This is a genomic window from Microcystis sp., assembly GCF_048564745.1.
GTDB lineage: Bacteria > Cyanobacteriota > Cyanobacteriia > Cyanobacteriales > Microcystaceae > Microcystis > Microcystis ichthyoblabe_A.
The window spans coordinates 1-57,671 of sequence record NZ_JBLZRT010000001.1 but is presented as its reverse complement, the minus strand read 5'-3'; the positions used below and the strand labels follow the sequence as shown (position 1 = coordinate 57,671).

The following is a 57,671-nucleotide window of genomic DNA, read 5'->3' as shown; positions in this document are numbered from 1 at the left end:
ATTTATCGGGAAGTGTTACCGAGGGTGTTAACAGTGACACCAATGGCTTCTTTACCAATGATTGCACCCACTTGGTTAACCCTGGAAGGTGAATTAAATATAGATGCTTTATTAACAGCATTTCTCAAGTTTTGGCGACAACAGGTCGAACCGTTATTAGGTAGTGCTGCTTACCATGAAATTGCTCCACATATAGTATTAATGGCTTTTTTACATCGTGTGGTTAATGGTGGGGGAGTTTTAGAAAGGGAATATGCAATTGGTAGTGATAGAATGGATTTATGTTTGCAGTATAAAGATGTAATTTTAGGGATTGAATTAAAAGTATGGCGGGATAAAAAACGCGATCCCCAAGCTGATGGAATTGAACAATTAGAATCTTATTTAGGGCGTTTAGGGTTAGATTTTGGTTGGTTATTTATCTTTGATAGGCGCAAAAATGCTTTACCAATGGAAGAAAGATTATCCACTGAGGTATTAGTGACAGAAAATCAATATAGAATTACTGTAATTAGGGCTTGAGTTTTATATTTTTTGTTTGACGCAGAGGCGCTACAGTCGCAGAGAGGAGAACGGAAAGAGGGATTTTTGCAGATCATTTTTCTCTGTATCCTTGAAAATTGTAGAGTAAACAAATCTGTACGAATTACCATTAGGGATAACTTTTAGGGATTAGGGAAAAAGACGACTTTTCCCAGAATGCCTAGTATTCTTGTCACCAAAATTCCGACAATGCCAAGAAACCCATTAGTGGTAATATTCACCCGTGCATTCAGGTCGTCAATAGGCTTTTCTATTTCCATAACTTTAGAATCTAGGGCTTTAATATCCCCTTTTATTTCTGATTGTCCTATCTCTAACTTATTAACATCTCTTTGTAAAGAGTCGATTTTTCCCTCAATCCTTGTCAGGACTGCTTCTAGGGAATAGGTTACGGTTTCGTTAGACATTAGACCTCTTGCATAAATCCGAAAACAAACGATAGAAACAATAATGGGAGGGACTTTCAGTTAATTATTTATTAGTAGTTGATAATCTTCAAAAATGTTGCTGTAAAAGGATCGACTTAAGACTTTTGCAAGAGGTCTATTGTGCTAAACTCCTACTTTTGCTGATTTTTTCTCTAATCGACAAGGCATCAAAATTGCCGATATGCAAGACTAAGGATAACTTTTAGGGATTAGGAAAAAAGACGATTTTTCCCAGAATACCTAGTATTCCTGTCACCAAAATTCCGACAATGCCAAGAAACCCATTAGTGCTAATATTCACCCGTGCATTCAGGTCATCAATACGCTTTTCTATTTCCATAACTTTAGAATCTAGGGCTTTAATATCCCCTCTTATTTCTGATTGTCCTATCTCTAGCTTAGTTAGACGCTCATTAACATCTCTTTGTAAAGAGTCGATTTTTCCCTCAATCCTTGTCAGGACCGTTTCAAGGGAATAAGTTACGGTTTCGTTAGACATTTGCTAAACTCCCAGAGTTATCCTGCCGCTATCTTAATTATTAAGGCTCTACCGAACCTGTCATGCAAAACTATCAACAACTTATGCTTGTAAAGCTTGTACAATAGGGCTTTGAGTTTTTGTTAGATTGATATTTATCAACTTTAGAGCATTGCTGGACAGAGAGGGAGCTTGGGGAATTTTCTACAGTGTAAGTTCGGAAGAACCGTAAAGTTAGGGTTGAGAATATTAATAATAATCCGGGTTCAGGTCTGGGAATTATCCCTAAGTCTCCTTAACCCTTGCCCTGCTGCGGGTTAATAAGACCGCTTGTAATACTAAATCCTGTTTAAAAGGTATAGGAGAGTGGGGAGACACAATATTAATTAAAATTATCAAAAATTAATTTTGAGGGCAAGTTCTTAAGTAGCTAGACACAATTAATTACACATAAGTAGCTGGTTATAATTAAATTAAAAATGGATTTGAGGTTCGATCCCCCCTGCTCCCCTTGATAAGGTAGGGTTGATTCATGAATCAACCCTACCCTTGATAAGGGTGGTGTCTGATAATTTTTAACGCCCACCTACTTATCTAACTATCTCTTGCCTGTTGCCTCTTGCCTATCCTAACTAGGAAGTTAATTTTACCCTATTACCTAGCACACAGAGTTAATTTTGTCAAGCAAAATTCTGACCGCATCGATCATCACATCTGGTTGATCCATCCAGACAAAATGACCACTTTTATCTGCTTGTATTTGCAGAAAATCTCTGGATAATTTGCCTAATTCTAGGTGCATCTCCTCCCGGAGTTGGTTGGCACTTTTAAGGGGAATAAACCGAGTCCAAAGGGAAGGTTTAAAAAAAGAATTAGCTTTAATACTAACTATCGGTAAATTACCGAAATTTTTAGCCTCACTCAGCTGACGAGCGCTTTGGTCGAGATTAAGCATTTCTCTACTCATCGTCATCCAGTGTTTAGCGCGACAGAAAGAACGCTTAACTCGATGACAAGAATCTGGGGAAAAGCGACGCAATTCTGGTTTTAATAATTCAAAAACTCCTAGAACTTTCAAAACTCGTATAATGCCTAAAATTGAGCCGATAATCGACATCCAAAATCCAGAGATGAAAAATAATTTTAATGCCTTTAATGCTGGCGACATTTTCAGCATTCCCTGCTCGTGTAAACCGTCAGTGAGTACCAAACCTACTACTTTTTCTGGGAATAGATGAGCATATAGTCGAACATTATAACTGCCAAAAGAATCCCCAACTAAAATATAAGGTGGTTCTATTTTTGCTTGGGTTAGTAATTGATCTAATTCCTGAACAATTTGGTAGCTAGTCCGGGGATAGGGACTAGGATCGCTCCAACCATAACCCGCTCGATCATAAATACAAACCCTAGCTAATTTTGACAATTCTTCTATCAAAAAATATCCCTCAATTCCCCCTAAACTATGGTCAATAATAATAGTGGGACTAGCCGATCCCGCTAGACAAAAATGTAGGCGATATTTACCTAGATTAATCAAATGACCCGGCGGTGCTTTTTGTTCTTCTAACCAAACAGATAACGTCTGATAAACTGTCGTCGCTACTAGGATAATTACTCGAATTGATAAAGACATAACTACACCTCTTGTAAAAATAAAAAATTCTCTTGGTTGCTGGAGAATTAAGAATGATTAAGTAGCTGGTTATAATTAAATTAAAAATGAATTTTAGGTTCGATCCCCCCTGCCCCCCTTGATAAGGGGGGTGTCTGACAACTTTTAACGCCTACCTACTTAATCATCAATTAAATGGTCGATTTAGCAGTGATTAAAAGAGAGTGCCAGCATTGCATCCAAAATATAATACAAATGAACGCTTGACACGATGATTTTGAGCCAAGTATTTCTAGTCAATTAAGCATAAATACTTAAAACACCCTCAAATGCGAGCTGCTACGCAGTGCCTTCGGCATCGCATTTACCGAAGAAAAAGCGCTTAATAAGTTGTTAAATTTCGAGAACAACATTAGCAGTATGCTGAAAATTGGCGAAAACCATTAAGATCATAGACCGAGTTTAATCTTATGCTAGAGAAAATACTATACGCTGATTCCGGCGCAGGTCAAACCCAAGAAATGCTACAAGCATTGATGGATCTCCCCGCTATCCGGAAAGCGTCGATTACCATTCTCCGGGTTGTTCCCCCTCAGATTACCACCGAAGCTCTGGCCAGTAAATGGGAAGAGGGGACCCAAATGCTGACTAAAATCCTGCAAGAAGTCAAAATTGAACCCAGCAAAGTCTCCACGATTCTGCGGCAAGGAGATCCCAAAGATACCGTCTGTCAAGTTGCCGACGAAATCGGGGCTGATTTGATCCTGATGGGTTCCCGAGGACTGAAGCGACTGGAGGCAATTCTAGAAAATTCCGTCAGTCAATACGTCTTTCAACTGACTAATCACCCGATGTTATTGGTAAAAGACGATATTTACGTCAAAAAAATCAAAAAGGTGATGGTAGCTCTCGATAAGTCTAGCTCGGCTGATTTAGCTCTCGATCTGGCTATTTATCTCCTGCGGGATTATCCTTCAGCGGAGTTAATTCTGACCCGCGTCAACCCCGACTTAAAACCAGAATTTGCCCCCACTTCCCCCAAAGAAATGGAAGAAAACCCGATTTTAGGGCCAGCAGTGGCAAAAGTGAAGCGGATGAATATACCCTATCGCTGCGTGGTGACGGGGGGTAAACCGGGGGAACAACTCTGCAAACTCGTCGATGATTATAATGTGGATCTCTTACTGTTGGGTTCGCCCGATCGCCGTCCTTCCGTGGCTAAGAGTTTACCAGATCTCGATCGCCTTCTCGGTACTTCCCTCTCGGATTATGTGCGGGTTAATGTCAATTGTCCCGTCCTTTTAGCTAGAAAAGAAGGGATTTAGCCCGATTTAGCCCACATCATCTGGGGATGGTGTGGGTAAAAAATGATTGGCTCAAAAATTAAGCAAATAATCCGCTTTATCGGCGTTTTCTACCAGTTTGTCGGCGATGATGCCATTGACTGAGGAGACGATAACTAACAAAATAAGTCATAATGCCCGCCAACAGACCTGTAATCAAACTACCGAAAAATAGCTTTAATAAAAATTCGCCGCTCAAACTCGCCCAATTTTCCGCCCAACTTTGGTTAGAGGCAAAAATACGACTATCGATCGCTTGATTTCCTTGACCTAAAAACAATTCTCCCAATTTATAGTTAAACAAAAACAGGGGAATATAGGTAAAAGGATTACTCACCCAAGTGGCTGCCGCTGCTGCGATTTTATTGCCCCGCACACAGAAAGCTAAAAAAATCGCAATAATGATCTGTAATCCCATCCAGGGAAAGGCCCCAGAAAACACCCCCACCGCTAACCCGCGAGCGATTTCGATCGGATGTCCCTGCAATCGCACCAAGCGAACCCACCAGTAGCGACAGGAGCGCGTCAGACGATTAATTAAGCCATTCCCTTTATTTTTCGCTTTTAATGACCGTGAGCGCATATTTTTGGGATAAATGCTGACAAAATTGATACCAACTTCAATTTTAGCAAGGAGTGATTAAGAGATGTTAAATACAGGGGATACGATCGCCGCCATCGCTACGGCGATCGTTCCGGAACAGGGTAGTATCGGTATTGTCCGTTTATCTGGTAGTCAGGCAGTGGCGATCGCTCGTCGGCTTTTCCATACCCCCAACCGTCAACCCTGGGAAAGTCATCGTCTTCTCTACGGTTATATTCGGCATCCCCAAAGTCAAGCAATTATCGATGAAGCTTTGCTGTTGCTCATGTTAGCGCCCCGCTCTTTCACCCGCGAGGATGTGGTGGAATTTCACTGTCATGGAGGCATTATGCCCGTACAACAGGTGTTACAGTTATGTCTAGAAAATGGGGCGCGTTTGGCACAAGCGGGGGAATTTAGCCTGCGTGCCTTTCTGAACGGCAGAATTGACCTAACTCAAGCCGAAAGCGTCGTCGATCTCGTTGGGGCGCGTTCTCCCCAAGCGGCACAATTTGCCCTCGCCGGGTTACAGGGGAAACTCGCGCAACCGATTCGGCATTTGCGTGCCACCTGTCTCGATATTTTGGCTGAAATTGAGGCCCGTATTGACTTTGAAGAGGATTTACCGCCCTTGGATCACGAGGCGGTTGTCCATAGCATAGAACAGGTTTTTTGTCAAGTAAATTTAATTTTAGCTACCGCCGAGCGCGGGGAATTGCTGCGTAGTGGTCTGAAAGTGGCGATCGTGGGACGGCCGAATGTGGGTAAATCCAGTTTGTTAAATGCTTGGAGTCGGAGCGATCGAGCGATTGTCACCGATTTACCTGGCACTACCCGCGATATCGTCGAATCTCAGCTAGTTGTGGCGGGAATCCCCGTACAAGTCCTCGATACGGCTGGAATTCGCTCGGCCAGCGATCGAGTTGAACAAATTGGGGTGGAACGTTCCCGTCAAACGGCCCGGTCTGCTGATTTAGTTCTCTTAACCGTCTCCGCAGAGTCAGGATGGACCGAGGAGGACGAGGAAATTTATCGCTCTGTCAGCGATCGCCGATTAATTTTAGTGATTAATAAAATTGATTTAGCTCATCCCGAAACGGTAATTTATCCAGCAGAAATTGAGCGCGTTGTCAAGCTATCCGCCGCCCAAAATCAGGGGATTGAAGACTTAGAAAAAACTATTATTAATGCTGTCCAAAATCAAGAAATACAGGCGGCAAATTTGGATTTAGCCATTAATCAACGACAAGCGGCCGCTTTAACTAGGGCGAAAATTGCTTTGGAACAGGTCAAAAAAACAATTGACCAAAATTTACCTTTTGATTTTTGGTCGATCGATCTGCGTACTGCCATTCAAGCTTTAGGAGAAATTACCGGCGAAGAAGTAACTGAATCGGTACTTGATCGCATTTTTAGCCGTTTTTGTATTGGTAAATAAGCAATTAGGAAATCTGGTCAACTGTGTTGGGTTAACTGTAGTCTTGTTGAGGATTGTATAACTCAGATATTATTGGAAAAAAAGACTTTCCAAGCGGCCGTAATAATGGCACTCCCCAAAAGGATGATTAATGTCCAGACCTGATTTTTTTGGGTTCCTTCCACTGATTTTAGCCGATTGTCGATGCCTTCGATTTTCCCGTCTAAAACTTTAATATCCCCTTTGATATCAGCTTGTCCTATCTCAAGTTTTGTTAAGCGATTATCTAATCGATCAAACCGTTCATCAATCTTATCGAATTTCTGGCTAACTTCCTTGATACTGTCTTTAATTTCTTTAAGGATGACATCAAGGGAATAAGTAACAGTTTCGTTAGACATTGGGTCAACTCCTATACTGCATCTGGTTGGATATAATTTTATCTTAGTCTAGGCTTTAAGAAAATTTTCTTTCAGGAGCGATTAACTGTAGTCTTGTTGAGAATTAGAGAACTCAGATATTATTGGAAAAAAAGACTTTCCAAGCGGCCGTAATAATGGCACTCCCCAAAAGGATGATTAATGTCCAGACCTGATTTTTTTGGGTTCCCTCTACCGATATTAGCCGATTGTCGATGCCTTCGATTTTCTCGTCTAACACTTTAATATCCCCTTTGAGATCAGTTACTCCTATTTCTAGTTTGGTTAACCGATCTTCTACCTTGTCAAATCTTTCGTTAACCCGCTTCTCAAGCGAGTCGATCTTTCCCTCAATCCTTGTGAGGACAGCTTCTAGGGAATAAGTAACAGTTTCGTTAGACATTGGCTAAACTCCTATACTGCATCTGGTTGGATATAATTTTATCTTAGTCTATGCTTTAAGAAAATTTTCTTTCAGGAGCGGTTAACTGTAGTCTTGTTGAGAATTAGAGAACTCAGATATTACTGGAAAAAAATACTTTCCAAGCAGCCGTAATAATGGCGCTTCCCAAAAGGATAATCAATGTCCAGACCTGATTTTTTTGGGTTCCCTCTACCGATATTAGCCGATTGTCGATGCCTTCGATTTTCTCGTCTAACACTTTAATATCTCCTTTGAGATCGGTTAATCCTATTTCTACTTTTGTCAAGCGCTCATCAATCTTATCGATCTTCCCCTCAATTCTTGTGAGGACAGCTTCTAGGGAATAAGTAACAGTTTCGTTAGACATTGGCTAAACTCCTGTACTGCATCTGGTTGGATATAATAATTTTATCTTAGTCTAGGCTTTTTGGCATTCCTTACCCTATAGTTAACTTCACTTCTGTCCAACCACTGAGATAGTGTTAGGTGAAAACTTCGCTACTTTCTTGTCACTGATTACCCGTTACTGTTCATTCTCTACGGAAAAACCCTAACTGCCAATTTTTTCGGGAACTTCCTAACATCCCATTCATCTTAAAGCCTAGATTCCGCCTGGAAAAAGGAGGAAATCCAGAGGAGTTTCCGGCTTTTTTCCTAGCCCTCTCGGTTTTCTTTTGGTATAAATTGGGTAATGTGTGCAAAGGAGTGAGCGAGTGGTGTTTAGCATCGAACCAAAAATTATCAATCCGCCCAAAAACCGTCATGATTATCAATTGTCGGAAGTAATTCGCTATCGTGCTTGGGTAGAGATCGATCGCTCTGCCTTACAACAAAACGTGCGAAAAGTCAAGGCCTTATTAGCCCCAAAAACGGAATTAATGGCGGTAATTAAAGCCGATGCTTACGGACATGGGGCAGTTAAGGTGGCTAACAGCGTTTTAGAAGCCGGAGCGCAGTCTTTAGCCATCGCGACTATCGGGGAAGGTATCGAACTACGGGAAGCGGGAATCGTTGCCCCAATTATGATTTTAGGGGCAGTCAATACCCTGGAAGAAGTGGCAGCCTTAGCCCATTGGCAATTGCAACCCACCCTGGTGCAAATCGAACAGGTACAAATTTTTGCCACCGTGATGAGACGCTTAGAACAGCGGCTGCCGGTTCATATCAAACTAGATACGGGGATGTCTCGCTTAGGTACACAATGGCAAAACGGCACAAAATTCGTCGAACAGGTTTTAGAGGCTCCTAACCTGAAAATTGCCAGTATATACTCGCATTTTGCCACGGCTGACGATCCCAATCCCGAGATCATGCAGTTACAACGGCAAAGATTCCAACAAGCGATCGCCGAGTTAAGATCAAAAGGTTATCATCCCCCCTGTCTGCATTTAGCCAACTCTGCCGCTACCCTAAGCGATCGATCTCTGCACTACGATCGAGTTAGAGTCGGATTAGCTCTCTACGGTCTTTATCCCGCCGATCATCTCACCGATAAAGTCCCTTTGCAACCGGTGCTGCAAGTAAAAGCGCGCATTGCCCAAGTCAAAACCATTGCCGCCGGCTCGGGAGTGAGTTATGGTCATCAGTACATAGCGGCAAAAGATACTCGTATTGCTGTGGTCGGTATCGGTTACGCCGATGGAATTCCCCGCAATCTCTCCAATCGTTTAAAAGTATCCCTGAGAGGACGTTTAGTACCCCAAATCGGCGCGATAACCATGGATCAGTTAATGATTGACGTGAGCGAGATTCCAGAGGTAAAAACAGGGGAAATCGTCACACTTATCGGTAAAGACGGACCACAGTGCATTACCGCCGACGATTGGGCGCGGGATTTAGGTACAATATCCTGGGAAATTCTCTGCGGGTTTAAGCATCGTTTGCCGCGAATTATTATTAGCAACGGCTAATTAGGGCGGTGATCTTAAAAAATGTCAATTGGCGGCAATTCTTATTGTTAACTGACTGGTGAGATCTGTAATTAATTTTGCCTAGATACTTGCCTTGGTCAAGTGCGATCGCTGATTGCTGGGCTAGATGAGGGGATGAATTCTCCGGTGCTTTAGGTTAAAATAAACAGGGTTAATCGACGGCAAATGATTAGTTTTACCCTAGAGGCAGCGATGACTACAAGCAAAGATTTACCCCTACCCCCCGGCAGTTTCGGATTACCCCTATTAGGAGAAACAATCGCTTTTTTGACCGATGGGGATTTTGCCAGTAAACGTCATAATAAATATGGTCAACTTTTCCGTACTCATATTTTTGGCAGTCCCACGATTATTTTATCCGGTGCCGAAGCTAACCGGTTTCTCCTCAGCAACGAGAATAAATACTTTGCAGCAACTTGGCCTAAAAGTACCAAAACTCTCCTCGGCAGCGCATCTTTAGCGGTGCATACAGGAGATGTCCACGCTTCCCGTCGTCGCTTAATCTATCAAGCTTTTCAACCCCGGTCCCTAGCAAGTTATATCCCTACGGTAGAAACAATTACCGCTCGCTATTTAGAGCGTTGGCAAACCGCAAAAACCCTGTCATGGTATCCTGAATTAAGAAACTATACCCTCGATATCGCCTGTAAATTATTTGTCGGTCTTGATCATGGTTCTGCTACCAAATTAGGAGAAGCTTTTGATACTTGGTGTGCGGGACTATTTACCCTTCCCATTCCCCTTCCCTGGACAGCTTTCGGCAAAGCATTACGCTGTCGAGAAGAATTACTGGAAGCCATAGAAACTATCATTTTAGAAAGAAAAAAAAATGATGACTTAGGCCAGGATGCTCTGGCTATCCTTTTACAAGCTAAAGACGAAAACGGTCAAAGTTTATCCCTAGCGGAATTAAAGGATCAAGTGCTATTATTACTCTTTGCTGGTCATGAAACTTTAACCTCTGCTATCGCCACTTTCTGCCTACAAATGGCACTGCATCCCGATATTTTTCAGCTTGTCTTGGAGGAAATAACTAATTTTGATCTATCCACTCCTTTAAGCGTCGATACCCTTAAACAGATGACCTATTTAGATCGCGTTTTAAAAGAAGTTTTACGTTTTACTCCCCCCGTGGGAGGAGGATTCCGTCGGGTAATAGAAGACTGTCAATTTAACGGTTATCATTTGCCGAAAGGATGGACAGTGCAGTATCAAATCACCAATACCCATAAAGATAATAATATTTATTCTCGTCCTGAAACCTTCGATCCCGATCGCTTTTTAGCCGAGGAAAAACCCTACGGATATATCCCCTTTGGTGCGGGATTGCGCGAATGTATCGGCAAGGAATTCGCTCGTTTAGAGATGAAAATTTTAGCCGTCCGTTTAGTACAAAAATACGATTGGCAATTACTCCCCAATCAAGATCTCACCCTCACCTCTATCCCCACTCCTCACCCCCGGGACGGTTTACAAGTTACCTTTAAACCCCGTTAACCGGCTAGGATAAAAAAACTTTTAAAAAAGTTTAGCGTTCTTCTCGTAGCCGTGAAATTTATTTCACGGCATTTATTGACCGAACAGAGGTTAATCAGCAGCGGGTAAAGCTTTCGGTAATTCTCCATTTTGCTGATGATTTGGTGTATCGAATTCGAGAACTAGGTAACGAATCAAACGCGCTAGGGATTTTTGTAGCAAACCTTCAGCAATTTTTTGTCCCATCTGTTGGGTTTCCGGTTTAGCGATTAGTTTAGTCATCACTGGGACCATAGCCATGGCATCGAATCCTTTTGTTTCCTGTAAAATACTAAAGATGTTGCGAAGATGCTCAAAACTCTTGGCATCACCTAACAATTCTGGGGGAGTTTCTTGTACCGCTAAACCCACCTGTTGCCGGAAATTAACTGTGAGATTAAACCAAGTGCGACGGCCGAAGTTATCGAGCGCATTGACTAACTCATTAACTAATTTTTCGCGGATAAATATACCCCTGTCTGAAAGGAGAAAATCTAACGCTTGATCGGTCACTTTCTCGAAGTTAAAATCATTAGAATCTTTAGCATTTCGCAGGAGATTTTCTAAACGATTCCAGCGAAAAGTACCGTCTTTAAACAATAAATCTCGCAGGGAATCTCGCAACTCCGTGGAAGGATCGGTGAGCAGACGTTTAGCAATATAAGGATAGGCTTTACTCAGTACCTTAAAATTAGGATCGATGCCAATTGCTATTCCCTCTAAAGTCACCATCGAGCGAATAATCAGGGCATAATAGGCAGGAACTCGAAAGGGAAACTCATACATCATTGCCGACATTTTATCGGTGATACTTTTAAAGTTTAATTCTGCCACACTCGCCCCTAAAGCATTACCGAAAACTTCCGAAAAAGCGGGAACAATTGGCTCTAAATTGGTAGTTGGTGACAGGAAGTCTAACTTAACGTAATCCTTGGCCAAAGACTCAAAATCCCGGTTGACTAAATGCACCACCGCTTCGATTAAACCGTAGCGTTGATAGGGTTCAATATTGCTCATCATGCCGAAATCAAGATAAGCTAATTTACCGTCGGGAGTCGCTAATAAATTACCCGGATGGGGATCTGCATGGAAAAATCCGTGTTCAAGTAATTGACGCAAAGAACACTGCACCCCCACATTAACTAAGTGGGTGGCATCAATACCCTGAGCTTGAATTTCTTTGATATTAGTTAATTTTGTGCCGTCCACCCACTCCATGGTTAAAACCCGTCGCCCAGTATATTTCCAGTAGATTTTGGGGATGTAAATTTCGGCAATGTGACCATAAAGTTGAGCGAATTTTTCGGCGTTTTGTCCCTCGTGAAGATAATTAATTTCTTCAAAAATACGAGCGGCTAATTCGTCGGTAATTGCCACTAAATCGGAGCGAAGTCTTTTAATATTACCTTTCACCCAAGTCGCCAAACTACGCATGATATACACATCTAAAGTTATACAGCGAATCAAATCGGGACGCTGTACTTTAACGGCGACTTTCTCTCCGGTTTTTAATTTACCTTTGTAAACTTGTCCTAGGGAAGCGGCCGCTATAGGATTGGGGGATAATTCTGCGTAAATTTCCTCGGGAGAATAACCTAATTCTTCCTCGATAAAACGATAGGCAATTTCGTTAGGAAAAGAGGGTATTTGATCCTGTAGAGTGGTTAATTCTTCTAAATATAAAGGCGGTACTAAATCAGGCCGGGTAGAGAGAGCTTGACCGATCTTAATATAGGTCGGTCCCAATTTGGTCAACATTTCCCGCAATTGTACGGCCCGTCTAATTTCATTTTTTGGCGATTTTCCCCGCAGTTTATCCCACCAGATACCGATGACAAAAGATAAAACCGGCAGGGCAATTTCGATTAATCTCCCCACAACGTCTAGAGGTCGCCCACGGTAATAGTCGTTAATAACTTGGGGATTGTAGCGCCAACTCTCGGCTACGTTGTCATCCATGGGGCCGATATCTTCCCGATGCTCTTCGGGAATATGGACCGGCTGCACTTCAACGGTAATCGCTTCTGGGTTTTGCGTCTCTGGGGAGATCATCTGTTCGGACATAGTTCGGTGACGGGGCAGGGTGATTTGTAAACTATTGTAACAAGTATCGGCTTGCTGCCCGATCTTGTTTCTGTCTCCCTAGTTCTAGGTTCAGGTTAGCCATCAACTTTCCCAGGATGTTTATCGGTGTTTTCGACGATTTCGAGGCTGATACTGCCCTGATTATCCTGAATGTAGGTGTCAAAAAATAGGGCGGTAATTTGGCTGATTTCTAGGACTTTGTTAAATAAACTAGGGACGGCTGACCGATAACTAAATTCACCGCTAATCATCCGAGGTTAAATTGGCTAAGTTAATCATTATTGTTGCCTCTCAAAGTATTCTACGATAGCTCTCGCTATCGATTCTGCACCATCTTTAGCCAGTTTAACCTTTAATCTGGGCGGTTGGGGAGCTTGCCGTAAAAAGTCCCAATTACCTTGAAAAAATTCTTCACTGCTAATAATTTGATGATAACTATAATCTTGGATCCCAGCCAATAAAATCGCTGATTCGGCGAAACCTTCTCGCATCAGGGAAACAATCGGAACCTCTAATTTTAAAGCCTCGGCAAAGGTACTATATCCTGGTTTGGAAATAATTCGATCGCACAGGGGCATAAAATCCACAGGACGATAGCTCCGATCTGGTTTATCCTGTAGGCGGATTAAATTGGGCAATTCGGGCGCGTTTTTTTCAAAAGTGATAAATTGCCAATCGGGAAAACTGGCGAGATTATCATAAGGAATTGCTTCTAATCCTAACCCACCAAAACTCAATAAAATAGTTTTTTCTTTAGGTGAATTTAGCTTAAATTCCTGTCGCAATTGTTCTTCACTGTAGCGGGGTGTCCCCCCGGTTAAATTTGCTTCTGTAATGTGAGGAAATGCTGTCATTGCTTCTGCTAAAGGCAGTTTAAACAAGCGATCACATTGATTATAACAACCACTAATCCAATCACTAATACTGGCAAATTCTTCACCCCAATCACGATAGATAAAATCCCAGCCAAAGTTACCGATCATCCAACAAGGAAGCCCAGCGCTTTTGGCAATTAGTGCCGCTAAGGGCGGTAAATCGGCCACAACTAAACCCACACGATTAGTTTTAATAAAATTAACTTCACTGGCAATAATTGACCTTGATTGAGCAATTATTTGTTCTAATTTTTCTTTAGTAGCTAATTTATCCATCGTTAAACTATCCGATTGGATTACCCCCACATCAAACCCCCGATGTCTTTGAATATATTCTCCGGATATATAGGAATCTAATAACCAGCGCGGAGCAGTGGTGACTAATATCGGCAAAATTTCGGGATTAAGTTCAATAATATTAGCTACTACCGAAGCACTGCGGACAGCATGGCCAAAACCATGATTAGTAACGGCAAAATAAACAACAGGACGAGACATAAATATCAAGTAAGGTGAGAATAATAAGCGATAAATTTTGTTTTTCAGACCGTAGATAATAATTACCCTTAATTTTAGGGAGGCAAATGAGGCAGTATATAAATACTAGCAAAAGCATAATATTCCGCTCCCGATTGACAAGCTTCTTGCAGTAAAGATAAAGCCTCCGAGTCTCCTTGTTTTGCGAAACGTAATAATGCTAACAACCTTTTAATATATTGACTACGATAGTTAATTAATTCTTTTCGTCCACGCATACCATTGAGATCGAACAAATCTTCAACAATTTGACCACGTCGATCCCGACCATAAACACTGGCCAATTTTGCCATTTCATCCCAAACAAATTCAAGATGTGTATTCGGATCGGTTACTCCATCCGTGGGGTCTATTAACAGAGGATTTCCTGTGATATCATCGAGAGGAAAATTTGTGCCTTTGTGATTGGCATCATTACATTTATCACAAGAAAGCAGTAAATTCTCCCAAGTAAAAGTCAGATCAGGATACTGGCTTTTTGGATAAAAATGTTCGATCGCTCCGTAAGTTACCACTATAATCTTACTTTCACAGTAAGCGCATTTCCCATTAAACATTTTAACTAATGCGTCTTTAACTTGCGGATGACGGTATTTATTTTGTGCTTGGTTAATTTGAGCTTTAGTTGCCTTGTTGTTTGATTTTATTGATTCTAAAGCCTCTAGCCAACGAGCGGCATTTTTAGCTAATACGGGCGGCTCTGATATTCTGGTGACAGGAATCAAGATAAACGCTCCTCTAGTAAGGCATCAATTCGGGATTCTAAACTATTAGGTTGACTAATTTCGCCAAAGGGTTTAACTTCTCCAACAAATAATGACAGTTGTTCATATTCTTCCTTTTCTTCTGCTGCCAGATTTTTATTTTTACGATTTAGTTGGTGGTAACGCTTAATTTTATTTTCTGTCTCAGTGGGAAAGGTTGATTTCAAACCAAAAGCAGAACTTGTTAAAGTACGATCAACATTAGCCGCTAATTCTTTATAAGGAATTTCTACAATCTCTGATTCACCCTCTACCAGATCGATTCGTAGGGTTAAAGAATTTGGCCCTGCACCGGCAGCGATTAAAGGACTATGAGTAGCGACAAAGAATTGAAGCTTGGGAAAAACTTCCTGTAACCATCCAGCAATTTCCCTTTGCCAAGAAGGATGTAAATGAATATCTAACTCATCGATTAAGACGACTCCAGAAGCCTCTGTGGGGTTATCTAGATTGGGGAAGGATTGTAATAATCGCCAAATTAAATCTCCGGCTAAAGCAATCATACTCCTAAAACCATCGGATAAACTAATGGTTGGAACTTTTTGACCGTTAACTAGAAACTGAATCAAGGCATCGGCAGTTACTTCAGCAATTTCTACATTACCGGGTAACAGTTTAGTAATTGCTTCTTCGCCGATTTTTTTCATTTGTTTGGATTTACTATCTTCAGGATTTTTGGCTATTCGATAATCTAAATACACCATCCATCTCTCAAAAGAACTTAAAGATGTATCCTCATTAAATTGGCTGAAAAAGTTGCTAGAGCGTTGCGGGGGTTCAAGACTAGGAACATTCCGTTGATTCTCTCGTGTCAAACGACGGAAAGCTCCATAACCGACGGCAAACCAACCACGACTATCGGAGGCAAAAGCATTGGCTCGCAACCAACCCAAAATTTTGCTATTTTCTTCGATTAATGCTGGTTCTGTATAGGTTTGTTTGTCCTTACTGCCTCCTAATTCTAACCTTTCCTTGCCTGTAACAAAATAGGAATAAGCAAAAGTTTTTCGAATTTTATCCCAACCATATTTTCCCGCATCCCCATCTTCTTGATGAAGCACTGCGGTTAATTTACCCGGTGTCTTGGGATTACAGATCCAACCGGTCGGACGTGGTAATAATTCTTTGGCTGCTTCTGGTCCCGCGAGCAGCAAAGCTAAAGCCTGTAAAATCGTGCTTTTTCCTACTCCATTTTCTCCTAATAAAGTGATCCAATGATAAGGTTTAGCATCCTGACGACGTTGATTGGGATTACTAATAAATTTAATCTCTTGATTCTGGAAGCATTTAATGTTTTCGAGTTTTATACTTTCAACCCACATGGACATTCCCCCAGAGAATAACAGCGATCGATAAAATTCTAGCTTATTTGGCCACATCTAGCCCTTTTTGTCCTTCATCTCTAAATCCAGTCAAAAACCCTCTCTTCGGGGAGAGGGTGAATTAGATTTAGGAATTTTCCTCTAATCCAAAGACGCGATTAAAAGCTTTCAAGACTTTATAACCAGAATCGATCGATTCTAGGGGATCTTTCCGCAAACGGTGACGTAAACAGAGAACAATTACCCGACGGATATCATCTACCGTCACAGTTGTCCGTCCTTCCAAAGCGGCCAGAGCTTTAGCGGCACGATTGGTAACGATATCGCCGCGCAATCCATCCACGTCCAACTCGGAACAAACCTCGGAAATTTTCACCCGCAGATCATAATCAAGCTCCACGGAAGGCAAAAGATTCTGGGCCTCCACGAGCTTTCTTTGCAGTTCTTCCTGTTCTAAGTTATATTTCTCTAAAAACGAGAGGGGATTGCCATCAAATTCCGCACGCTGTTCCACGATTTTGACCCGTAGAGGTGGTTCTTTGACGGTGTGAATCTCGGCGTGCATTCCGAAGCGATCGAGCAGTTGTGGGCGCAATTCTCCCTCTTCTGGGTTGCCTGATCCCACCAAAACAAACCGGGCCGGGTGACGGATGGAAATTCCTTCCCGTTCCACCGTATTCCAACCACTAGCGGCCGAATCCAATAGCACATCGACGAGGTGATCGTCAAGTAAATTGACTTCATCCACATAGAGAATGCCGCGGTTAGCTTTGGCCAGCAAACCCGGTTCAAAAGCTTTTACCCCTTCTGACAGGGCCTTTTCGATGTCAATCGTGCCACAGACCCGATCCTCCGTCGCACCGAGGGGCAAATCTACCATAGTGACTTTTTTCTTGGCAATGGTCAAGGGGATGGCCTCGTCCACCTTTTGCCGCACCTCATCGCTCATTAAATCGGGATCATTGGGGTCAGAATTAAAGGGATCGTTAGCAACTACGTCAATTTCTGGTAAAAGGTCGGCTAAAGCCCTAATTGTGGTCGATTTTCCCGTACCTCGATCCCCCATAATCATCACCCCGCCAATTTTGGGGTCGATGACGTTGAGCATTAGGGATAATTTCATTTCTTCCTGGCCGACAATAGCGGTGAAGGGAAAAACCACGCGGCGAGTTTTCGGAGGAGCTTGGGGAGTCACGGTCATAAGTTGATTCAAAAGTCAAGAGTTTTTGAGTAAAGAATTATATCTAGTGGGGGTTCTAGCCGTCAGCTTTCAGCAAAGCTTTATCATTGTAAGTCTTTTTTCCTGCTTTTTAAGATCCAGCGCCAGAGGGGATGACCCGGCCCTTTGGCCTGAATTTTCTGCACCCGTTGCTCTAAGCGCAGTTTTTCTCTGGGGGAAAGTCCTAAAATAATGTTGCGACTTTGCCAGACTAACACTGCTCCTGTAATGGCAAGACAAAAGGCTAGACCGATAGAAGCCCAGTAATTGAAAGCTAAAGCGTATCTTAGGGCTGTCCAAGTAAAATACTGCCGCATTAAGGCTATATCATCCCTCAAAACCCATAAACTCGCCGAACCAATCCCTAACCAACAACCCAACACGAACAACCAACGACCCCATACCGTCAGTCGATGTAATCTTTGGACCTGTTGCTGTAGTTCGGAATCGGCCATTTTAGTTATCAGTGAGCAGTAATCAGTGGAGGTGTGGGGTGTGGGGTGTGGGCTTCGGCCGTGAGCTCAGCCGAACGGGTGTAGGGTGTAGGGTGTGGGGTGTAGGCTTCGGCCGTGAGCTCAGCCGAACGGGTGTGGGGTGATGGGGTGATGGGGTGATGGGGAGAATCAATAAAGGTAGTCTATTGACAACTGCTCACTGATTACCACTGTCCACTGAAAACTCAAATCTGATAACTGATAACTGATAACTGATAACTGATAACTGAATTATCCCTTGACAATTGCGCCAAAATCTGCTAGGACTCGGGCGTGATTTCGCAGTAAACCCAACAGATTTAAACGATTGCGACGGACAGATTCTTTTTCTGCCATCACTAACACACTATTTTCGCCATCAAAAAAGTCAGCCACCAGGGGAGAAATTGCCGTTAAAGCAGTGACGAGACGCTGATAATCTCTTTGCTCTTTTGCGCTGATAGTTTCGGGAATTAGGGCAATTAAAGCGTCATAAAATGCTGGTTCGGAGGATTGTTCAAATAACTCCGTATCGATGATTGCCTTGGCTTCTAGGGTAGTTGTATCTAAATCTCCTTTTTGTGCTAAACGGGTGGAGCGATTGACGGTTTCATAGATGTTGGCTAACTGACCATCCTGACGAATTTGTGATAAAAAGCGAGCGCGTTCACGGGTATCTAATAAATTTTCTAAAGCGCGAGACTTATACTCCGGATCGTTTTCCCCTAAAACTGCATTAACGAGATCATAATCTATCCTCAAATCATCAATTAAGAGAGTTTGCAGACGTTGTAAAAAGAAATCTTTAATCAGATTGACCGGGTTGGGTTTATCGGGATGACTGGTGACAAAATCCTTAGCTATTTGCTCAATTAATGCCAAAAGATTGATATTAAAATTGGCTGACCAGATAATACTAATTATTGCATTGGCAGCCCGACGGAGAGCGAAGGGATCTGAGGAACCAGTGGGCAGCATTCCCAGTCCAAAAATACCGACTAAAGTATCTAAGCGATCGGCAATTCCCACCACTTGACCGGTTATTGTTTCCGGGAGTATATCCCCGGCATTGCGAGGCAGATAATGTTCAAAAATGCCCCGGGCAACTACGGCCGATTCACCGCTAATTAAAGCATATTTTTCGGCCATTACTCCCTGTAATTCGGGGAATTCGTAAACCATTTGGGTAACTAAATCCGCTTTACAAAGCATGGCAGTGGACTCTATATCACTGCGACTTTGTTCATCGAGATTTAACTGTTCGACGATCATCTGGGCAATTTCCATAATCCGATCGACTTTATCGCGCATGGTTCCCAATTCTTCTTGGAAAGTGACGGTTTCCAGTTGGGGAAGAAAACTATCTAAGGGTTCATCACAATCGGCAGTATAGAAAAATCTGGCATCGGCTAACCGTGCGCGGATAACCCTTTCATTTCCCGCGGAGATAATCTCAGATTTCTGGGGATCGCCATTGGAAATAGTGATGAAATAGGGTGACAAACCCTGGGGAGTTTTCACCGGGAAATAACGCTGATGTGTCACCATCACGGTAATAATTACTTCTGGGGGTAATTCCAGAAATTCATCGTCAAATTTGCCGACAATTGCCGTGGGATATTCGACTAAGTTAGTCACTTCTGCTAATAAATCGGCGGGAATTTCTGCCACTCCCTCCAGTTGTTTGGCCAGGGTGGTAATCTGATCAGTAATTATCTGTTGACGCGCTTGCGGATCTGCTTCCACAAAAATTGATCGCAAACTGGTTAAATATGCTTGGGGGTGACTAATGGCTAGGGATTGCGGGTGTAGAATGCGATGACCAAAAGTTAATCGATCGCTGGTTAAAGTGGTAGAGCCATTAATTAATTCTAGGGGTAAAACTTCCCCATCAACTAAAGTTAATAACCAACGAATTGGCCGGGGAAATCTTAAATCTCCATCTCCCCAACGCATAAAACGTCTTCCTTCCAAACGAGTAATCCATTGGGGAATTAATTCGCTTAAAATCTCGGCTGTTGGACGACCCGGAATCGTTTTTTCAATATAGACAAATTCTCCTTTGTCTGTGGCGCGAATTGAGAAAGCGTCGGTGCTAACTCCCTGTTTTCGAGCAAAACCCTCACCAGCGGGGGTAATTTTGCCATTTTTGTAGGCTGCACTAACTGGGGGTCCTTTGATCTCCTCGCTGCGAGCCTCTTGCTCCGTCGGTAATCCTGTGATTAACACGGCCAAACGGCGCGGGGTTGCGTAAACTTGAATAGCAGTCGCGTCCAGAGATTCCGTCTCTAAACTCTTGCTAACTCTTTCCCGCCATTGTGCGATCGCGCTATCGACAAAATCTGCGGGTAGTTCTTCTGTACCGACTTCCAGTAAAAAATCCATCTGATTGATTGGCCGTGTTTATGCTTCACCAATCATCTAGGCTATCACAGAAGCCGTGTCCTTAGTTTTTGACTGGTGTTGTTCGACTTTTTGGGTTAGGGTGAAAGATGAAGCAAATTGGAATCAGCGACGATGGGAAAGATTAATTTATTAGTCAGTGCCACCTCTGAGGATTGGATAGAACAGGCAATTAATAATTTAGGGATTATTCTGCTCGATCATTCCCATTGTGAGCGAAAAGCGGCAGGAGTGGCCTTAAATCTCATGTTTCGTTATCCTTCCTACGCTTCCCTCGTGCGGAAATTAACGGCGATCGCACAAGAGGAATTAGAACATTTTGAACAGGTCAATCAATGGTTAGATAAATGGGGAATTCCCCTCGCTCCCTTAAATTCTCCCCCCTATGGTGCTAAATTAAAGGCCCAGATTCGTCACCAAGAACCCGATCGCCTTTTGGATTCTCTGTTAATATCAGCTTTAATCGAGGCGCGTTCCCACGAAAGATTAGGTTTATTGGCAGAATATTGTCCCGATCCTCAATTAGCTCAATTTTATCGCGGTTTAATGGCTTCCGAAGCGCGTCATTATGGTATTTATTGGCTATTAGCAGCGGATTATTTTGAACGGACAGTGATCGAGCAACGCTTAGAAACCCTAGCGGCGCTCGAAAGTGAGATTCTCACTACTCTGCACCCGGAACCTCGTATTCATAGTTGATTGCACCCAAGGACAAACCCTATCTAAATTACTCGTTCAACTCAATTTCTCTTTTGGAAAAGGGTAAATCTTGATTGATTGCCTCAATTTCTTCCTGTTCCATTTGATTAATTTCCTGGATATAATTGCGGAGAATTTGAGTCATTTTGCCATGATAAAAACGGTGTAAACTGTGATTAGCAGTGGCAGGAAAACCCCGTCTTTTTTTATGTTGTCCTCCCGCTCCAGGGTCAAACATGGTAATAGCTTGACTAATTGCCCAATCGATCGGTTGATAGTAACAAGCTTCAAAATGTAAACAGTCGTACTCTTGAAAACTGCCCCAGTAACGACCATAAAGATTAGTATCTTTGCGAATACAAAAAGATAAACCCACCGGTTTAGTATCCTTTTCATTTTGGTAGGCAGTAATCAAAACCACTCGCTGACGATAATTCGGATATAATTGTTCAAAAAATTTCTGTGTCAGGTATTTACTTCCCCAGTAAAATTTATCACAGGTACTGCTATAAAACCGATAAATTAACGGGAATAAATGATGGGGAATTTCTTCGGCAGCCAGAGTTTTAATAATTAACCCCGCATTAGTAACCGCTTTCCGTTCCCGTTTAATGTTGCGGCGTTGATTAGCATTAAAAACCGTCAGATAATCTTCAAAACTTTGAAAACCCTTGTTATTCCAAATATAACTATGATGTAACCAGGGAGTAAAGCCAAAATTTTCCATTAAAATTCGCCATTGGGGATCCACAAAAAGAAAATGACAACCCGACAGATTATTTTGATCACAAAAATGATCAATTGCCGCTATCATTAAAGCAGTAATCTCCAGTTCATTTTCCCCCGGAGCAATTAAAAAACGATAACCTACCGCCGGAGTAAAAGGGGTCATTCCTAACAGTTTCGGATAGTATCTAATCCCTAAACGATGGGAAAGATCCGCCCATTGGTGGTCAAAGACAAATTCACCATAACTATGACTTTTAATATACAAAGGAGCGGCGGCAATTAACTCAGTACCGCGCCAAACGGTTAGATGAGCAGGTTGCCACCCCGTCCGTCCCGTGGCGCTGCCGGAAGTTTCGATATTATGTAACCATTCCCACTCTAGAAAGGGAGTAGTTAGGGGTTGAGCGAGAGCATCCCATTTTTGTTGGGGAATCTCACTCATTTTATCAATCCAAGCCACAGAATATTGAGGTTTAAGCTGTTCTACCATGGGACAAGATAAGTCAACCTTTTTATTTAAGGTAATCTAGTTTTGGGATTTGTGGGAATCTCGTTCAAGGGAATAATGTAGGAAAATTTCTGCTTCCACGGTTTCCACGCTCAAAAGTTGTAATTTTCTGGCAGAATCAGCCATAAATCCAGGGCCTCCCAGGGGAGTTGCCGCTTTATTGCCTCCTAACAGCAACGGACAAATGGTTAGATGGATTTCATCGATTAGATCTTCAGCTAAAAGAGAGGCAATTAATTCACCTCCTCCCAGAATCGCCAGTTTTTTGATACCTAGGGCGGTAAATTGACTAAAAATGGTCTTCCAATCGCCGCAGACTAAAACAAGCTCAAATAAACCCCGATTTTCCCATGCCGCCACTTTTTCCGCTGCCGTGATTAACCAGCGAGGGAAAGGCTGCTGAAAAAATTTCATCCGGGGATCAAGCCAGCCTGAATAAGAACAAACGATCTGTATCGGTTGCGGGGATAATCCCCGTTGTTGACGGTATGCGAGAAAATCGCTATGACGGATAGGAAGACTGGTGTGATAAGCACGCAGGGTGTTAGCACCGAATAAAGCGGCATCCATGCGCGATAAATGTTGTTCTAGACGCATTTTATCGGTAGCAGAGGCAAATCTGGCCGCTGACTGGTAAGCGTCGGCAATTTTACCATCGGCACTCATGGCTAAAATAACGGTGGTGTGAGGATGATTCATGGCAAATGATGAGGGATATCACCGGATCCGATTGGTGAATAGGCTAGTATAGTCTGGAGTTTGATAGCAAGAATCAAACCGATTTCTGCCCATGTCTATCGGTCAATCCTCCTTTCGTCGTATTCTGCTCTCTCGCCTACTCCTAGTTAGTGTACCTGTACTACTGATGGGTGTTTATGTCACCTATCGTAAGGCGCGATCGGCTTTTTTGGAAACGGCCCGTCAAAATCTCACCGAGAGTGCCATCAGAAAAGCAGACAATATTGAGCAATCAATTCAATTTTTGCAGGTCAATCTGATCACTGCGGGGGAAAGTCTGGTTTTAAAACAGGGAACCTTAGCCGAAAAACAAGCTTTTTTACAACAATTCACGGCGCAGCTTCCTAATCAGATTAACTGTGTGGAATTAATTGATATTAAAACCAAGAAACCTTTATTAAATCGAGCCTGTGAACCAGAAATTATCAAAGTTTTACCTCTGGAAAGATGGACAGAGAAACGGACTAGCTTTGCTGGAAACATCGAAAATATTTTAATTAAAAGTTTACCTCGACAACTTTTAACCAAATCTCCCAATAATAATCGTCAATTAGAATTAGTTTTTGCTGTTCCCATCTACGATAATCAAGGACAATTACAATCTAGTCTGATTCTGCAAACTTCTCTACTTTACCGTGAGAAGGTTTTACCCGGTTCTTTGTCAGGTTATCCCGTGGTTATTTCTGAAAATGGCATTATTCTCGCTCATCCCTATTTTCATCGCATTGGTAGGCATATCAGTCAAGAAGCTGATGCTGAACGCCTCAATCTGATCATCAGTAATGCTGTTAAAGGTCGGCAGAGATTTCTCCATTTATTTTCTTTCGAGAAAGATGGCAAAGAATTAGTCGCAGGTTATAGTTCCCTCCCCAGTCCATTTACGGGAGAATCATCGCAAAAATGGATAGTTTTAGCCATTAGTCCCCTCTCCCAAGCTCTGGCTCCTCTACAACAAATTTGGGAGGCAATTTTTTATCTAATTTCTGGGTTATTATTAGCTTATTTAGTAACTATTGTACTGATTGCCAGGGATTTAGCTATACCTTTAGAAAAACTGCGAGATTATGCCTTAAATATTCAGAAAATTCCTTCCCAAAAGATTAGACCAGAAAACTTTAATATTCGAGAAATTAATCAGTTAGCCTCGGCCCTAGAGGGAATGCTCGAAAGGTTACGTCTTTGGGGAGAGGAAATAGTTAAGAGTCGGCAAGAAGCGGAAAATGCTAATCAATTAAAAAACCAATTTTTGGCTAATACTTCCCACGAATTACGCACCCCTCTTAATGGTATTATTGGCTCAATTCGTTGCGTTATGGATGGATTTTGTAACAGTGAGCAGGAGGAAAAAGAATATCTGCAACAAGCGGATAAGGCAGCCGTACATCTGTTGGAAATTATTGATGATATTCTCAGTATTGCTAAAATAGAAGCGGGCAAACTTTCTGTTAATCATGAACCAGTAGATTTACATCAAATTATCAATGAAGTTATTAATTTACAAACAGCTTCGCTGCAACGTAAGCACTTAAAATTCAATCTACTTTTTTGTCCAGAAATTCCTATAGTCTATGCTGATACTACTAAATTTAAACAGGTAATTTTGAATGTTATTTCTAACTCAATTAAATTTACTGATACAGGCACAATTTCTTTAATAACTCGCCTAGAAAATACACAGGCTATTATTACTATAATCGATACAGGAATCGGTATAGACCCCCAGCAGCAATCAAAATTATTTCGCCCCTTTGTGATGATTGATGGTTCCACAACGAGAAAATTTAGCGGTACGGGTTTAGGATTAGCTATTTCTAAGAATTTTATGAAAATGATGGGGGGAGATATTACTATCTCTAGTCAAGGTCAAGGTTTAGGAACAACTGTGGAAATTATTCTTCCTCTAGTGGGGGAAAAAAAGCTTGATTCTACCCCAGAGGAAAACTCATCTTTGCCGATTCTTCCCTCTCTTAAAAGCTAAAATATCTCTATTTAATTTCTGTAATTTATGAGGAATTTAGTTTATAATTCCTCTAAACTTTCTACAGGCAAATTAACCACCTGATAAGCACCAAAAACCTCGATCGCATCGGTATAATTGGTTAACTCTTCTAAAGTTGCCGCGATTAAATGCTGTTGATCTGGATTAATTTCTAGATCAATAAAAAATATGTATTCCCCTAAAGATATTTTAGTTGGTCGCGATTCGATCCGAGATAAATTAAGCTGACGTTTGGCAAAAACTTCTAAAGGTTTGACTAAAGCGCCGGGTTGATCTAAAACCTGAAAAGCGAGGGACATCCGCTCACCTTGGCGATGAGAAGTTAAAGCCATGACCCAAAAACGGGTACAATTATCGGGATAATCATTAATTGGTTGTGTTAATATTGGTACATTATAGAGTTTTGCCGCCCGGGGGGAAGCAATAGCGGCCGAATTAGCCTCTCGATCGAGAATTTGAATCGCTTCTGTGGTAGAATTGGTGGGAATAATTGGCACGTTAGGTAAATTATTTTCTAGCCATTTTTGACATTGGGCTAAAGCTTGGGGATGGGAATAAACGGTTTTAATTTCTGTTAGCGATTGTCTGGGAGATAGAAGTGCATGGGAAATCGGTAAAACTAATTCTTGTTGAATCTGTAACCCAGGTAATTGCCATAAAGCATCAAGAGTCATTACCACACTTCCTTCGGTGGAATTTTCCACCGGGACTACTGCTAAATCGGCCTGATTTTGGACAATTGATCGCAAGGCCAAGGCAATGCTAGGATAGGGTATTAATTGACGAGGCTGGGGTGGTAAACTATTAGCAAATGCTAAAGCGGCTGTTTCTGAATAGGTTCCCACCGGTCCCAGATAAGCGATCTTTACAGTCATTTAGATTATCCCCGCAAGCAATTTTTTCTAGCTATTACAGCCATTCTCATAAATATCAAGTATAACCTAATTTGGTATTTACTCCTATCTCCTATCTGCTGAATTCTGCTATAATCATCTCAAGTCAGCTTCACTTTGTTTGATGGTCAATTGACTGATTTTTTGGCGATTTTCCTCGATGGTTAACCCTTGGGCTAAATCCCCCAATTCTTTGAGCAGATCATTAGTTAAGGAGAGAGATATTTGGCTATCCTGACCCGATAAATAGACAACTTTGGCTAATTCAGCCAGTTTAACTTTTTTGCTGGTGCGATTTTGGTAACTGACCGAAAATCCGTTAATCTCTGCAGCCTCTTGCTCAATCATTGCCGATTTTAAACGTTCCTTGAGATGTTCCATCTCTGTATCTAAAATCTTCCATTGCTGGTAAATTTCCCAATAACGATTAGTTAATCTTTTCAGATTCTCACCGGCAGGATCGGGAGTAATTAAATGGGAAAGCTGCAAAAGACGATGGTGGATTTGGGCCGTATATACGGGGTCTTTTTGTGCATATTCTAGCTGGGCAACAGTTAAAGGTCTTTTGCCCCAGTTTCCCCCCTGTTCAGTCTTATCAATAGGGGGAAAATGACAAAGACATTCAGCCAGGGTTTTTAGTTGATAATTGGGTAAAGGAGCAATATAGTAGGGAACCTGTTTAGCTAACTCTAGGGTACAGGTAATTTTTTTAACTTGGCCCTTACCGCCCAAAAATTTACAATCATAACTAGCATTGTGAAAAACCTTTTCTATCCGGTCAACCAGCATGATTTTAGTGATAAAATAGTCAGTAAGATCGGGTCGATCGAGAACATCCAAAATTGTCACCCGCTCCCCCGTTAAGTCCGTGGAATCAGCCAGAATTTGAATCAGAGACAAACGGGGAGTCTTGCTATCGTAATCGGCCACTTCCGTATCTAACCAAAGAATGGGAAAATGAGAAAAGTGATCGATCGCATTCCTAATAGCGTCGGATTCCGTTAAATAAGGCATGGTTGCAGAGGTGGAAAAATGTATCAAAAAATCTTGATAGCAGTAGATTTGTCAGAGATGGGGGAGAGTGTCTTTAAGGAGGCTGTATCCTTAGCCAGTAAGTACGAAGCTAACCTCCTACTACTGCACGTCCTTTCCCCTGAAGAAGATTATAGCCCTTTACCGATTCCACCCAATTTAGCCGATATTTACCCCGCCCAGGGTAATGATCTCACTCTCGATTTTTGGCGGCAACAATGGGAAGAATTCGAGCAGAAAGGAGTGGAAATGTTGCAAAAAAAAGCTAATCAGGCGGGAGAAATGGGTGTAAAGGGAGAATACCGGCAAATTTACGGTCATGCAGCCAAAACTATCTGTAAAGTGGCGCGAGAGGAAAATATTGATTTAATTGTCATCGGTCGGCGTGGGCGATCGGGTCTAGGAGAGTTATTCTTAGGTAGTGTGAGTAATTATGTTCTCCATCATGCCCCCTGTTCCGTCTTAATTGTTCAACATCGTCAGGGCTAAAAATTTCTGTCAGCGATTCCCCCCTAAAATCCCCAAACGATTAAAGGGAAAAAAGCGAAAAACCGCCCTACCAATCACGTTATTTTCCGGTAAAAACCCCCAGATATGGGAGTCATTGCTATTATTGCGATTATCTCCCATGACAAATAAGTTATTTTCCGGCACAAGCAAAGGCATTAAATTATATTGAGGGGATTCGAGAATATAATCCTCTGACAAGGGTTGATTATTCAGGTAAATTTTGCCCTCCTTGACAGCAATCACATCCCCTGCTGTAGCAATCACTCTTTTAATAAAAGCTTGGTCCTTTTGGTATCCCTGTAATTGTAATTGTGCCGGCGGTTCAAAGACGACGATATCCCCCCGTCGAGGAGGATGGAAATCGTAGGAAAGTTTTTCCACTACTAAGCGATCGCCCTGTTCTAAAGTGGGTAACATAGAATCAGAGGGGATAAAACGAGGTTCAGCCACAAAAGTGCGAATCAGTAGGGCTAAAATTAAAGCTATAGTGATAATTTGCAGATTTTCTCGAATAGAAGCCCAAAAACTCTTGGATTTGTCCTTATTAATTTCTTGCTCTTGCATTATTGCCCGGATGATGGTTGATGTAACTTAGCTTTCGCTTGCTGCCAGAAAACTGTTAATTCCTCTAGTGTATAGTCATGGAGAGGCTTTTCCGCCACAGATTCCACTAGGGAAAAACGTTGAATAAAACGCAGATTAGTCTCTTGTAAAGCGATGCTGGGGTCCAAATCATACCAGCGAGCAAGATTGACAATAGTAAAGAGTAAATCGCCTAATTCGGCCTGTTGATGCTCTTTATCGCCCGATTCTAGGGACTCTTGCCATTCTGCCAACTCTTCGTCGAATTTTTCCCAGACTCCCGCGATATTTTCCCACTCAAAACCGACTCGCGCTGCTTGCCGAGAAATTTTCATCGCCCCCATCAAGGGTGGTAAAGTTTGGGCATAACGGGTTAATTTGCCGCTAATAGTCGGGTCATTTTTTTCCTCAGCTTTGATTTTCTCCCAATTTTGACGCACCTGTTCGGGATTTTCTAGGGATAGCTCCCCAAAAACGTGGGGATGACGACGAATTAATTTATCGGTGATGCCTCTAGCCACTTCTTCTAGGCTAAAATTACCCTCATCGCTGGCAATTTGGGCTTGTAAAACCACCTGTAGCAGTAAATCGCCCAATTCCTCGGCAATGGCAGTTTTATCACCGCTTTTAATCGCCGCTACCACCTCATAAGCTTCTTCGATAACGTAGGGAATCAGGGTTTCTGGGGTTTGGGCTAAATCCCAAGGACAGCCGCTTTCTGGGTCTCGTAAACGGGCAACAACGCTGATTAAATGGTTTAATGCCTCTAAGATGACCTTGTAGCTGGGATTGTCGGTTTCTGGAAGGCTAGACATCGATTTTTTCTGGTTTTCTCGCCCATTATACCGGTTAGTTATCAGTTATATAGCCGTCAGCCATTAGCTTTTTTCCCTCGACTCCCTGTTTCCCCATATAATGAAAAAACCCGGTAAAACCGGGTTGCACTAGCTTGGAGTGTGTATAATCAACCGGTAAAGCAGTTGAAAACTTAAATAAATCTAAATAGAAAAAAGGTGAGCAATTCCGCTGTAAGAAAATCAGACTTAATGAATTACTCCGCAAGTTAGGGGACAAGAAGCATAAATAGCTTGATGGGAGGTTTTTACCTCACCGTGTAACCAGTGCAACCAGCTAACTTCGTGGGGATGAACACCTTTTGCTGTTAATAAAGCGGCACTAATTAGGATAGCCAAAATATTGATACCAATAATCATTCCCGCCACTAAAAGCACGGAACTAATCGGTAAAACCGACTCTAAGATAATCGCAGACAATGCTCCCACTGTCATCATTAATACTACTAAAGGAAATCCCACTACTAATAAACAGACAGTGAGGACGAAACTCCAGAGAAGAAAGCTTTTTAGCATTGCTAAAGGAACGTGGCCCCAGTTATTTCTTGCGGTTAATTGCATCTTCCTGACCTCTTACAAACTTGGTGGTCTAACTTTTCTGCACGTTGGCTCAAAGTTGATGAAGACCAGTATAGGAAAAACACCGAAGAAAATGAGCTATTCGCAATATAAATTTACAATCATCGCCGATCATCTATGTTATATGTATCGAACTATTACAAGAATCGGCCAGAGGTATCGAAAACTTTACAATCGGTTTCCCTTGATCCCCAATCCAGTTTCCTACTGAAATCCTTGATCCCCGTCGATAATCCTTTCTTGTCTCCCTGCCCTCAGATTTTTCCTCGTCTCCTTGTAACAAATATTTACAAGTACCTCTAGAATTCTCAGAAAATAAGTGGACGGGAGCGCCAGAGTGCCGAGTTGGGAGTGGGAAGTGGCAAAGGGTTATCTATTCTTGTTTAGATGTAATAACCTCCATCGGTCTGAGTAATTTATCCTCGATAGTAAATCCCTGCCTGACTATTTTTGTGATCGTCTGTTCTGCCAAATCGGGGCGTATTTCTCGCTCCACCACCTGACAAATAGTAAAATCTGGCTGATCAGCGGACAGTTCTATTTTCAGCACCTGACGTTTTTCTAGAATACTTAATAATTTTGTCTGTACACTTTTTAAAGATTTCGGTAATCTTTTCCAGACTCGCTCATCTGGTTCGGGTCGATCTTCTAAAAAATTTAATAACGATTCGAGGGTATCAAACACCTCTAATAGTTCTAAAAAAATCTGTTCTTTTTCCGATCGATTGTTCTCTCCTTGCTGCCGTAAAGCTTGTTTTAAACTTGCCTCCTCGTTGATTAAATTTACAATTAGGCTTAATAATTTATTTCTATCTTCTTGGCTAATTTTGTAATTATTCATCCTTAGTCCTCCCCAAAATTTAGGTCTTTGAGTATCGATGAAGCCAGTTCGCCAGCGACTTTTTTAAATTGTTCTTGATCGTAATTATTAATATCATCCATGCTATTTAAGATTTCTAAAGATGGTAAAGGTTCAGACAATTCCGAGAAAGACATGGTTTTCAAGCGTTGAACCAGAGGGAGATGAGGACGTAAATAATCGGCAACTATCCTATCTTGAGGATTCATTAATATCTTACGCGCTTTAGCTATACTATCCATAGAATAGCTACGTCGTTTCATAGCTAGACCAAAAGCTTTAGTGATTTCGGCAGTGGAAGCGGCTGGAGAAATTTCTAGAATATCGTAAGGATTACTATCTAAATTATCGTACATTCATCTAACTCCCATTAAATAATATGAAATAGTTTATATACTTCTCGAAACTCTGGATCGTCGGGGCATAATTCGTAAGCAGATCTAACAAGTTCTATTAGTAATTCTGGGGGTAATTTTTGAGAATTTTCTATTAAAAGAGTGAGACAGAGTTGGGCGGTGATGTGACGGAGTTTTTGCGATCTCGATCGTTTCGCCTTTTCGATCGCCTCGGAAAATCGATTGCGCTCCATCAATCGCCTTACCTCCCTTGCGTCTTTTCTAAAAATAATCTCCTCGATCAATTCGTTTAGTATGGCATTATTGTAATCTATCTGTTTTAATTTCTCCAGTTCGCTTAAAGCTTTGGACTCGTCTATCTTTTGCTCATCCAATCTCCCGACTATTGCCAAGGCTTGATCTCGGACGTAATACATTTTCGAGTTAAGGGTTTGTACTAACTCGTACCAATTTCTATTCATCCTTAATAGATTCTCGAAACCCTCAATCTCCTCCTGTAATTCTAGGTAAAGTCGATCGATCTCTTCAATCCATTCTGGGTGATTTTTAAGGGCTGTTTTCGCCTCTTTTAAAGGATTCTCGGCTTTTTGCCACTGTTTCTGTTGTAGATAATGACAACCTTGATGGAATGATACAAAAGTATTAGCTATCTGTTCGAGAGTAGATTGGCAGGTTAGGGGTTTTAAAGCCACCCCGCGAACCCGATCCCCCTGTAAACAGGCAGCCACAGATTCCCCCCAACGGGTATAGAGAGTCGCCCAGAATTGCTCAGGCAGTTTCACAGTATTTCTATCAGGGTGAGTCCGATACAACCCGGGTAGGATGGTTAACCCTTCGATCTGGATTCCCTCTAGAGGATGATCCCGTAATAACCCTAGGGCCACAGCATCGCGACGGTAAAGATCGCGAAGTTGCAGGTAGTAATTGAGGTCTTCTTTGGTTCGATCGATCAACTCCTCAAGTATTCGGGTTAATTGTGCTTCTAAGTCCCGTATATCACCGTCATCGATAACTTTCCAAACCACATTCCTGACACTGGTGTTAAGATTTAAATTCGCCGTAGCGGATAACCAGACGGGTATTAATTTCTCTAGGGTAGCGGGATTTTCTACCGCTCGATAATAAAGGGCGATTGCTAAATTGTGCAATGATTCCAGATTGCGTTTTTTTTCCCATTCCCTCTCGGCGTTGATAACGATTTTCTCCCGATCCTTAGATCGCCATAATTGCTGATCTATCCGAGGAAGGATATGACTATATAAATTATAGATAACTTGCGGATCATCGCCGAATTTCTCTAAAAACACCTCGCTTTTCGAGCGGGCTAATTCTAGGTTTTCTTCTGGAATTAGTTCTTGTATTTCCTGCTGTAGAGTTAATTTTTCCCTTTGGCTATATCGGCTGAGCAGCTCTATCTGTTCTTTAATTTCCGGTCGATCGATCTTTTTCCATTCCCGATGCGCTTTCCTCCATTCCTGTAATCTCGCATAACCGTAACCCCGGAAGTAGATCGATTCCCTATCTTCGATTCCCTCTAATTGTTCTATTCCCTCTCGATAGTTCCCCGCTTTAATATTGGTTATGCCTAATCGCCGGTTTATATCGATTAATTCCGGTGTTATGAGTAGGGCTTTTCGATAGTTATCTATCGCCTTGTTTAGATCGCCGTTTTTTTCGGCAGCCACTCCCTGTTCAAAATAATTGAAGGCGATCGTTATCTGTTCTACTTTAGTTAATAGGTTTTTAACGTCCAGTCGCTGGAAATCTGCTAGGGCTTGATTTATTAACTCTCTCGATTGTTTTAGTTCTCCCTGTCGGGCCAATTCCTGAGCTTTTTTCAGTCTTACTTGACAGATATTTTCTTGCTCTACCTGTAATCGACATTTCTGGATTTCTAAACGGATTCGGTGATGGGAATAAAGAGCCTGTGCGCTTTCCAGTACCCCTAAAGCCTTCTTAAAATATCTCCGATTTCCCAACTCCTTGCCCTGTTTAAAAAAATCCAGAAATTTTTTTCTTTTTTCTAATTCTTGTTCAAGATTTTTCTCTAAAGATCTTAACTTAGGATCATTAATTAATTTGTTAGCCTCTTGGTAAAATTTTAAAGCCTCCGATAACTTGCCTATCTCGAAAGGGTTCCCCGTATCATCAGCCTGTAATTTTCTCCCTTGATAGGCTAGTTCTCTGCCCTTTTTTATTTCTTCTATTCGTCTATAAAAAACCAATAAAATCAAAACAAATGTAGTGATAGAAAAATAAGTGATAAAATTCTTATCTAAAGCCAACCAATTTTTGAGGAAAAAGAGGATACATATAATGACAAGTCCGCCACCCAATCCAGTTAATATTTCTAATTTTCTTGACCAATAGTTATTGTCTTTATTAGTAGGAAACCCTAAAAAAACAGCCTTTAAACTAATGGCGAGAAAAAAAGCTAAAACAAATCCAATAGCATAGCCCAAGAAAACTAACATAATATTCCTACTGGGTAAAATTAACAGGATTTATCAGAGTTGGGAATCAATAACTTTTCACCGACCTCGAGAGAATCGAGCCGATCGAGCAAAAAGGGATTAGCCTCAAGTATGGGAGATAATAGAGACTCATTCCCGTAAAAACGTTGAGCGATACGAGATAGGGAATCACCCGATCGAACCCGATAGTTAAACCCATCCACGCAGACAGTTTTAGTCAGCTGCTTCGATGGCGCGCTCAGTTCCCCAACAGGAGGGATAACAGGACTAGATTCGCTGACAGGGAGTAGGGAACGGGGGAATAGATTAGAAGCGATAGCACCCAGAAAAATCCCCGAAATCAACAGCAAAAGAGCCAATCCCAGTAATAAGCCGCGGCGGTTAGTTGCAGTCGGATTATCGACAACGGGAGATAGTTCCATTAAAAGACGTAGAGAGGATAAATCCGTCTCGCAATTGGGGCAAACATTCCCCTCCACGTTCGATCGTTGACAAACGGGACAATTAATTTTACTCATAATTAAAATCGGGTTAATCCAGTGGCCACATTGCCTGTCGGTAATTCGATCTCGCAATTCTGGCGAACTTCCGGTAATAATCGCTGTAATTCTCGTTCCGCCGTTTCTCGATCCCCCGCTGCCAAAGCGGTGATAACCGCGAGGAATTTTCTCGCCATACTATCCGCGCTGGCTTGATTTACCACTCCAGTTCGGGTGATGACGCTACGACACAATAGCAGCAGCAGCAACAATTCGGATAAATTTTTCCTCTCCTGTATTGCCGTTTCATTTAATCGCTGTATAGCCGAAAGATTACCGTTATTGATAGCTTTATTTAAATCTTCGATCAGTTGTTCGATGCGTGCCTGTTGTTCTTCCGGAACCAGAATTTGACAGTATTTTAAAACGAACTCGAACTCGGAGATCAGGATTTTACCCTGACTACTATCCTCGCAGGTGTAAGTTTTTAACTCCTGTAATTTTTCCCTGGCTACCTTGACCCGATCTTGCCGCGATTTTCCATCCTCTCCGCGGATTTGATTGGCCGCCCGAACTATTTCCCCAGCTATTTGATAGACGTATTTGGCCCCCACCTTGGTTAATAACTCCTTACGGTTCATCTCCTCGATACTTTCTTCTACCTGTCGCGAGATCTCCTCGTCCTCACCCCCGCGGGAAAAATCGGAACTCACTTTGATCGAGGGGTCATTTTTTAAACTTGCCACCATCGATAGAGAATTATTCTGTTCGTCTAGGGAAACGGCTAGTAATATTTCTGTGCCCTTTGGATAGGGTCGATCGAGAGCTAACCACATTTCGCCAATTTTCTCGTCGCACTTCTCCCCGGTACTTTCTGCCCGCACCCGATCCGGACTATAAAATTTAAAATGGATCAGACTCTGATCATCCGCTTCGGTTTTAAAAGTTTTGATGGTTTTAACGGGTAATATATCTCCCTGTCTGATGATCAGCTCTTGGCTGCCGTCGGCCAAATGGATACAGTAATCACGCGATACTGTCATCACCTTCTCTGTTAAACCAGCAGCCACGATCGCTGCTCCCTCCGCTACTGCATACATCGGCCGTCGGTGAACTACCACCCTCTCGCAACCGAAAACTTTTTTAACTTCCTCTTGCACGAAAGGAATCTGGGAGGAACCCCCCACTAATAACACCACATCGATCAGATCTTCGGGATAGTCGGAATACCGGATCGCTTCTTGACAGATGGCGATCGTTTTCTCCACTAGCGGCCGGATCATCTCTTCAAATTCACTCCTCTTAATCGTCACGGCAATGGTGATCGCCATACCCATCTCATCGATCAGCGGGGTCGCGGGGATAATGGTGGCACTTTCAGCACTACTTAAATCTATCTTTGCCCTCTCTACGGCGCTCTTGAAATCCCCTAAAAATCTTACTCTTTGATAATGGGGCATCGCGGCGATCAGAGCGTCCACATCCTCTAGATCTTCTTCTTGTGCCACTTTTTCCTTGACAAATTGCATTAATTGTGCATCTATATCATCTCCTCCTAACCAGAGATCCCCAGCTTTCCCCGATTCTATAAATTGATTTCCTGCGGCGGTGATCAAACAAGAATCGAAAGTACCGCCACCGAAATCGTACACCAGTATGTTTTTTACCTCCTCCGAATCCGGTTTATAACCGTAGGAAATTGCCGCCGCGGTCGGTTCCGAGAGTAACTCCCGGGCGATGATACCAGCCCGTTTTGCCGCCATCTTGGTGGCGTGACGCTGTTTATCGTTAAAATAGGCGGGAATAGTGATCACAGCTTCCTGTATCCTGCTTTTCTGACCGTTAGCCCCTTGATAATTCTGGGCATTAGCTACTACTTTTTTTAAAATCTCGGCCGATATGTCTTCCGGTTCGTATTCCTTGCCCCCTAACCATACCGATAGACTATCCTCCGTACCCCAGCTCGAGCGAGTGACTTTATAGCTTAAACGGGGTATTTGTTCCTGAACGATAGTATCGCTAAAACTCCTACCCATCAAACGCTTGATCGACATGATCACGTTTTCTGGGTTCGCCTTGATCTGTCTGTAGGCTTCTTCTCCAACGATCAGCCCCTCTCCGGCTAGGGAGACGAGCGATCGGGTTAATTTTCTCTCCGGAGGCGAGTTATCTGCGGCGGTCACTACCTCCACCCCCGCTAATTTAAATGCCGCTACTGAATTTGTCGTACCCAAATCTATCCCGACAATATTACCCATCGGATACCTTCATCTTTTCTAAGATTGCTCTTAATTATACCCATGATTACTCTATTTATTAAAGGAAATACTATCTATCGTTAATAGATTTTATTCTATACATATTAACCAATGCACATATAGTTGATTTTTGGCAAATTCTCGGGATTTTTTACCGCATTTATCAACAAGATCAAGCCGTTTCCTCACTCCATCCTACATAGGGTTTGCTGAATAAATCTAAAAACCTTGTTGGGTAAGACTTTTAGCAGCTATTCTCATTTTGAAACGATTTTGCGTTGTTTCAGCGATCTAGAGATTCGTTAAGAATTATTAACCCCTCTAGGTGCAAGGGTTTTAATGTCATGAAACCTTAAAATGAGAATTGCTAGACTTTTAGACTTTTTTCCCCTCAAAAAGTGCCAGCACTTGGAGTGATCGGGGGGAAAATTCCGGGACTTTTTCCCTGAAAATTAGGTAGTTGACCACCTGAAAATCGGTAAAACCCTACACCCCACACCCCACACCCCACACCCTGCCCCCAGGAAAAACTTTTTCAGCAAACCCTACATAAATAATCATTGCCCCTTGTCTCTTGCCCGACTCCTGCTCGGCTTTTCTTTGTCACAGAATTGACATCTGGCTGTTATAGTCCTGACAAATGAGAGTTATATGCTGAAGTTAATCCAGCAAAGGAATAAATCATTTCCCCTAGCCTAGCTTTCCTCAAGCTGCCCACACAGGGTCTAGGGGAAGTTTATTTTTCTGTAGATTTTACCCGTTCTTTGCTCACCACAGGATCAATATAAATCCCCGTCCCCGTGCCTTTACCTCCCATAAGGAAAACCGCTACCCGGCCAGAAAAGAAATTTTTTCTAGAACTTGACAAGCCTTGACAGCAGGGAAGACAGTCAGGCAGACTAACCTAAACAGGTTTTTGGAGCGAAAATATAGTTTCTTGCCTTTCTGTCTCCCTAAACAGGGTCTTAGCTCTGATGGCGAGCATAATCATCCTGAAAACGGACTATATCATCCTCTCCTAAATATTCCCCATTTTGCACTTCAATTAACACCAATTTGATCACCCCGGGGTTTTCCAGACGGTGAGCGGTACACTGCGGCACATAAGTGGACTGATTAGAACCGAGAATTTCTTCGTTATCTCCACAGGTGACTTTTGCCGTCCCCGAAACGACAATCCAGTGTTCACTGCGATGGTAGTGCATCTGTAAACTGAGACGATGACCCGGATTCACTTCAATCCGCTTGATTTTATAACCGGGACCCTCTTCTAGGGTGGTGAAAGAACCCCAGGGCCTAAATTCTGTTGCTGCCGATTCTACGCTCGAAATAAGCTGAAATGGTGCCACATCTTGGGATGCGATCATTATATTATGTCTCCATTGCTAGGTCTGATCTTAGTCCAAGATAGCAGCAAAAACCCTAGATGGCATCTAAATCAGTGATCGGTTGATCACTGATTCACTCTTCGTCGCTGTTGAGAATACGGGGAACCCGGAAATAATCCCCTTCCGGGGCCGGCGATTCCTGCACTAAGACCTCGTGATCGGGATAAAGTCTATTACTATCGGCGCGAGTAATATTTTGAATTTCGATCGCTCGCGTGGTGGGTGGCACATTTTCCGTGTCTAATTCGCTTAACTGCTCGAAATAATCCAGTATCCCGCTTAATTGCAGCGCAAATTGTTCTTCTTCAGCGCTGGTAATCTCTAAACGGGCTAAATGGGCGATTTTTTCAACTGTAGCTCGATCGATCATGGGAGAAATGGGGTAATGATGAATGATGAATTATGAATTGGGGAGTGGGGGAGTAGGGAGAATAAATAAAAGCAATTTCCTGACTCCTGTCTCCTGACTCCTCAATTTAGAAGAAAACATCAATTTCCGATCGCCCGGTGATTTTCAGCCAGTTTTGGGCTTCAATGTAGTTATTGGGGGCTAATCGGATGGCTTGTTTCCAGTATTCTGCCGCTTTGTCGTAGAGTGCTTCTGCTTCGGCCTGTTGTCCGTCTTCTCTGGCTTTTTCCCCTTGAAAATGGTAAATAACAGCGATATTATTCAAGGCGGAAGGCATTCTGGGATTCAGTTGGATAGCTTCTTCGTAGTATTCTAAGGCCTTTTCATGCTCGCCGTTACTAGCGTGGATAATGCCGATATTGTAGAGGATATAACTGCGATCATTAGGATCCTCTTCTAATGTTAAAGCTTCATAGTAATTATCGAGGGCTTCGGCGTATTCACCGTCAGCTTGGGCAGACATCCCATCGCGGTAATAAACAAAAGCCTCCTTGGCTTTTTTATTGGCGGGCAGTATCTTTAAGATGATATCTGCCATGACTGTAAAAGATTTATCAATAAAGTTATCGTTACGTTGAGTGCGTGGCATAGTTAGGTCGAGTGGGCGATCGAGATGACTATCTACCTTTATAGCACTCGCCGGCAATTCTAGGGCTGTTTTTCTAGTTTTTCCTGCCAGGATGACGCGGCTTTAACCAAGATTTTGAGTAAGTAGGTCGGACTTTGGGTACGAAACCTAATAAATGCCCTGTTACGGGATTATCCTATCATCCAACCTACTATCCAAAGATTAAGCTCTTTTTCTCAAACCAACGCCCGCTAAGCCCAAGCCTAACAGAGCCAGGGAGGCAGAAGGTTCGGGGATTGATTTAAATGAAATCTCATTGAAGCCAACACGTTGTCCGTCACCATAGTTGCTGGTGATATTCAATCTAACATGAGTGGCCTTGACCAGGTTAAAATTGATTAATTCTGGACCCCCAGGAGTAGTACCTCCTTGTGCGAAGGTGCCAGTCCAAGCACTAGTGAAAGTCGTTCCGTTGGTGGAGTATCCAAGGCTCGCGTTTCTAACTCCAATAGTGGTGGAACCAGCTCCAGTAGTATTCCAGAAACTAAATCCAATCAGATCAGTGGGAACAGTACCGAGCTGAAAAGTAATGCTGATGACATTACCAGCTGCCAGTTGGGCGCCGGCGGTGTTAAACGACCGCCAAGCATTAGCACTAGACGAGACAGCGTGTACTCCCCCCAGACTTGGTTGGTTGCCGGGCAACCCGCTCCCATTGGTGACATTGGCTAAGTCCCAATTTGAGCCGGTACCGGTCAAACTCGTGGCCGTGACGCCAGTAATCAGTCTGCCAGCTTGGGCGTTTTGTGCCACCCCTAGCATTAGTCCGAAAGTGGCAGTGGATAACAAAAGTGATTTAGTGGTTAGTTTCATCATGAAATCTACTCAAGAAGGTAAAGTTAAGTAAAGCCGAGCGGATATGGAATATCCTCGCATATTCTATTCGCTTTTTTTCTTCTCGTCTGTTACTTTTGATACATTTTTTCAATCTTTATTATGTTATTGAAGGAGGACGGATGCGGATTTCGATTTTTTTTCTCCCGTCTGTTACTTTTGATACAGTTTTTTAATCTTTATTATGATAGACAAGGAGGCGGACGCAGAGACACAGCCTGGTAGTGTCGCCCACTTCGGTGTTAGGGTTTATGTCTCCACCGTCGTGGGCGGGTCAGTCAATGATTATATTGTAATACAAAGCCGTCCTCAAGGGACGGGGTTTCAGACCTAAAAATTTCGATGAGATTCTGGCATTGTGGTTTTGCTATTGTCCCCATCGGAGAATAAATCATCGCTAAATAGATCATCAAGGGTAAATTCTTCGTCAGAAGGCAGGGATTCTAGATCGCTCACTCCCGCATCATCCCACATACTAAAGAAATCTAGTTCCTCTTGGTTGCTGAGAACAGATTGGCGATTAGATTCAACTTTAGGGGTTTCTTCAGCAAAAGGCTCGAATAGTTCGGGGCTATTGCTGTCAGTAATATCGGCAAATAAGTCATCTAGAGAATTTGGGGCAGCGGCGAATTTTTCTGATTCAGTGGCTAATAAATCAGGGAACCCCGTGTCACTGCCAACGGTTTCTTGACTGTAGATCTGATCGTAATTACCCGATAATTCTTCTAGGCTACCGATCATTCTAGTTTCTTCCTCTTCGCCAAACCTATCCATCTCAGGAGTGAATTCTGCTGCCAAATCTAGATTTTCTTCAGTGATAAAACCATCAAAAGTATTGATTTCACTGGCAAATTCTGGCTCATAAACTGTGGTTTCTAGCATCGTTTCAGGAGCAAATTCCGTTTCCAATCCTAGATTTTCTTCAGTGATAAAACCATCAAAAGGATTGATTTCTTCCCCAGGTTCGATTGTTTGGTTGGCGTTTTGTAGTTCTAAGAGTTGGCTTTGATAACCCTGTTCTAGTTGTTTAATTTGCGACTGATAGCCGTTTTCTAATTCTAGAATCTGCGCCTGTTGACTTTGACGCAGGGCTTCCATTTCTGCTTGCTTCCCGTCGATAATCTCTCGAATTTGACTTTGATAGCTTTGGCGCAATTCCTCGATTTTAGTTTCGTATTCCTGTTCAAGTTCCTGAATTTGGGTTTTATAGGCAACTTCCATGGCTTGAACTGGATTTGCGCCGGCTGCCTCTTGTAAACGTCTTTGGCTGTCTTCTAACTCTTTTTGCAATTTAGCCACTTCTTCTTTATAGGTGGCTTCGATATTGCCAAACTGTCCTTTGGTATCTTCTAACTCCGCTTCGGTTTCACCTAAAGCCGCCTGAATTTTCTCCTGTTTTTGCAGTGCTTCCTTGATTTTTCCCTCTTGCAGGGCATATAAAGCTCCACCCCCGATCGCACCTCCACCGACAAAACCGATTAAAATATCGACGATACTCATTATGGAATTCCTCCTCTAGGAAAATCTACTTCTAATATGCCTAATCTCAGACGATAATTGACAAGGGACAAAGGTGGTTAGTATTTTCCGCCGCTCTCGCTGCCGATTGCTTTTGATTGTGGCAGCAATTATCGGAAAAAGAAAGAAAATATTAAGTTTTTTTCTCGGCAAATATGGTGAGGTACAAAGTCTCTGGTTTTAGGGAGCTGGTTGTCGATGCTAAATGCTGTCACACCGCATCGCTGTTCGCCAAGACATTTCACTGAGGCTGCATTTCCCGATAAGCTTGATAAACGCCGCGCACGTTGTACCAATTGAGAAAAATGCGGGCAATTTCTAGGGCTAATTGCGGTTTACCTCGATCGATCAACCATTGTAACAGCGGGGAGAGGCTGCGTTCATTCAGGGTTCCGCCTAGGGAAAGTAAACCCCACAAAAGTCGGTGAATCCAAGTCATTTGAATCATCATCCGCACTTCCCAAGTGGGATGTTTTTGATAAAAAAGCACTCCCATTCGTCCCCGTTGAATTTCCTTATCGATGAGATTGGGAATTTGAGCGAGATTAAAGGGGGGATGCCAATGATAACCGACGGCTTCAGGACATTTAATTAATTTTAGTCCTAATTGCTTCAATCTCACCCCTAATTCCAAGTCTTCCCAACCGTAGAGTTGAAACTGGGTGTCGAATAATCCCGCTGCTAATAACCATTTTTTAGCGATCGCTACGTTGCCCGTGGCAAAATAGGCGGCGGAGAAGTCGGTGATTTTATAGGGTTCACTGGTGGGATGCTCGAAGTTACAGGTATTAATGACATTGCCGTAGGTAAATAAGCGATCGCTGCCGAGACTGGCTGCCCCAGCAGTTAAAGCGTCGGCGTGGGCTTGCAAAAAATTTTCTGTCACCACTAGATCGCTATCAATAAAAATAATCGTATCACCACGAGCTTTTTCTACCCCCAGATTCCTAGCGATCGCCGGTCCGCCGTGATCCTGTTGCCACAGTTGCAGGTGGGGTAAATTAGCCTTTTGAGTTTCTAGCCAAGCGATCGTCCCATCGGTAGAACCATCATCGACAACGACTATTTCGTAGTTTTCCACCTTATTATCGGTTAAACGCTGATTTTCTAGAGCGATTAAACATTTTTTTAAAATTGCTTGGCGATTGTAGGTAGGGATGACAACACTGATCAGCACGGGCATTCGGGGGTCAAGATTACCGTTTTAGCTTACCAAATAACCTCGGTTCCTTGATTAGACCTCCTGCAAAAATCAACAATCTTTATTCAGGAGGCAGGATTCAGGAGGCAGGATTCAGGAGATAGGGTGATAGGGTTTTGGGGTGATAGGGTTTTGGGGTGATAGGGTGATGAGACAGCTTCCCCACTTCCCTACTTCCCCACACCCCACACCCTACACCAGATGTAAGGAACTCCGGGAGGAGGATTAAGGTCAACTGGGAACATTGATTTTAAAAAATCGGTGATCATGTTATCCTCTGAATGTGTTGTGTGAGGGAAAGAATCGGCCATGGTAGCTTCTCTATCGTATCAAAATGGGCAAAAAGCTCGATCGCATCCCCTGTTATCCTTAGGGGGTTTAATCGAATTACCGTCATCACCCCTGTTCGGCACGGACGGAATTCGCGGCCAAGTGGGAGAATTATTAACTGCCCCCCTAGCGCTACAAATCGGATTTTGGGCGGGACAGGTATTAAAAAATCAAGCTGGTGTCACCAAACCAGTAATTATCGGTCAAGATTCCCGTAATTCCAGTGATATGTTAGCCAATGCTATCACTGCGGGTTTAACTTGGGCGGGAATAGAAGTCTGGCAACTGGGATTATGTCCCACTCCCTGCGTCGCCTATTTAACCAGAGAAAGCGAAGCGATGGGGGGGATCATGATTTCTGCCAGTCATAATCCTCCTGAAGATAACGGCATTAAATTTTTTGACAGCAGCGGTTTAAAATTATCTGGCAGTTTAGCGGCACAGATAGAAGCGGGTTTAAGGGGCAATTTAGAATTAGCCGATAAACCAGTAAATTGGGGAAAAGCGACTTTTTGTCCCGAATTAATCCAAAAATATTATCAAGCTGTCATTGCTTCCGTCGGGACGGATATTAACCTATCGGGATTAAAAATAGTTTTGGATCTAGCTTGGGGGGCAGCCGTTAACCTAGCACCTTTAGTATTCCAAGCCTTGGGGTCCGAAGTTATCTGTTTACACGATCGAGCCGACGGCGATCGCATTAACGTTAATTGTGGTTCTACCCATTTAGAAAGCTTACAGGCGGCGGTGATCAATCAGCAAGCGGATTTAGGGTTTGCCTTCGATGGCGATGCCGATCGAGTCTTGGCCGTGGATAGTCAGGGTAGAGTAGTAGATGGCGATTATATCCTCTATTTTTGGGGTCGTTCCCTCCTGGAAGCCGGACAGCTACCGGATGGGTTATTAGTAGCAACGGTGATGGCTAATTTAGGCTTTGAACGCGCTTGGCAAAAACTGGGGGGTCAATTCTTACGTACTGCCGTAGGTGATCAGCACGTTCAGGCGCAAATGTGGGAAACTGGAGCCATGCTAGGGGGTGAACAATCCGGCCATATTCTCTGCCATCATTACGGAGTTTCCGGGGATGGAATGCAAACCGCCCTACATTTAGCGGCTTTAGTGCAGAAATCGGCGGTTTCCTTGGCTAATTTAGTCGATCATAGCTTTGTCACCTATCCGCAGATTTTACGCAACGTGCGGGTGGAAGATAGAGAAGTGCGACGTAATTGGCAGCAATGTGAACCTTTGCGGCGGGAAATCCGCCAAGCTGAGATAGCCATGGCAGAAAAAGGCCGAATTTTGGTGCGCGCTTCCGGAACAGAACCGTTAATTCGGGTAATGGTGGAAGCAGAAACCCTAGAATTGGCCAGTTTTTGGACAGAAAGGCTCGTGGAAGCGGTGCGAAGCTATCTTTTGTAGTCGATCGAGGGGAACAGGGATTATAATGCCCTTAGCCTAGCGTAGCAGGGGATAATTATGACTGGACTAAGTATCGATCGCAAGAAAAAAAAGAATAAACAAGGCGAAACAAAAGCCGATAGTCGCCCACCTAACATCAAAGAGAAACTTGCCCTAAAAAAAGAAGAAAGGCAAAAGAAACAAAAGTTAACAGGGTTGATTGTTTTTGCTATTTGTGCAGCAATTTTGATCGGATTACCCCTCAGCTTATTATTTGATCCCAAGATAGGAGCTGCAGTAAGTTTAGCCTTAATTTTAGGAGTTTTCTCCTTTAGCTTTCCTCGCACGGCTCTTTGGGCAGTTATTATCTATGTCCCCTTCAGTGGAACTATTGTCTATTGGTTTGGGGGTAATCCAATCCTCCAGATCAGTAAAGATATCTTTTATCTACCCGCTTTAATCGCCTTAGTTTTAGAATGTCGAAAAAAGCGATTACCGATTATTGTCCCCAAACAATTAGGTACAACCCTATTATTAGTCTTTGTTTTCTGTGTAGTCTGTCTATTAGCTGTCAATTTACAGAGACAATTTCTGCCTACTTGTGAATCTGTAGAAGGAATGAGAGTTTTCAAAAACGGCTTTTTGGTTCCGGTTCCCTGTCGGATAAGTGAACCTTTTCTGCAAGGACTATTAGGATTTAAAGTTTTGCTAGGTTATGTACCCTTAATCTTCTGCACTTATTACTTGATCAAAGATAAACCCACCCTATTATTTTTTGGTCGTCTTTTAGTGACTTTAGTGATTATTTGTTGTGTCCTAGGACTAATGCAATACTGGATGCTGAAAACCGGTCGTTGTGTAGGAACTAGAGGCTACGTGGCTGACTCACTATTCAAAGCCACCTTAGAGGCAAGGTGTTTGGTTGGTGGGGCATTGGCCTATAGTCCGGAAGTGAATATGATCCGTTTACCTGGTACCTTTGTTTCTCCCTGGCACTGGGCTTGGTTTTTGGTCTCTAGTGCCGTAATTTGTTATGCCAGTGCCTTTAGTGAAATTTCCCAAAAATGGCGACTAGCAGCCCTAGTGGGTTTAACCCTAGTTTTTATTAATGCAGTGGTCTCCGGACAAAGATTAGCTTTCTTTGCTGTGCCGATGATTGTTGGTCTGCTGACGATTCTTACGGGACAAATCGCTAACTTAAAACGATTTTTGCCGATCATTTTTGCCGCCGCTCTACTTCTAGCTGTCGGTTTTTCTTTCCTTAACCCCGATTTTGTCCAACAACGCTACGATAGTGCCGTCAGCCGTTGGCAAAGCAGTCCCCCCACCGCTTTTATTCAAGATCAGTTGGATTTTGCTATCCGTAATCAGGGCGGTATTTTAGGTCGTGGACTCGGTGTGGCCACGTCTGCTGCTAGGGTTTTCGGTGATATTTCCTTTGTGGAAACCTATCACACTAAAGTTTTATTCGAGTTGGGATACATTGGTTTTGCCTTGTACATGATATTCATGACCCATCTAGTTTATCTGGCCTTCCGCACCTATCGTTCCCTCAAAGATCCGACTCTGCGAGGTTTTGCCGGTAGTTATTGGGTTTTGCTGCTCTTTGTTGCCTATCTTCCCTATTGGTATGCCCTCGATACGGATCCTGTGGGCGTTTATTACTGGATATTCGCAGGAGTAATTTTTAAATTACCCGTGATCGAAAAACAGGAAAAAGAAGCCAAAATTCTAGCGGGAGAAACCGCCACAAAATCCTCCAAAAAGGGCTTAAAATTTAAACGCAAAGGTGTTTCTTTAGCTTGAAATATGGGTGCTGGGTATTTCAGTTATCAGTTATCAGTTATCAGTTATCAGTTATCAGATGTGAGTTTTTAAGTGTGCGGTTTTCTACTGTCTTTTTACTGATTACTGTGGTTCTTCGTTACTTGGTATGGTTCGATCGGGGGGCATAAATCGACTAAATCCTTATCTGGCAAGAGATTTAATTGATTAGTTCGCTCTAGATCAAAAAAAAATTAACAAAAATCGCTAAATGCCTTTCTATATAAGGGTTACATACCTTATAACCCCCGTCCATTGCATAAGACAAACCGAAGAACCATTAAATAGAAGTTTTCTACTGTCTTTTTACTGATTACTGTTTACTGATCACTGATTACTGCTATGAATTTTCCCTCGATTTCTGTCATCATACCCACCTATCGACGTGAAGAACCCCTTAAAGATACTCTCGATGACCTACTCAAACAAGATTACCCCAATTTTGAGGTATTAGTTATCGACCAAACCGCTACCCATAGCCCCGCCATACAATCCTATCTAGAAAATCTGGCTAATCAGCACAAAATTAGCTGGTATCGGCTAGATTGGGCGAGTTTACCCGGTGCCAGAAATTATGGAGTCCGTCGGACCCAGGGCGATATCGTTCTTTTTATCGATGATGATGTGCGGCTACCGGATAATTATCTCAAAGCACATAGTGAGAATTTTGTCAAGAATCCTGAGATAGGTGTAGTGGCCGGTCGGGTATTCGATCGCATGAAATTGGGTGACTCCCAAAAAATGGTGACAGATACCAGCAAACCCTACGAAATCGACTTTTTACCCCCCCAAGCCATGGATCCCGGCATTGCTTGGTATTACATCGATCTTGTCCACACCACTAAACCCCAGCAGGTAATCTCGGCCCGGGGCTGTAATATGTCTTTCCGGAAGGATATATTTACTAAATACGGCATTTGGTTCGATGAACGCTTTCGTGGCAGTGCCGTGCGCGAGGAATCGGATTTTTGCTTAAGGTTACGCCAGACTCCCTATCATGTCTGGTACGATCCCACCGCTTATCTGGTTCATTTAGGGGAAGAAACCGGCGGCTGTCATGATATTAGCACTCGTTCTTTGAGTTATCAGACGACTTTTTATCATAATCACTTTCTGATGGCCCTGAAAAATCTCACTCCCGCTCAACAATTGCGACTCTACGCTAAATTATTTGATTGTCACGTTCTTGGCAATCCTCCCTGTAATAAAGGTGGTTCCCCGATTAAAATCCTTTCTAGGGGAATTTTTTATAGTTTAGGTTTTCTGGATGCTCTGAAAACTCAAGTAAAGTCCCTCTGGAATGATGGCCAAATTTATACAAAACTAGATAATCTATGAAAATTTTAGTCGCTAGTCATACATATATAGTTGATCTCAACTGTGAGAAACTGCGCGCCCTGACAAGATTAAATCCCAATATTGAGGTTACTATTGTTGTTCCCCAACGTTGGCAACCGGGAGGAGTCCAAAATAAAATTATTGAAAGTCAACCGAAAATAGCCGATAATTTCCGAGTCATTCCTATCTCTAATTTTAGCCAGAATAACCAAGCTTTATTAACTTTTGGTGTTGATATAATTCCTTTGTTGCAAAAATTTAGACCTGATATTATTCAGGTGGAACAGGGTTCTAAATCTCTCGGTTATGCACAATTTATTACTCTGAATCGTCTCTTAAATCTCCGGGCTAAAAATGTATTTTTTACTTGGTGGAATCTTCCCTATACTCCTAAATTTCCCATCTCTTGGTTAGAAGCTTATAACCTGAAAAATACCGATGGTTTAATCGCCGGTAATCAGGACGGAGTAGATGTTTTAAAAGAACGGGGTTACAGGGGTAAATACACCGTTTTACCACAATTAGGCGTGGATGAAGTTCTTTTTTCCCCCAGCAAGCAACCCGATTTAGCCCGATCTTTAGGCATTGAAAGCAATGAATTTGTGATTGGTTTTGTCGGTCGTTTTGTGGAAGAAAAAGGCATTCTAACGCTGATTAAAGCTGTAGCTAAATTAACAGGTAAGTGGAAATTATTACTGTTAGGTCGGGGCATCTTGAAAGATAAAATAGTCAGCGAAGCTACAGCCGCAGGAATAAGCGATCGCTTGATGATAGTGGAAAGTGTTCCCCACGATCAAGTAGTTAATTATATTAACCTGATGAACACTTTAGTTTTGCCTTCAGAAATCACCTATCAGGTCAAAACTTTAACGGCCGTCGGTTGGAAAGAACAATTCGGTCATGTTTTAATTGAAGCTATGGCCTGTCAGGTTCCTGTTATTGGTTCTGATTCAGGAGAAATTCCCTTTGTTATTGCTGATACGGGGTTAATTTTTCCCGAAAAAGATGGGGAAGCACTGGCTAAATCTATACAAACTCTCTTAGATAATCCCAGCTTCGCTCAAGAATTAGGCCAGAGGGGTTATCAGAGAGTAATGACCAATTATACTAATAAAGCCCTCGCTCAAAAACAATTGGATTTCTATCAACAATTACTCCTTCGGTGATGGGAAGCGGGGTGTGGGCTTCGGCCGTGAGCTCAGCCGAACGGGTGTGGGGTGTGGGCTTCGGCCGTGAGCTCAGCCGAACGGGTGTGGGGTGTGGGGAGAAAAAAGCTGATAACTGATCACTGATAACTGATAACTGATAACTGATCACTGATCACTGATCACTGATCACTGGTTATGAACCATTCTTGACATCCCCTAGTCTAAACGGACAGGCATCCAGCGGGGGTAATGATCGAGGTGATAACCGAGAAGCAAAAAAGTGTGAGCGATCGAGAGTTAATTTTAAAATGTCAAAGGGGTGATCGGGGTGCTTTTCGTCACCTTTACCGTCTTTATCAACCAAAAATCCGCTCTACTCTCTATCAACTCTGTGGACAGGAATTCCTAGAGGATTTTGTCCAAGAGGTATTTTTAAGAGTGTGGCACGGGTTGCCGAAATTGCGTTCACCTGAATACTTTTCCACTTGGGTTTATCGGATCACTTGGAATGTGGCGATCGATGGTCGGCGACAATTAGCCAAAAGACAAATGAGGATCGCCAAAAGCACTGATGAGGAAAACTCCCTTGATAGCGAATCCCGTCCCCAAGATAGTCCCGATTTGATGCAACTGCATTATGAGGAAGTGGTCCGACAAGGGTTGGAAATTCTCAGTTTAGAACATCGCGCTGTCCTTGTCCTTCACGATCTAGAAGACTTACCCCAAAAGGAAATCGCTCAAATCTTAGAAATTCCCCTCGGTACGGTGAAATCACGCCTTCATTATGCGCGTAAAACCATGGGTCAATTTTTGCAAAAACAAGGAGTTCTCTAATGTCCCCAGAAGATGAGAAAGTGGTTAATTTTCTGCGTCGCTATCGTCCATCGCTGCCACCTCGACCGATAGATCAAGAAGAACAGTTAATGCAAATGATTAGGGAAGAAAAGCCAGTAAATTTCCCAAAATTGCCGCCTTTATTGGGGTGGATAACTGGTATTACTGCCTTATCTGTGCTGATTTTTGCTTCCTATCGTTGGTCCGATCCTCATCCACAACTGAGCCAAATTTCCGACGAGCAGTTAGAAGCTTTTTTAGTGGAGAGTTGGAACCATAGCATCGCTCCACCGATTGCTGCTCCTAGCGTTTATAGTTCCCCTTGGATGAGCTTAAACGAGCCTCATCTCACCTATTCTACCTATAATCCTTAATTTCTTTGTGGAGGTCAATTATGTACTTTTCTACTGTCTCGATTCTCGGCACGACCATGGCTTTAACTCTAGCCGCTAACTTGGCCCCAACTGCCACTGTGCTATCCTATCCCCAAGATCGTCTATTTATCGCTCAAACTAGCTCTCCCCAGCGTCCTGAGAGTCGTCCCCGTGGGATGAATAATTCTCGAGAAAGACTAATCGAACAATTAAACCTTACCGATGACCAAAAGTCAAAAATTGCCGCTATTCGTCAGAAATACCGGGGACAAATGCAAAAATTACGGGACACCCTGAGAAGCAACGAACAAGAATTAAATAGTTTATTATCGAATAATGCCTCCGATCGAGATATCCGTTCCAAACATCAGCAAATCTCCCGCAATCGCCAAGAAATGAGTAACCTGCAATTTGAAAGTTTTTTGGAAATTCGTCAAGTCCTAACTCCCGCTCAAAGAACGGAATTTTCGCAATTAATGCAGGAACGTTGCCCTAATTCCCGCAATTGCGGACGACAATAATTCCTATCAGTGCGGATTAAGATCGAGTTTGATGGCGATACATTAGAAAAACGCAAAGGATGGGTTATTTGCCCATCCTCAACTTATCATCTACTAATAAATTATCGTTTCCAAGTGACTTTTGGTAGGATATGATTCATATCTACCCGATTTTTATACTTGGTGGCGAAGTTTAAGAGGGAATCGAGGAGAGAATCGGAGAGATAGTGAGGTTGTAAACCTAGATCGAGTAATTTCGTGTTTTTAGCGTTAAAATAATGTTCCTCTAACTCGATGCGCGGGTTGTCAAGATTGTTAATCTCCACATTTAACCCTAACGCAGAACCAGCTTTTTTCACCATCAGTGCCAAGTCACCGACGCTAAACAGTTCGGTAAATTGGTTAAAAACGCGAAATTCCCCGGATTGAGCGGGATTTGCGATCGCTAATTCCAAACAACGCACGGTATCGCGGATATCTAAAAATCCTCGCGTTTGACCACCTTTACCGTACACTGTCAGGGGATGACCGATCGCCGCTTGAATACAAAAACGGTTTAAAGCAGTACCAAAAACCCCATCGTAATCGAGACGGTTAATCAACATCTCATCCATTCCCGTTTCTTCGGTGAGGACTCCATAAACCACCCCTTGATTGAGATCCGTGGCTTTTAAACCCCACATCCGACAGGCAAAATGGATATTATGGCTATCGTGGACTTTGCTGAGATGGTACATACTACCTGGCTGTTTGGGATAGGGTAAAGTATCCTTACGACCGTTATGTTCGATCGTGATGTAGCCTTCTTCAATATCTATATTAGGTGTGCCATACTCACCCATGGTTCCCAGTTTCACTAGGTGCGCTTCGGGAAATTCCTCTTTCATCGCGTAGAGGATGTTTAAATTGCCAACAACGTTGTTAACTTGGGTTAAAACCGCGTGTTCGCGATCGATCATGGAGAAGGGTGCAGATCTCTGTTCTCCGAAGTGAACAATCGCATCCGGTTGAAACTGTCGCAGGGATTGAATCAGAAAGTCGTAGTCATTAATATCCCCGACAAAAAGATCGATCGATTTTCCCGTTAGATCTTGCCAGCGTTGAATACGATGAGATATGGGTGCGATCGGTGTTAAGGTATCGCAGCCTAATTGTAAGTCCCAATAGCGACGAACTAAACTATCAAGTATGCCTACTTCGTAACCCCTATTTGATAGATGGAGTGCCGTTGCCCAACCACAATAGCCGTCTCCGCCAATAACCAAAACTCTCATACAATATCTGTAAAGTTTATATACTCGTCTTTGGTAACTCTAGCAGTTTTGTGTCACGCTTTACCAGTTTAATCCCCGTGAATATAGCGGGGGTGTAGGGTGTAGGGTGTAGGGTGTGGGGTGTGGGGTGTGGGGTGTAGGGTGTGGGGTGTGGGGTGTGGGGTGTGGGGTGTGGGGTGTGGGGTGTGGGGTGTGGGGTGTGGGGAGAATAAATAAAATAATCTCCTATCTCCTGACTCCTATCTCCTGACTCCTGACTCCTGAATACTGACTCCTATCTCCTGATGAGGGTGTTCTAGAAAACTTGACAAGGGAACGGATTACAGAGAAACTCAGCTTGTAATCAGTGGGCTTTGCTGACGAGAAAACAAAAGCCAAAAATCTAGATAAAAAGCAGTTTTTTCGGTAACTCAAGGACTATCTGCTTTTTTACTTTTTACTTTTTACTTTATTACTTGATCTTATGCGTTGGCAAGCTCGGCAAAAATCTTCGTTTCCCTTGTTTCCCCTATACGGATTTTTGGCATTTATCGTCACTTGTCTGATTATTTGGACAATTTCTCTCTATCCTCGTTCTAATGCTCTGGTGGGGGGTGATTCTCTCCCCGCACCTTTTAGGGAGTTTCAACCGGAATGCGCGGATTATGTTCTAGAAAATAGTTCTTTTAAGGATATATCGAGAGTTTTTGATTGTAAAACCTATAAAAACATCTCCGATCGCGTGATTGTTTCCCTATCTCTCCAAAAAAACGATATTAGTCTCGATAATTGGCAAAATAACTCGGCAACAGCGATCGAATTAGCCCCCTGGCCGGAAATTCATCCCCGCGCTCAAGGGGCAAAAGTACCAGTTTTAATGTATCACGACATTTTACCAAAAAAAGAGGTATTTTTTGACGTTACTCCCGCCGAATTAGAGGCACATTTTCAATTTTTGCAGGAAATCGGGGCAACTCCTATCAGTATCGATTGGTTAATTTCCCATCTGCGGACAGGGATCCCCCTTCCCGCTAAACCGGTTTTATTGACTTTTGATGATGGTTATGGGGGACATTATCAGTATGTCTATCCTTTATTGAGAAAATATAACTATCCTGCTGTTTTCTCGATTTATATCAATAAAATGGCTCAAAAAACTGGCAGAACCAGTGTCACTTGGCAACAACTCCGGGAAATGGCCGCCGATCCTCTAGTACAGATTGTCTCCCATAGCGTCAGTCATCCCCGGGATTTAAGATTATTGTCCGATGCAGATTTGGAGCAAGAAGTCAAGCAATCGAAACAAATCTTAGAAAAAGAATTGGGCATTCCGATTAATTATTTCACCTATCCGGAAGGGAAGGCGGACGATCGAGTGAAGGAATTCGTCAAAAAAGCGGGTTATCGGGCGGCTTTATCGATGAATGACCTAGATGAGCATTTTGCTGGTCAATCCCCCGATTTACTCACGATTGGACGCTTTGGGCAATCACGCACGCGAGAAGTTGTACCGCAAGCTTGGGGAGGTGATCCCTTACCCCGTACCGATGGCGGTTTTAACTTTGCCACCACCATCCAAAAACGGGAAGTGGAGTTCCCAAGTAATACACTTGTTCTGATTAGTGGCGGGATTCCCAAAACCATCCACGCTGATAGTCGTTATCAAGTGGAGGAAATTATCGCCGGTACAGAAGCAGTCGCGGCTGTAGATGGCGGTTTTTTCTCTCTCAAGGAATTGGAATCAAATCAGATGATCGGGCCAGTTTTAAGCGAAAATGGCGGCTTTATACCGGGATATGAGGGAGAAATCGACAAGTTAGAGGGTCGTCCTTTAGTAATCATTACCGATCAATGGGTGCGTTATCTTCCCTTCGATCCTGCTCGTCATAATACCCTAGAAGGAATCGCAGCGGAGGCCGGAGATGATCTCAAGGTGACGGATGCTTTTGTCGCGGCCGCTTGGTTAGTCAAAGATGGACAACCACAATCCCGAGAATCCTTTGGTACACTTTACGGTTTTGATGCCCTGCGTCACCGGGCTTTTTGGGGGATTAATCAGGCAGGACAGCCAGTAATCGGGGTTTCCCGAGACCCGATCGATTCCATGGCTTTGGGAGAATTATTAGTACAGGCAGGTTTTCGGGACGCGGTGATGTTGGATTCAGGAGCAAGCACCTCCCTCGCTTATCAGGGTCAATCGCAAGTCCATTATACTCCCCGTCCCGTTCCCCACGTTGTCGCTTTATTTCCCCCCACAGAAACCTATATTGTTCCCGTTAGTCATGTGGGGATTCCCTGCGTAATTTTCGCCGATTCCTGTCCTGCGGGGAGTTAGGTTAGCACTATATGATCGAGTTAAACCTTAGCCCAAGATTCTACCATGGAGATCGAACGTCTTAACGCCCTTTCCGATAATTATATTTTCCTCCTCTACGATCGAGCGCAAAAAATCGCGGCCGTGGTGGATCCAGCCGAACCTGAACCCGTTTTCAGGCGATTAGAGGCTTTACAGGTGGATTTAGTCGCTATTTTCAATACCCATCACCACGGCGACCATGTGGGGGCTAATCAGGCTTTAATTAATCGTTATCCCCATCTTTGTGTTTATGGGGGAAAGGAGGATCGCGGTCGCATTCCGGGCCAGCAGCTGTTTTTAGAGGAGGGGGACCGGGTGGAATTTGCCGGTCGCTGGGCCGAGGTTTTCTTTGTCCCCGGCCACACTCGCGCTCATATTGCCTATTATTTTCCCCCGGTTAACCCCGGAGATTACGGTGAGTTATTCTGTGGTGATACCCTGTTTTCTGGGGGTTGTGGTCGTTTATTTGAGGGAACACCGGGCCAAATGGTGGCTTCTTTAACTAAATTGCGATCGCTGCCCGACCAGACCAGGGTTTGGTGCGCTCACGAATATACGTTAAATAATTTAAAGTTTGCCTTGACAGTTGACCCTAATAATGCTGCTCTGCAACAGCGTTATCGGGAAGTGGAAAAACATCGCGCTGAAGATCTGCCCACGATTCCGGCAATTTTGGGGACGGAAAAGCTGACTAATCCTTTTTTGCGTTGGGATAGTCCCGCTTTGGCCATGACCATGGATAGCAGCGAACCAATACAAGTGTTTGCGCGGCTGCGGGGGAAAAAAGATAATTTTTAAGTAGTGGCTAAGTAGGGTCTGCTGAAAAAGTACGGGCGAAGCATTCGGATAGAAAATCTACGGTTTCACCGATAGGTTATTGCCCGAATGCTTCGCCCCTACAGGACGCGGGCCGATGAAGATGCAAGGTTTTGAACGACGATTCTCTCAAAATCTTGCACCTGTTTCGCGAGAAAAGCCCCAAAACCCTTACTTTGCCTACATTTCACATTTATTCAGCAAACCCTAAGTAGGTAGGTTTTTGGTTTCTGTGGTTAGCCCCCCTTATTAAGGGGGGTAGGGGGGATATCCCCTGATTAAGGGGGGTAGGGTTGATTGATGGTAGGGTTGATTCATGAATCAACCCTACTAGGGGGTAGGGGGAATCAAAGGCAAAATCTATCCCTACAAGCTCAAGGGTTGCGGATCTAACTTCAAATCGGCAAGACTGACATCACCGTGACCATTTACCGCCACCTCTAGGGGCAAATTGCCGTGATAAGCTTGGATTAACAGGGTTTTTAAGTCCTCAATCAGGGGATAACGGGGATTGGCTCCGGTACACTGATCATCGAAAGCTTGTTCGGCTAAATGGTCTAATTTGGCCATAAATTCGGCTTCACTTTCGGGAATTACCTCTTTAATACTGGCCGGAATACCGATTTCCCGTTTTAAACATTCGATCGCTAATACCAATCTTTCCACACTTTCGGTCTCGCTTTCTCCTCCCAATCCCAAGGAATGAGCGATCCTGGCATAGCGCCACTTCACGTTAGGATATTTGTACTGAGAGAAAGTCGCCTGTTTAAAGGGGGCATCGGTGGCATTATAGAGGATGACGTGGGAAATCATCAAGGCATTGGCTAGACCGTGGGGAATATGGAAAATTGCCCCCAATTGGTGGGCCATGGAGTGACAGATGCCTAAAAAGCCATTAGCGAAGGCCATTCCTGCCATTGTCGCCGCGTAATGGACTTTTTCCCGCGCTTTCGGGTCTTTAGCTCCGTTATGATAGGAACTGGGCAAGTATTTAAACAGCAGTCGGATGGCATCTTGAGCAAGAGCGTTAGTATATTCTGAGGCTAAAACCGAGACGTAGGCCTCAAGAGCGTGAGTTAAAGCGTCAATTCCGCCGTAGGCTGTTAATTTTTTCGGCATATTTAGCACTAATTCCGGATCGACAATGGCCATGCTGGGAGTTAGAGCATAATCTGCCAAAGGATACTTAATATTATTACGGCGATCGGTCACGACGGCGAAGGGAGTCACTTCTGATCCTGTTCCCGAAGTGGTGGGAATACAAACCATCAGAGCTTTTTCGCCTAAAGGGGGCAATTCATAGACTCGTTTGCGGATATCCATAAAACGCATGGCCAAGCTCTCGAATTCTATCTCTGGATGCTCGTAGAGTAGCCACATGATTTTAGCCGCATCCATGGGGGAACCACCACCGATAGCGATAATCACATCGGGATTGAAGGTATTAATGACATTTAACCCCCGTTCGACGGTTTCTAGGGAAGGATCGGGTTCCACATCATAAAAGATATTAATCGTGATGCCGATTTCTTCTAAAACTTCCTCTAAAGCTGCGGTAACTCCTAGGTCAAAAAGAGGTTTATCGGTGACAATAAAGGCCCGTTTTTTGCCGGCTAATTCCCGAATAGCGACGGGTAATGCTCCGTATTTAAAATATACTTTTGGTGGTACTCGGAACCAAAGCATATTTTCCCGGCGCTCGGCTACGGTTTTAATATTTAATAGGTGGGTAGGTTCGACGTTTTCGCTGATGGAATTACCGCCCCAAGTGCCACAACCGAGGGTTAAACTAGGATCGAGACGGAAGTTATAGATATCACCAATTGCACCCTGGGAGGAAGGGGTATTAATTAATACCCGGGCCGTTTGTACGTTGTCTTCAAAGCGCTTAATATGTTCCCGATTGGAGGGTGCGGTATAAAGCACGGCCGTATGACCTCGACCGGCAAATAAGACCAGTTTTTCGGCTTTTTTTACCCCATCTTCAAAGTCTTTGGCTCGGTACATGGCTAAAATTGGCGAGAGTTTTTCGTAGGAAAATGGTTCCTCTAAGCCAATATTTTCCACTTCTCCGATTAGTAAGCGGGTATCTTCGGGAACGGAAATTCCGGCCATGGTGGCTAATTTTTCTACTGGTTGTCCGACGATATCGGGGTTGATATGACCATCTTTTAGGAGAATCCCGACGACTTTTTCCCTTTCTTCGGGGGAAAGAAGATAGGCCCCGCGATCAATAAATTCCTGTCGAACTTCTTCATAGATGATATCGACAACGATTACCGATTGTTCCGAGGCGCAAATCATGCCGTTATCAAAGGTTTTACTGAGAATAATCGAGGAAACGGCCATTTTTATGTGAGCAGTTTCGTCCACTAAAGCGGGGGTATTGCCGGCACCGACTCCTAGGGAAGGTCTTCCGGAAGAATAGGCCGCTTTTACCATACCGGGGCCGCCGGTAGCAAGGATTAAATTAATGCTGGGATGTTGCATTAATGCTTGGGAAAGTTCCACCGATGGCTGATCGATCCAACCAATAATACCGGCCGGTGCGCCTGCTTTGACGGCCGCTTCTAAGACTATTTTGGCCGCCGCGATGGTGCAGTCTTTGGCTCGCGGATGGGGGGAAAAAATGATGCCGTTGCGGGTTTTCAGGGCAATTAGGGCTTTAAAAATGGCTGTGGAGGTGGGATTTGTGGTGGGTACGATCCCCGCTAAAATGCCCACGGGTTCGGCGATTTTTTGCAATCCAAAGGATTTATCTTCTTCGATAATGCCGCAGGTTTTGCTGTGTTTATATTTGTTGTAGATGATTTCTGAGGCAAAATGGTTTTTAATCACTTTATCCTCTATTACTCCCATTCCTGTCTCTTGTACTGCCATTTTAGCTAGGGGAATGCGCGCGTTGTTGGCTGCTAATGCGGCTTTTTTGAAGATAAGATCTACTTGTTCTTGGTTATAGTTGGCAAATTGTTGTTGAGCTTTTTTTACCTGTTGTATCAGTTCTTCTAGCTCTTGTCTATTGGTAACTATCATAACAATTTTGTTGAAAAAATTAGGCATTTTATTCTATTATAGCGTTTTTTGGCAAGGTACTCGCTCAATCTTGGGATTTTCTTTATAGTTTCCTAAGCATTGGTATTATAGAATACTAATAATTCTAGGTAATAGGTATGGGGAAGTGGGGAGATGGGTTTTAAAGTTCGATTGCGAGTTAATCATATTATTAAAAACAATGATATTATTGTAGGGGCGAATTGCATTCGCCCTCTTTTAATAAATTCTGCTCACTTTTGAAGAAATATCTAGAGGACATTTTGGGCGCACGCGATGCGCCCCTACCATTGACACAATGATATTATTGTAGGGGCGAATTGCATTCGCCCTCTTTTAATAAATTCTGCTTATCATCACAACCTACGAGACAAATGCTTTTGGGTGCGTTACTACATTTATATTTATGGCTCTACCGAACCTGTCATGCAAAACTATCAACAACTCATGCTTGTAAAGCTTGTACAATAGGGCTTTGAGTTTTTGTTAGATTGATATTTATCAACTTTAGAGCATTGCTGGACAGAGAGGGAGCTTGGGGAATTTTC

At 43.1% G+C, this 57,671-nt stretch carries 53 protein-coding genes (1 of these 53 running past the window's edge); 17 read left to right on the top strand and 36 right to left on the bottom strand.

Translation table 11 applies throughout. The features are described from left to right. Positions 1-522, top strand: the 3' end of a protein-coding gene (locus ACOCD9_RS00265) for an AAA-like domain-containing protein (RefSeq protein WP_287704413.1). 1,035 nt of this gene lie to the left of the window's left edge; 522 of the gene's 1,557 nt are visible here — the last part of the coding sequence; its start codon lies off the left edge, out of view; its stop codon occupies positions 520-522. Between the two features lie 143 nt (positions 523-665). Here the strand turns inward: ACOCD9_RS00265 and ACOCD9_RS00260 are convergent, their stop codons facing one another. From ACOCD9_RS00260 to ACOCD9_RS00250, 3 genes are all read right to left on the bottom strand, one after another. Further along, positions 666-950, bottom strand: a complete 285-nt coding sequence (locus ACOCD9_RS00260) for a DUF4164 domain-containing protein (RefSeq protein WP_419546119.1) — start codon at positions 948-950, stop codon at positions 666-668. 223 nt (positions 951-1,173) lie between these two features. Further along, complete coding sequence (locus ACOCD9_RS00255) at positions 1,174-1,470, bottom strand: DUF4164 family protein (protein WP_287704410.1); 297 nt, start codon at positions 1,468-1,470, stop codon at positions 1,174-1,176. A 637-nt stretch (positions 1,471-2,107) separates the two neighbouring features. Continuing rightward, positions 2,108-3,085: an alpha/beta fold hydrolase gene (locus ACOCD9_RS00250; protein WP_419546118.1), complete on the bottom strand. Its 978-nt coding sequence runs from the start codon at positions 3,083-3,085 to the stop codon at positions 2,108-2,110. Between the two features lie 449 nt (positions 3,086-3,534). Here ACOCD9_RS00250 and ACOCD9_RS00245 point away from each other — a divergent pair, with 449 nt between their 5' ends. After that, positions 3,535-4,389: a universal stress protein gene (locus ACOCD9_RS00245; protein WP_149987771.1), complete on the top strand. Its 855-nt coding sequence runs from the start codon at positions 3,535-3,537 to the stop codon at positions 4,387-4,389. Positions 4,390-4,465: 76 nt separating this feature from the next. Here ACOCD9_RS00245 and ACOCD9_RS00240 read toward each other — a convergent pair whose 3' ends face one another. Further along, on the bottom strand, positions 4,466-4,990 hold the full coding sequence (locus tag ACOCD9_RS00240; protein ID WP_149987772.1) for a DUF2062 domain-containing protein: 525 nt from the start codon (positions 4,988-4,990) through the stop codon (positions 4,466-4,468). A gap of 64 nt (positions 4,991-5,054) precedes the next feature. Between ACOCD9_RS00240 and mnmE the strand changes: the two genes are divergently transcribed. Continuing rightward, on the top strand, positions 5,055-6,428 hold the full coding sequence (gene mnmE / locus ACOCD9_RS00235; RefSeq protein WP_419546117.1) for a tRNA uridine-5-carboxymethylaminomethyl(34) synthesis GTPase MnmE: 1,374 nt from the start codon (positions 5,055-5,057) through the stop codon (positions 6,426-6,428). A gap of 62 nt (positions 6,429-6,490) precedes the next feature. Here mnmE and ACOCD9_RS00230 read toward each other — a convergent pair whose 3' ends face one another. The 3 genes from ACOCD9_RS00230 to ACOCD9_RS00220 all read right to left on the bottom strand — a co-directional run bounded on the left by ACOCD9_RS00230 (position 6,491) and on the right by ACOCD9_RS00220 (position 7,617). Then, on the bottom strand, positions 6,491-6,808 hold the full coding sequence (locus ACOCD9_RS00230) for a polyhydroxyalkanoate biosynthesis repressor PhaR (RefSeq protein WP_287703688.1): 318 nt from the start codon (positions 6,806-6,808) through the stop codon (positions 6,491-6,493). Between the two features lie 112 nt (positions 6,809-6,920). Continuing rightward, positions 6,921-7,229, bottom strand: coding sequence for a polyhydroxyalkanoate biosynthesis repressor PhaR (locus ACOCD9_RS00225; protein WP_419546116.1), 309 nt, complete (start codon positions 7,227-7,229; stop codon positions 6,921-6,923). Positions 7,230-7,341: 112 nt separating this feature from the next. Beyond that, a complete protein-coding gene (locus ACOCD9_RS00220; RefSeq protein ID WP_084990060.1) occupies positions 7,342-7,617 on the bottom strand; it encodes a polyhydroxyalkanoate biosynthesis repressor PhaR in 276 nt (91 codons plus the stop codon). 346 nt (positions 7,618-7,963) lie between these two features. On the opposite strand from ACOCD9_RS00220, the gene alr reads away from it, so the two are divergent. Further along, on the top strand, positions 7,964-9,160 hold the full coding sequence (gene alr, locus ACOCD9_RS00215; protein WP_287699713.1) for an alanine racemase: 1,197 nt from the start codon (positions 7,964-7,966) through the stop codon (positions 9,158-9,160). Between the two features lie 213 nt (positions 9,161-9,373). After that, positions 9,374-10,678 carry a cytochrome P450 gene (locus ACOCD9_RS00210; protein ID WP_287699710.1) on the top strand — a complete coding sequence of 435 codons (1,305 nt, stop codon included), beginning with the start codon at positions 9,374-9,376 and terminating at the stop codon, positions 10,676-10,678. Between the two features lie 90 nt (positions 10,679-10,768). Here the strand turns inward: ACOCD9_RS00210 and ACOCD9_RS00205 are convergent, their stop codons facing one another. From ACOCD9_RS00205 to glyS, 8 genes are all read right to left on the bottom strand, one after another. Then, a complete protein-coding gene (locus ACOCD9_RS00205) occupies positions 10,769-12,760 on the bottom strand; it encodes an ABC1 kinase family protein (RefSeq protein WP_287699709.1) in 1,992 nt (663 codons plus the stop codon). 95 nt (positions 12,761-12,855) lie between these two features. Then, complete coding sequence (locus ACOCD9_RS00200) at positions 12,856-13,032, bottom strand: hypothetical protein (RefSeq protein WP_287699708.1); 177 nt, start codon at positions 13,030-13,032, stop codon at positions 12,856-12,858. A 27-nt stretch (positions 13,033-13,059) separates the two neighbouring features. Next, the gene (locus ACOCD9_RS00195; protein WP_287699707.1) at positions 13,060-14,154 is read right to left on the bottom strand and encodes a glycosyl transferase; all 1,095 of its coding nucleotides are present in this window, start codon (positions 14,152-14,154) and stop codon (positions 13,060-13,062) included. Between the two features lie 74 nt (positions 14,155-14,228). Next, positions 14,229-14,918, bottom strand: coding sequence for a retron system putative HNH endonuclease (locus tag ACOCD9_RS00190; protein WP_419546115.1), 690 nt, complete (start codon positions 14,916-14,918; stop codon positions 14,229-14,231). Next, positions 14,915-16,336, bottom strand: a complete 1,422-nt coding sequence (locus ACOCD9_RS00185) for an AAA family ATPase (protein WP_419546114.1) — start codon at positions 16,334-16,336, stop codon at positions 14,915-14,917. Before ACOCD9_RS00185 ends, ACOCD9_RS00190 begins: the two co-directional genes overlap by 4 nt. A gap of 70 nt (positions 16,337-16,406) precedes the next feature. Further along, positions 16,407-17,480, bottom strand: coding sequence for a magnesium chelatase ATPase subunit I (gene bchI / locus ACOCD9_RS00180; protein WP_002760148.1), 1,074 nt, complete (start codon positions 17,478-17,480; stop codon positions 16,407-16,409). Between the two features lie 83 nt (positions 17,481-17,563). Beyond that, on the bottom strand, positions 17,564-17,953 hold the full coding sequence (locus ACOCD9_RS00175) for a hypothetical protein (RefSeq protein ID WP_287699705.1): 390 nt from the start codon (positions 17,951-17,953) through the stop codon (positions 17,564-17,566). Between the two features lie 270 nt (positions 17,954-18,223). After that, a complete protein-coding gene (glyS, locus tag ACOCD9_RS00170; protein WP_287699704.1) occupies positions 18,224-20,356 on the bottom strand; it encodes a glycine--tRNA ligase subunit beta in 2,133 nt (710 codons plus the stop codon). Between the two features lie 132 nt (positions 20,357-20,488). Here glyS and ACOCD9_RS00165 point away from each other — a divergent pair, with 132 nt between their 5' ends. Further along, positions 20,489-21,073, top strand: coding sequence for a tRNA-(ms[2]io[6]A)-hydroxylase (locus ACOCD9_RS00165; protein WP_287699703.1), 585 nt, complete (start codon positions 20,489-20,491; stop codon positions 21,071-21,073). 28 nt (positions 21,074-21,101) lie between these two features. Here the strand turns inward: ACOCD9_RS00165 and ACOCD9_RS00160 are convergent, their stop codons facing one another. Both ACOCD9_RS00160 and ACOCD9_RS00155 read right to left on the bottom strand, forming a co-directional pair. After that, the gene (locus ACOCD9_RS00160) at positions 21,102-22,292 is read right to left on the bottom strand and encodes a GNAT family N-acetyltransferase (protein ID WP_288138702.1); all 1,191 of its coding nucleotides are present in this window, start codon (positions 22,290-22,292) and stop codon (positions 21,102-21,104) included. Positions 22,293-22,328: 36 nt separating this feature from the next. After that, positions 22,329-23,009, bottom strand: a complete 681-nt coding sequence (locus tag ACOCD9_RS00155) for a RibD family protein (protein ID WP_419546113.1) — start codon at positions 23,007-23,009, stop codon at positions 22,329-22,331. 91 nt (positions 23,010-23,100) lie between these two features. On the opposite strand from ACOCD9_RS00155, the gene ACOCD9_RS00150 reads away from it, so the two are divergent. Beyond that, the gene (locus ACOCD9_RS00150) at positions 23,101-25,026 is read left to right on the top strand and encodes a sensor histidine kinase (protein ID WP_419546112.1); all 1,926 of its coding nucleotides are present in this window, start codon (positions 23,101-23,103) and stop codon (positions 25,024-25,026) included. A 41-nt stretch (positions 25,027-25,067) separates the two neighbouring features. Here the strand turns inward: ACOCD9_RS00150 and pheA are convergent, their stop codons facing one another. Next, complete coding sequence (gene pheA / locus ACOCD9_RS00145) at positions 25,068-25,922, bottom strand: prephenate dehydratase (protein WP_419546111.1); 855 nt, start codon at positions 25,920-25,922, stop codon at positions 25,068-25,070. Between the two features lie 114 nt (positions 25,923-26,036). Continuing rightward, positions 26,037-26,954, bottom strand: a complete 918-nt coding sequence (locus ACOCD9_RS00140; protein WP_419546110.1) for a ribonuclease D — start codon at positions 26,952-26,954, stop codon at positions 26,037-26,039. A gap of 18 nt (positions 26,955-26,972) precedes the next feature. Between ACOCD9_RS00140 and ACOCD9_RS00135 the strand changes: the two genes are divergently transcribed. Further along, the gene (locus ACOCD9_RS00135; protein ID WP_419546109.1) at positions 26,973-27,461 is read left to right on the top strand and encodes a universal stress protein; all 489 of its coding nucleotides are present in this window, start codon (positions 26,973-26,975) and stop codon (positions 27,459-27,461) included. A gap of 9 nt (positions 27,462-27,470) precedes the next feature. Here ACOCD9_RS00135 and lepB read toward each other — a convergent pair whose 3' ends face one another. The 15 genes from lepB to ACOCD9_RS00060 form a co-directional block, all read right to left on the bottom strand. Beyond that, positions 27,471-28,046 (bottom strand): signal peptidase I, encoded by a 576-nt coding sequence (gene lepB, locus ACOCD9_RS00130; protein WP_409887036.1) that lies wholly within the window; start codon positions 28,044-28,046, stop codon positions 27,471-27,473. Further along, positions 28,046-28,879, bottom strand: a complete 834-nt coding sequence (gene mazG / locus ACOCD9_RS00125) for a nucleoside triphosphate pyrophosphohydrolase (protein WP_419546108.1) — start codon at positions 28,877-28,879, stop codon at positions 28,046-28,048. The genes lepB and mazG overlap by 1 nt, the downstream gene beginning before the upstream one ends. Positions 28,880-29,107: 228 nt before the next feature. Beyond that, positions 29,108-29,479 (bottom strand): hypothetical protein, encoded by a 372-nt coding sequence (locus tag ACOCD9_RS00120; RefSeq protein WP_419546107.1) that lies wholly within the window; start codon positions 29,477-29,479, stop codon positions 29,108-29,110. A gap of 391 nt (positions 29,480-29,870) precedes the next feature. Next, positions 29,871-30,338 carry a nucleotide exchange factor GrpE gene (locus ACOCD9_RS00115; protein ID WP_002803367.1) on the bottom strand — a complete coding sequence of 156 codons (468 nt, stop codon included), beginning with the start codon at positions 30,336-30,338 and terminating at the stop codon, positions 29,871-29,873. 2 nt (positions 30,339-30,340) lie between these two features. After that, a complete protein-coding gene (locus ACOCD9_RS00110; RefSeq protein ID WP_002803365.1) occupies positions 30,341-30,712 on the bottom strand; it encodes a hypothetical protein in 372 nt (123 codons plus the stop codon). Positions 30,713-30,726: 14 nt separating this feature from the next. Then, the gene (locus ACOCD9_RS00105; protein ID WP_287699696.1) at positions 30,727-33,186 is read right to left on the bottom strand and encodes a tetratricopeptide repeat protein; all 2,460 of its coding nucleotides are present in this window, start codon (positions 33,184-33,186) and stop codon (positions 30,727-30,729) included. 20 nt (positions 33,187-33,206) lie between these two features. Further along, positions 33,207-33,704: a LysM peptidoglycan-binding domain-containing protein gene (locus ACOCD9_RS00100; RefSeq protein ID WP_419546106.1), complete on the bottom strand. Its 498-nt coding sequence runs from the start codon at positions 33,702-33,704 to the stop codon at positions 33,207-33,209. Between the two features lie 2 nt (positions 33,705-33,706). Then, complete coding sequence (locus tag ACOCD9_RS00095; RefSeq protein ID WP_419546105.1) at positions 33,707-35,923, bottom strand: Hsp70 family protein; 2,217 nt, start codon at positions 35,921-35,923, stop codon at positions 33,707-33,709. A gap of 736 nt (positions 35,924-36,659) precedes the next feature. Then, positions 36,660-36,791 carry a hypothetical protein gene (locus ACOCD9_RS00090; protein ID WP_419546104.1) on the bottom strand — a complete coding sequence of 44 codons (132 nt, stop codon included), beginning with the start codon at positions 36,789-36,791 and terminating at the stop codon, positions 36,660-36,662. Positions 36,792-36,888: 97 nt separating this feature from the next. Next, positions 36,889-37,290 carry a phosphomannose isomerase type II C-terminal cupin domain gene (locus ACOCD9_RS00085; RefSeq protein WP_287699693.1) on the bottom strand — a complete coding sequence of 134 codons (402 nt, stop codon included), beginning with the start codon at positions 37,288-37,290 and terminating at the stop codon, positions 36,889-36,891. A gap of 94 nt (positions 37,291-37,384) precedes the next feature. Then, positions 37,385-37,681, bottom strand: a complete 297-nt coding sequence (gatC, locus tag ACOCD9_RS00080; protein ID WP_287699692.1) for an Asp-tRNA(Asn)/Glu-tRNA(Gln) amidotransferase subunit GatC — start codon at positions 37,679-37,681, stop codon at positions 37,385-37,387. A 106-nt stretch (positions 37,682-37,787) separates the two neighbouring features. Continuing rightward, a complete protein-coding gene (locus tag ACOCD9_RS00075; protein ID WP_002770118.1) occupies positions 37,788-38,309 on the bottom strand; it encodes a photosystem I assembly protein Ycf3 in 522 nt (173 codons plus the stop codon). A gap of 201 nt (positions 38,310-38,510) precedes the next feature. Beyond that, the gene (locus tag ACOCD9_RS00070; protein WP_419546103.1) at positions 38,511-39,164 is read right to left on the bottom strand and encodes a PEP-CTERM sorting domain-containing protein; all 654 of its coding nucleotides are present in this window, start codon (positions 39,162-39,164) and stop codon (positions 38,511-38,513) included. Between the two features lie 348 nt (positions 39,165-39,512). Further along, positions 39,513-40,682: a hypothetical protein gene (locus tag ACOCD9_RS00065; protein ID WP_287699689.1), complete on the bottom strand. Its 1,170-nt coding sequence runs from the start codon at positions 40,680-40,682 to the stop codon at positions 39,513-39,515. Between the two features lie 259 nt (positions 40,683-40,941). Next, positions 40,942-41,883: a glycosyltransferase family 2 protein gene (locus ACOCD9_RS00060; RefSeq protein WP_419546102.1), complete on the bottom strand. Its 942-nt coding sequence runs from the start codon at positions 41,881-41,883 to the stop codon at positions 40,942-40,944. A gap of 327 nt (positions 41,884-42,210) precedes the next feature. Here ACOCD9_RS00060 and glmM point away from each other — a divergent pair, with 327 nt between their 5' ends. The 7 genes from glmM (at position 42,211) to ACOCD9_RS00025 (ending at position 49,668) form a co-directional block, all read left to right on the top strand. Next, positions 42,211-43,650, top strand: a complete 1,440-nt coding sequence (gene glmM, locus ACOCD9_RS00055) for a phosphoglucosamine mutase (RefSeq protein ID WP_419546101.1) — start codon at positions 42,211-42,213, stop codon at positions 43,648-43,650. Between the two features lie 57 nt (positions 43,651-43,707). Beyond that, positions 43,708-45,435, top strand: coding sequence for a hormogonium polysaccharide biosynthesis protein HpsL (hpsL, locus tag ACOCD9_RS00050; protein ID WP_419546100.1), 1,728 nt, complete (start codon positions 43,708-43,710; stop codon positions 45,433-45,435). Between the two features lie 360 nt (positions 45,436-45,795). Continuing rightward, positions 45,796-46,791, top strand: coding sequence for a hormogonium polysaccharide biosynthesis glycosyltransferase HpsN (gene hpsN, locus ACOCD9_RS00045; RefSeq protein ID WP_287699685.1), 996 nt, complete (start codon positions 45,796-45,798; stop codon positions 46,789-46,791). Beyond that, entirely contained in the window at positions 46,788-47,957 is a 1,170-nt protein-coding gene (gene hpsO, locus ACOCD9_RS00040; protein ID WP_287699684.1) for a hormogonium polysaccharide biosynthesis glycosyltransferase HpsO, read from the top strand. Before hpsN ends, hpsO begins: the two co-directional genes overlap by 4 nt. 231 nt (positions 47,958-48,188) lie before the next feature. Continuing rightward, positions 48,189-48,773 (top strand): sigma-70 family RNA polymerase sigma factor, encoded by a 585-nt coding sequence (locus ACOCD9_RS00035; protein WP_419546099.1) that lies wholly within the window; start codon positions 48,189-48,191, stop codon positions 48,771-48,773. Then, the gene (locus ACOCD9_RS00030; protein WP_287699682.1) at positions 48,773-49,147 is read left to right on the top strand and encodes a hypothetical protein; all 375 of its coding nucleotides are present in this window, start codon (positions 48,773-48,775) and stop codon (positions 49,145-49,147) included. Before ACOCD9_RS00035 ends, ACOCD9_RS00030 begins: the two co-directional genes overlap by 1 nt. A 20-nt stretch (positions 49,148-49,167) precedes the next feature. Further along, entirely contained in the window at positions 49,168-49,668 is a 501-nt protein-coding gene (locus ACOCD9_RS00025; RefSeq protein ID WP_287699681.1) for a Spy/CpxP family protein refolding chaperone, read from the top strand. Positions 49,669-49,769: 101 nt separating this feature from the next. Here ACOCD9_RS00025 and ACOCD9_RS00020 read toward each other — a convergent pair whose 3' ends face one another. Then, the gene (locus tag ACOCD9_RS00020) at positions 49,770-50,921 is read right to left on the bottom strand and encodes an NAD-dependent epimerase/dehydratase family protein (RefSeq protein ID WP_002770161.1); all 1,152 of its coding nucleotides are present in this window, start codon (positions 50,919-50,921) and stop codon (positions 49,770-49,772) included. Positions 50,922-51,384: 463 nt separating this feature from the next. On the opposite strand from ACOCD9_RS00020, the gene ACOCD9_RS00015 reads away from it, so the two are divergent. Together ACOCD9_RS00015 and gloB are read left to right on the top strand one after the other, a co-directional pair. Continuing rightward, a complete protein-coding gene (locus ACOCD9_RS00015) occupies positions 51,385-53,235 on the top strand; it encodes a polysaccharide deacetylase family protein (RefSeq protein WP_419546098.1) in 1,851 nt (616 codons plus the stop codon). 45 nt (positions 53,236-53,280) lie between these two features. Then, a complete protein-coding gene (gene gloB, locus ACOCD9_RS00010; RefSeq protein WP_409888817.1) occupies positions 53,281-54,054 on the top strand; it encodes a hydroxyacylglutathione hydrolase in 774 nt (257 codons plus the stop codon). A 384-nt stretch (positions 54,055-54,438) separates the two neighbouring features. On the opposite strand, the gene adhE is transcribed toward gloB, so the two are convergent. After that, positions 54,439-57,105, bottom strand: coding sequence for a bifunctional acetaldehyde-CoA/alcohol dehydrogenase (gene adhE, locus ACOCD9_RS00005; RefSeq protein ID WP_419546097.1), 2,667 nt, complete (start codon positions 57,103-57,105; stop codon positions 54,439-54,441). Positions 57,106-57,671 lie beyond the last annotated feature (566 nt).

Bases quoted from the DNA above. Each gene is read 5' to 3' on its own strand.
- ACOCD9_RS00260 (WP_419546119.1), bottom strand. From the start codon at position 950: ATGTCTAACGAAACCGTAACCTATTCCCTAGAAGCAGTCCTGACAAGG.
- ACOCD9_RS00255 (WP_287704410.1), bottom strand. From the start codon at position 1,470: ATGTCTAACGAAACCGTAACTTATTCCCTTGAAACGGTCCTGACAAGG.
- ACOCD9_RS00250 (WP_419546118.1), bottom strand. From the start codon at position 3,085: ATGTCTTTATCAATTCGAGTAATTATCCTAGTAGCGACGACAGTTTAT.
- ACOCD9_RS00245 (WP_149987771.1), top strand. From the start codon at position 3,535: ATGCTAGAGAAAATACTATACGCTGATTCCGGCGCAGGTCAAACCCAA.
- ACOCD9_RS00240 (WP_149987772.1), bottom strand. From the start codon at position 4,990: ATGCGCTCACGGTCATTAAAAGCGAAAAATAAAGGGAATGGCTTAATT.
- mnmE (WP_419546117.1), top strand. From the start codon at position 5,055: ATGTTAAATACAGGGGATACGATCGCCGCCATCGCTACGGCGATCGTT.
- ACOCD9_RS00230 (WP_287703688.1), bottom strand. From the start codon at position 6,808: ATGTCTAACGAAACTGTTACTTATTCCCTTGATGTCATCCTTAAAGAA.
- ACOCD9_RS00225 (WP_419546116.1), bottom strand. From the start codon at position 7,229: ATGTCTAACGAAACTGTTACTTATTCCCTAGAAGCTGTCCTCACAAGG.
- ACOCD9_RS00220 (WP_084990060.1), bottom strand. From the start codon at position 7,617: ATGTCTAACGAAACTGTTACTTATTCCCTAGAAGCTGTCCTCACAAGA.
- ACOCD9_RS00210 (WP_287699710.1), top strand. From the start codon at position 9,374: ATGACTACAAGCAAAGATTTACCCCTACCCCCCGGCAGTTTCGGATTA.
- ACOCD9_RS00205 (WP_287699709.1), bottom strand. From the start codon at position 12,760: ATGTCCGAACAGATGATCTCCCCAGAGACGCAAAACCCAGAAGCGATT.
- ACOCD9_RS00200 (WP_287699708.1), bottom strand. From the start codon at position 13,032: ATGATTAGCGGTGAATTTAGTTATCGGTCAGCCGTCCCTAGTTTATTT.
- ACOCD9_RS00195 (WP_287699707.1), bottom strand. From the start codon at position 14,154: ATGTCTCGTCCTGTTGTTTATTTTGCCGTTACTAATCATGGTTTTGGC.
- ACOCD9_RS00185 (WP_419546114.1), bottom strand. From the start codon at position 16,336: ATGTGGCCAAATAAGCTAGAATTTTATCGATCGCTGTTATTCTCTGGG.
- bchI (WP_002760148.1), bottom strand. From the start codon at position 17,480: ATGACCGTGACTCCCCAAGCTCCTCCGAAAACTCGCCGCGTGGTTTTT.
- ACOCD9_RS00175 (WP_287699705.1), bottom strand. From the start codon at position 17,953: ATGGCCGATTCCGAACTACAGCAACAGGTCCAAAGATTACATCGACTG.
- glyS (WP_287699704.1), bottom strand. From the start codon at position 20,356: ATGGATTTTTTACTGGAAGTCGGTACAGAAGAACTACCCGCAGATTTT.
- ACOCD9_RS00165 (WP_287699703.1), top strand. From the start codon at position 20,489: ATGGGAAAGATTAATTTATTAGTCAGTGCCACCTCTGAGGATTGGATA.
- ACOCD9_RS00160 (WP_288138702.1), bottom strand. From the start codon at position 22,292: ATGGTAGAACAGCTTAAACCTCAATATTCTGTGGCTTGGATTGATAAA.
- ACOCD9_RS00155 (WP_419546113.1), bottom strand. From the start codon at position 23,009: ATGAATCATCCTCACACCACCGTTATTTTAGCCATGAGTGCCGATGGT.
- ACOCD9_RS00150 (WP_419546112.1), top strand. From the start codon at position 23,101: ATGTCTATCGGTCAATCCTCCTTTCGTCGTATTCTGCTCTCTCGCCTA.
- pheA (WP_419546111.1), bottom strand. From the start codon at position 25,922: ATGACTGTAAAGATCGCTTATCTGGGACCGGTGGGAACCTATTCAGAA.
- ACOCD9_RS00140 (WP_419546110.1), bottom strand. From the start codon at position 26,954: ATGCCTTATTTAACGGAATCCGACGCTATTAGGAATGCGATCGATCAC.
- ACOCD9_RS00135 (WP_419546109.1), top strand. From the start codon at position 26,973: ATGTATCAAAAAATCTTGATAGCAGTAGATTTGTCAGAGATGGGGGAG.
- lepB (WP_409887036.1), bottom strand. From the start codon at position 28,046: ATGCAAGAGCAAGAAATTAATAAGGACAAATCCAAGAGTTTTTGGGCT.
- mazG (WP_419546108.1), bottom strand. From the start codon at position 28,879: ATGTCTAGCCTTCCAGAAACCGACAATCCCAGCTACAAGGTCATCTTA.
- ACOCD9_RS00120 (WP_419546107.1), bottom strand. From the start codon at position 29,479: ATGCAATTAACCGCAAGAAATAACTGGGGCCACGTTCCTTTAGCAATG.
- ACOCD9_RS00115 (WP_002803367.1), bottom strand. From the start codon at position 30,338: ATGAATAATTACAAAATTAGCCAAGAAGATAGAAATAAATTATTAAGC.
- ACOCD9_RS00110 (WP_002803365.1), bottom strand. From the start codon at position 30,712: ATGTACGATAATTTAGATAGTAATCCTTACGATATTCTAGAAATTTCT.
- ACOCD9_RS00105 (WP_287699696.1), bottom strand. From the start codon at position 33,186: ATGTTAGTTTTCTTGGGCTATGCTATTGGATTTGTTTTAGCTTTTTTT.
- ACOCD9_RS00100 (WP_419546106.1), bottom strand. From the start codon at position 33,704: ATGAGTAAAATTAATTGTCCCGTTTGTCAACGATCGAACGTGGAGGGG.
- ACOCD9_RS00095 (WP_419546105.1), bottom strand. From the start codon at position 35,923: ATGGGTAATATTGTCGGGATAGATTTGGGTACGACAAATTCAGTAGCG.
- ACOCD9_RS00085 (WP_287699693.1), bottom strand. From the start codon at position 37,290: ATGATCGCATCCCAAGATGTGGCACCATTTCAGCTTATTTCGAGCGTA.
- gatC (WP_287699692.1), bottom strand. From the start codon at position 37,681: ATGATCGATCGAGCTACAGTTGAAAAAATCGCCCATTTAGCCCGTTTA.
- ACOCD9_RS00075 (WP_002770118.1), bottom strand. From the start codon at position 38,309: ATGCCACGCACTCAACGTAACGATAACTTTATTGATAAATCTTTTACA.
- ACOCD9_RS00070 (WP_419546103.1), bottom strand. From the start codon at position 39,164: ATGATGAAACTAACCACTAAATCACTTTTGTTATCCACTGCCACTTTC.
- ACOCD9_RS00065 (WP_287699689.1), bottom strand. From the start codon at position 40,682: ATGAGTATCGTCGATATTTTAATCGGTTTTGTCGGTGGAGGTGCGATC.
- ACOCD9_RS00060 (WP_419546102.1), bottom strand. From the start codon at position 41,883: ATGCCCGTGCTGATCAGTGTTGTCATCCCTACCTACAATCGCCAAGCA.
- glmM (WP_419546101.1), top strand. From the start codon at position 42,211: ATGGTAGCTTCTCTATCGTATCAAAATGGGCAAAAAGCTCGATCGCAT.
- hpsL (WP_419546100.1), top strand. From the start codon at position 43,708: ATGACTGGACTAAGTATCGATCGCAAGAAAAAAAAGAATAAACAAGGC.
- hpsN (WP_287699685.1), top strand. From the start codon at position 45,796: ATGAATTTTCCCTCGATTTCTGTCATCATACCCACCTATCGACGTGAA.
- hpsO (WP_287699684.1), top strand. From the start codon at position 46,788: ATGAAAATTTTAGTCGCTAGTCATACATATATAGTTGATCTCAACTGT.
- ACOCD9_RS00035 (WP_419546099.1), top strand. From the start codon at position 48,189: ATGATCGAGGTGATAACCGAGAAGCAAAAAAGTGTGAGCGATCGAGAG.
- ACOCD9_RS00030 (WP_287699682.1), top strand. From the start codon at position 48,773: ATGTCCCCAGAAGATGAGAAAGTGGTTAATTTTCTGCGTCGCTATCGT.
- ACOCD9_RS00025 (WP_287699681.1), top strand. From the start codon at position 49,168: ATGTACTTTTCTACTGTCTCGATTCTCGGCACGACCATGGCTTTAACT.
- ACOCD9_RS00020 (WP_002770161.1), bottom strand. From the start codon at position 50,921: ATGAGAGTTTTGGTTATTGGCGGAGACGGCTATTGTGGTTGGGCAACG.
- ACOCD9_RS00015 (WP_419546098.1), top strand. From the start codon at position 51,385: ATGCGTTGGCAAGCTCGGCAAAAATCTTCGTTTCCCTTGTTTCCCCTA.
- gloB (WP_409888817.1), top strand. From the start codon at position 53,281: ATGGAGATCGAACGTCTTAACGCCCTTTCCGATAATTATATTTTCCTC.
- adhE (WP_419546097.1), bottom strand. From the start codon at position 57,105: ATGATAGTTACCAATAGACAAGAGCTAGAAGAACTGATACAACAGGTA.